Here is a 55519-nt window from a genome sequence, read left to right on the forward strand (position 1 = left end):
TGCCCTTCCAGATCTGGCAATACCACGACAAGCTGAAGATGAGTCGCCAGGAACTCAAGCAGGAAGGCAAGGAACTGGAGGGCAACCCGGAGATCAAGGGCCGCATCCGACAGTTGCAGCGAGAGGCTGCGCGCAAGCGGATGATGGCCGCCGTTCCGGCCGCCGACGTCATTGTGACCAACCCGACCCATTACGCCGTTGCCCTGGCCTACAAGAGTGGTATGGGGGCGCCAAGAGTACTGGCCAAGGGCTTGGGCGAGATCGCTCTCAAGATACGTCAACTGGGCGTCACCCACAGTGTACCCATCGTCGAAGCTGCCCCCTTGGCGCGCGCGCTTTATCGCCATGTCGATCTCGATCAGGAAATACCGTCAACGCTTTACGCGGCGGTTGCCGAGGTGCTGGCCTATCTCTATCAGTTGAGCCACTGGCGCGAGAACGGTGGCAGCTATCCACTGCCGCCGCGCGCGATCAAGGTTCCGGACGACCTCCTCGCGGAGGGGTCCAATGGCTGACGCGAGCGTGGTGCTGCGGGACCTTTTCGTTCGCTTTGGCCAGCGGCAACTGGCTGGGCCGGTGCTGATCCTGTTGATCCTGGCAATGATGGTCTTGCCGTTGCCGCCTTTTGCCCTGGATCTCTTTTTCACCTTCAACATCGCGATTTCGGTGATCGTCATGCTGGTCGCCATGAGCGTGATGAAACCGCTGGACTTCTCTGTCTTTCCGACCGTGCTGCTGGTTACCACGCTGCTGCGCCTATCGCTCAACGTCGCTTCGACGCGGGTCGTGCTGCTTGAAGGGCATACGGGGCCCGGCGCCGCCGGGCAGGTGATTGAAGCTTTCGGACACTTCCTGGTCGGTGGCAACTATGCTGTTGGACTGGTGGTGTTCACGATCCTGGTAATCATCAATTTCGTGGTCATTACCAAGGGTGCCGGAAGGGTTGCCGAGGTGGCCGCACGCTTCACCCTTGACGCCATGCCGGGCAAGCAGATGGCGATCGATGCCGATCTCAACGCCGGTCTGGTTGGCGAGGACGAGGCCCGCCAGCGCCGTGCGACAATCGCGCAGGAGGCTGACTTTTTCGGTTCCATGGATGGCGCGTCGAAGTTTGTTCGTGGCGACGCGGTTGCCGGAATCCTGATCATGTTGATCAACGTGATTGGCGGACTGTTCGTCGGCGTTCTTCAGCACAACCTGGAGATCGGCGCGGCGGCCAGAACCTACACCCTGCTGACCATTGGTGATGGCCTGGTAGCGCAGATTCCGGCGCTAATCATTTCCATTGCCGCAGGCATGGTGGTGACGCGCGTCGGCGATGACGAGGATGTGTCGCAGCAGTTCATCTCGCAACTGTTCAACAATCCGAAGCTGCTCTACCTGACGGCAGCGATCATCGGTTTGCTCGGGCTCATTCCGGGTATGCCGAATTTCGTCTTCCTGCTGCTGGCGAGTGGTCTGGCCACCATGGCCTGGCAGATGGACAAGCGCCAGCGGACGGCGACTCGGCCGGTACCCGTCGCCGTCGCTCCGGTCACGGCCCGCGAGGCTCAGGAGGCGAGCTGGGCTGACGTCACGCCACTCGACGTTCTCGGTCTGGAGGTCGGCTATCGACTGATCCCTCTGGTCGACAAGTCGCAGGATGGCGAGCTGCTGCGCCGCATCCGCGGTATACGCAAGAAATTTGCCCAGGAAGTGGGTTTCCTGGTGTCGCCGGTCCACATCCGGGATAACCTGGAGCTGAAACCCAACGCCTACAAGATCCTCCTGAAAGGTGTCGAGATCGGTGAAGGAGAAGCCTTTCCGGGAAATCTGCTGGCGATCAATCCAGGCCGAGTAGCCGGCCAGGTGGCAGGTACTGCGACCAAGGATCCCGCCTTTGGCCTGCCGGCAGTGTGGATTGACCCGGCGCTGAGGGAGCAGGCGCAGGCCTACGGCTACACGGTTGTCGATGCAAGCACGGTCACCGCGACGCATCTCAACCATCTGATTCTCGCGCACGCAGCCGAACTCCTGGGGCGGCAGGAGACGCAAGCCTTACTCGATCATCTGGCGAAGGATATGCCCAAGCTGGTCGAAGATCTGGTGCCCAAGGCCCTGTCCCTCGGCGTGGTGCAGAAAGTGCTGCGTAACCTGCTTGAAGAGGGCGTGCATCTGCGTGACATGCGTACCGTCATGGAGACCCTCGCCGATGGCGCGCCGCGTTCCCAGGATCCGGAGGTGCTGACAGCGCAGGTACGGATGGCTCTCGGCCGTTCGATTCTTCAGGAGCTGTATCCGGGTGGCGCTGAAATGCAGGTGATGTCACTGGATCCGCAGCTTGAGCGCCTCCTCTTGCAGGCGGTTGCTGGTGGCGGTGATGGCATGGGTATCGAGCCCGGTCTTGCCGACACCCTGGTGCGCGAGGCTGTTGCCGCGGCGCAACGGCAGGAGGCGGTCGGCTTGCCGATGGTCTTGCTGGTTCCGGGGAACCTGAGAACACTGTTGTCACGCTTCTTGCGCCGAAGCATTTCCCAACTGAAGGTTCTGGCACACGCCGAAGTACCTGAAAACAGAATCATCAAAGTCACCTCTATCATTGGACAGAGAGCATGAACGTCAGGAAATTCATCGCTGCGACAGCTCGAGACGCCTTGCGCAAGGTCAAGGAGACGCTCGGACCGGATGCGATCATTCTCTCCAATCGCGGAATTCCCGGTGGCGTCGAGATCATGGCGGTTGCCGCGCGCGACATGGAGATGATCGTACCGACGCGGGAGTACGAATCCACGCTGCCGCGTCGCAAGGAATCGGCAGCCAGCCCGTCGGTCGAATCGACGCCGCTACGAGTAGCTGCACCGGCGCAGCAGCCGGCCCCGGCGCAGCCCGCTGGATACCGTACAGCTCGTTCACTGCCGCCGCGGGCAGCACGATCTGCGCCGGCGCCGGCGGCCCAACCACTGATCGGGAGCGCTCCACCGCCGGCGGCGGACGTGGTTCCCGCCGCAGTGATGGAAGAGATTCGCACATTGCGAAGGATTGTTGAACAGCAACTGGCCGGCTTTGCCTGGGGCGAGGCAGCACGTGCGCAACCGACAAAGACCGAGACTCTTCGCCACATGCTCGACGCCGGCTTTTCGCCGCAGTTCGCACGCGACTTGCTGGCTGACCTGCCGCGCGATCTGGATGCAGGACAAGCACTTGCCTGGGTCAAGGGCGTTGCCGAGCGCGCCATGTTGACGATCAATGGCGAGACCGACATCGTTGACCAGGGCGGAATCTATGCGCTCGTCGGGCCGACCGGGGTGGGCAAGACGACCACCACCGCCAAGCTGGCTGCGCGTTGCGTTCTCCGGCACGGCGCGAGGAAGCTCGCTCTGGTGACCACGGACGGATACCGGATAGGCGCCCACGAACAATTGCGAATCTATGGCCGCATCCTCGGCGTATCGGTGCACCTTGCCCGGGACGGTAAAGACCTGCGGGCGACGCTGCGCGATCTGCAGCACACCCATATGGTGCTGATCGACACCATGGGCATGAGCCAGAGGGATCGGATGGTCAGTGAACAGGTGGCCATGTTTGGCGACAGCGACGTCAAGTCCCTGCTGCTCCTGTCGGCTACCAGCCGCGGCGACACGCTCGATGACGTGGTCAGAGCGTACAGCGGAATGGATCTGGCGGGTTGTGTGCTGACCAAGGTCGATGAAGCAGCGAGTCTGGCCTCCTCGCTCGATGTGATCATCCGGCATGGTTTGCGTCTGTACTATGTTTCGAATGGTCAGCGGGTACCGGAAGATCTGCATCTGCCGAACCGACCATACCTGCTACATCGTGCTTTCAAGGACTTGCCCGAGACTTCGCCGCATCGTCTGGCCGGTGTCGAGCCCGGATTGATGGTCGCCAGCGCCGCTGCCAGCGTGCTCTCTGCAGGAGGCCTGCGTGGCTGAGTTCCGCGGCGACCAGGCAGCTGGTCTGCGTCGACTCCTCGGGCGCCCGCGGTTAAGTGTGGTCACCTTTGTCGCAGGCAGTACCGGCGTCGGCAAGAGCGTTTCGGTGGCCAATCTGGCAGCCTCGCTGGCGCGCCAGGGCAGGGAAGTCTTGGTGGTGGACGAAAATACGGACGATGGCATTGCCGCCTTCTACGGGGTCATTACGGCACATGACCTGCAGCAGGTGGTCGATCGCGAAAAAGTGCTCGCCGACGTGCTCCTGCCAGTTGCACCGGGAATCCGCGTCCTGCCCGCAGCCAGGTTGGTCAAGCAGCTCGCGCGGCTCGACGATGCCGAACAACGGATCCTGCTCGAATGCCTGGCCGAGATGACGCCCCCGGCCGACGTCGTTCTGGTCGATACCTCGCTGGATCATCCGCTTGGCTTCTCCCCACTCGGTCTAGCCGCACATGAAACCGTGATTGTCGTCTCACCGAACGGGGCAGCAATTACCGAGGCCTATGCGTTGATCAAGAAAGTCAGCCTGGGTTACGCGCGCAAGCACTTCCGAATTCTGGTCAGCCAGGTGCGTCTCGCCAGCGAGGCGCAGGCGATACACGACAACATGGCCCGGGTGACGGGCAGTCGCCAACTGGCGCGTCTCGACTATGCGGGATACGTACCGGTCGATGAGCGTCTGCGACAAGCGTCCAGGCTTTGTCAGCCAATTGCCGGCCTGTTTCCCGACTCGCCGGCGGCGAGGGCGTATCAGACCGTGGCCAATGAGATGCTGAATTGGCCAGCCGACCATGACGAGGCCGGCGGGCTCGAATATTTCGTGCAACAGCTGCTACACTGGAGCCAACGCATTAACCCGACTGCTATCTACGCCTGATAGCTCCGCCAAAACGCATGTACAACGCTGCTGGTCAGCTCAACAAGGATCAGCTTGTCCAGCGATTCACGCCGCTGGTCAGGCGCATCGCCAGTCACTTGATGTCTCGTCTTCCGGCGAGCGTACAGGTGGACGATCTGGTGCAGAACGGAATGCTCGGCCTGCTTGACGCAATTGGCCGTTTCGAGGCGCAGATGGGGGCTCAGTTTGAGGTCTATGCGGCGCAGCGTGTGCGTGGTGCAATGCTCGACGGCTTGCGCGAGAACGACTGGCTGCCGCGTAGCTTGCGTCGCAACTCGCGGCGTATCGAAGCCGCCATTGCGCAACTTGAACAGGAGAATGGCCGTGCACCGACCGAACAGGAGCTTGCTGACTCCCTGGGCATGGCCCTTGCCGACTATCAGCAGATGCTGCAGGATGCTCGCGGGCATCAGCTGGTATACCTGGAGGACATGGTTACCGAGCGAGGCGAGGGTTTCCTTGAGCGTCACCTGGCGGACGACGGCGGAGACCCGGCGAAGATCCTCGAAGACGAGAATCTTCGCCGACGCCTGGTTCAGGCGATTGAACTTCTGCCAGAGCGGGAACGCCTGATGATGGCGCTCTACTACGAACAGGATCTCAATCTGCGCGAGATCGGAGAGGTCATGGGCGTCACCGAGTCACGTGTGTGTCAGCTGCACAGCCAGGCGGTGATGAGGCTGCGCGCCCGCTTGTTCGACGGCGGCGGCAAGGGAACAACGAAAGCGGTTCGTCATGGATAGGCTAAGCGTGATCGGTCTGATGATCGGCCTGCTGGCGATTATCGGCGGTCAGATTCTGGAGGGAGGCCATCTCGGTTCACTGTCGCAGCCGACGGCCATGCTGATCGTCGTTGGTGGTACGCTTGGTGCGGTCATGCTGCAGAGTCCCTACGCCACGTTTGTCCGCGGCATCCGGATGGTGAAATGGATGTGGTATCCGCCGGTGGTGAATCATCTGCAATTGATCCAGCAGGTCTCCAGCTGGAGCCAGGTCTCGCGGCGAGAGGGCTTGCTGGCACTGGACGCAATCGTCAGTGAACTGAAGGACGAGTTCACACGCAAGGGTCTGCAATTGCTGGTCGATGGCGCAGAGCCGGAAAGACTGCGCGAGGTCATGGAGGTTGAGATCAGTACCTTTGAACAAGAGATGAAACTGTCGGCACGCATCTGGGAAGCCGCCGGTGGTTACTCGCCAACCATCGGTATTCTCGGTGCCGTGATGGGATTGATTCAGGTGATGGAGAATCTCTCGGATCCGTCGAAGCTTGGTGCTGGTATCGCAGTGGCGTTCGTCGCGACGATCTATGGCGTTGGCTTGGCCAATCTGGTTTATCTGCCAATGGCCAATAAACTGAAGACGCACATCAATCGCCTCATTGTGCAACGCGAAATGATCGTCGACGGGCTGGTGGGCATCGCCAACGGTGACAACCCTCGCATCATCGAGAGCCGTTTGCGAGGCTATCTCTTCTAAGCGATGGCACGGCGAAAGAGCGAAGACGAGCGGGACAATCACGAGCGCTGGCTGGTGTCGTACGCTGACTTCATCACCCTGCTGTTTGCCTTCTTCGTGGTGATGTACGCCCTGTCGTCAGTGAATGAGGGGAAGTATCGCATTCTGAGCAATTCGATGGTCAGCGCCTTTCGCAACGTCCCCGTCAATAGTGCCGGCCAGACGCCAATGGTCGTGCCGACCCCGCCACCGCCGACGCCGAACAGTCTGGCGAGCAAGGAGGCGGTCAAGCAGAAACAGCGCGAGAAAATGCGCCACGTCGCGAAGGACATTCTTGAAGTGATGGCGCCGCTCATTGAACAGGGCAAGGTCCGCGTCCTCGAAACCAGCCGCGGCGTCAGCATAGAAATCAACGACAGCATCCTGTTTTCACCCGGGCAGGCACTGCTCCAGCCGGCACTTGGAAAAGCCATGCAATCGGTGGCCGAGGTACTCGTCGCCTCGGATTTCCCGATTACCATCGAAGGGCATACCGACAACGTTCCGATCAAGAACACTCAGTTTCCTTCGAACTGGGAGCTTTCTGCCGTGCGTGCGACGACGGTCTTGCGCCTGTTCGCCGATGCGGGTGTTGCCTCCGAACGCCTGACAGCGATTGGTTATGCCGATACCCGCCCCGTGGAGCCCAATGTTCTGGCAGATGGGCGGGCGCGCAATCGGCGGGTGACGATTCTGATCGACTCCGATATCCCCGAGAAGGGAACAGAGCTTGACCTTCAGGGGCAGGGCGCGGCGCCTCGGCAGCGAGCAGTTCCGACAGAGGGGCGCCGCTGATACTGACGGGCTAGGCGTTGTCGCTGATGCGGCGGCTGCTGGCAGTCGTGCTCTGCCCGTTCGGACCATACAAACCGAGGGCGTCGCTGCTACCCAGGAGGGCTTCGAGTGCCTGTGCGTTGTGTCGCATGCGCAGTTGGATCAGATCGCCATTCACACGATTCAGTTCGTGCGCCTGTCTGGCAATGGGCAGGAGCAACGACCAAGCCGCGCGAGCGCTGGTCTCGGAGGGGTGGGCCGCAAACCAGGCGGCGACGCCGGCGGGATCGTCTGTCAGCCGCTCTTTGGCGAGCGCCTGGCTGCGCTGGATGGCGAGAGCAGTCAGCTGCGCGGTGAGCCCGTTCTTCTCCGGTAGCAACTCCAGTAACTGATCAACATCCCCATGGCTGAGTATGGTCTGCTCGCGCTCAAGCAGGCCGACAAAGCGCCGAACCGCGGCGACTTCGGCCTCGACCGCGCGCGAGAAATCCTCCCCAGCCTCCGTCATCAGAACTTCTCTGGTCAAGGGCGCCGCTGCGAACCCACGAGTTCGCTGGCTGAGGCTATCAGGCGGTCAGCAATGGCCTCCGCGTTGATCGTGAAACGGCCTTCGGCAATCGCCTGGCTGATTTCAGCAACCCTGCTGGCATCGAACGTCGGCGCATCTCCCGAAAACTGCAGCTGTGCGGCCAGGTCACTCAGATGAACCTCCGCCGCCGGACCCGCTGCCGGTTGCGTGACAGTGGTGCGATTGCGTGTCTCACCGAAAGTACTGGCGGTGGTCGTGGTGCTGTCGATCTTCACGGTCGTGCCCTTTGAACGGTTGTACTCAATCCATCTATCGGCGAACAACGCTGCAACTTTAACATTTTTCGTCAGGAATTCATGAAAAGCGTCGGGTCAGTAAGTCACTTCGACCACCCCACCGCTGCGGGCTATCCCGCTGACGACCTGACCGGAAGTTGTCCGCACCTGAGCAATCTGCCCGTCAGTGGCATTGTTGAGCGCCTTTCCTTCGTTGCTGATGGTAAAACCGGCGCCCGTTGATAGCAGTTTGACGCTTTGCCCCTGCTGCACAGCCCAAGCCGCAGTCAGCAGATCGCTGCGCAGTGGCTGACCAGCAGCGATACCGTTCCTGACCGTCTTGCCGATGGCCTGCGTCGGGTCGGTCAGGACGCTGGCGGGCAGAGCGCCGAGGTCACCGCTCTGAGCGAGGACATCGGCAGGGCTAACGATCTGTCCCGGTGTCAAATGGCGTGCCGTGACCAGGTAGCTTCCCGTTACCCTGATCTGTACCGGGACATACACCGTCCATCTGGTCGGACCGAGGCAGCGTATTCCGACCGTTGCCCTGCCCCAGAGCCGACCTCCCGGCGGCAGAAACGGCTCGAAGGCGCTGCATGGTGCAAGCTGAGCGTGTTGGTCAAGCTGTCCGACGCTGTAACTCACCTTCCCCGGCAATCCCTGAGTCTGGATACGCAGATACTGGTCCAGCGCCTCGGACAAGGAGGTCTGGGCGCATACGGTGCTGGCCACCACGGCAAACAGCACGGGGATCCAGCGAGGCAGCCTGGCCAGGCGGGTGACAGTGGAATGGTTGTTCATACTGATATTCTGCCTCAATCTGCCTCGCCGGCGCGAGAGAACGATGGTGAGTCATCGACCGATGCTGGCTGGCTGGCGGCAATATTTGCCGGAAGGGCGGCAACTTGCGGTGTGTCGCCTGAGCCCATCGACGCCGAATCGATGGCTGGTGGCCAGGTCGTGCAATGGCACGTCTATTGCTTGATAGGGTGGTAATTACATCGCGGGAAGAGGTGATCGTGGTCAGCAAGCTCGACAACACGCTCCAAATGCAACAGCAGGCACTGACATTGCGCGCCAATCGGCAGCAGGTGCTGGCAGGAAATATCGCCAACGCCGATACCCCGGGCTACCAGGCCAGGGACTTCGATTTCACTGCGGCGCTGCAGAATGCGCTGAGCGGCCGTAGCCAGGGTGGCGTGATGTTAGCTACGACCTCCCCACGCCATATTCCGGGGAGCATGAGCCCAGGGGACTCTGGCCCGATGCGCCTGCTGTATCGCCAGACAACGCAGCCAAGCGCTGATGGGAATACGGTGGAAATGGATGTCGAGCGAGCCCAGTTCGCTGAAAACGCGTTCTACTACGAGGCCGGCCTGACTTTCCTGACTAGCAGGATCAGAACCATGATGACGGCGCTGCAGGGACAATAGCGATGAGCTTGTTCAGTGCCTTTCACGTGGCCGGCAGTGCCATGACCGCGCAGTCAATGCGCCTCAACGCGGTGGCCAGCAACCTGGCGAACGCTGACAGTGTCGTCAGCTCCGACGGCAAGCCTTATCGCGCCAAACAGGTGGTGTTTGCGGCGACCCCGATGGGCCATGCTGCCGCTCAAGGGGTGAGGGTGAAGCAAGTGGTCGAGGACAGCAGTCCGGGCCGCCTGGTTTATGACCCACGCAATCCCGCCGCAAACGAAAGAGGCTACGTCGCGATGTCCAATGTGAGCGTGGTCGATGAGATGACCAACATGATCTCGGCGGCACGCTCCTATCAGACCAACGTTGAGGTCATGAATACCGCCAAGCAGCTGCTGCTCAAGACGCTGGCGCTCGGCCAGTAGGAATCGAATCATCGAGGAGTAACCCATGGCAGCCGTTCAATCAAACAGTCCCCTCAGCGACACCTTTGCCGCGCTCAACGCCCAGGCAGGGCAAGGCAATCGGTTCGGCCGTAACCAGTGAAGAGGTGCAGAATCGCTTTCTCAAGCTGCTGGTAACCCAGTTGCAGAACCAGGATCCGCTCAACCCGCTCGACAACGCTGCGGTTACAACCCAGCTATCGCAGATCAATACCGTGACCGGTATCGAGAGACTCAACGCGACGCTGGAAACCTTGCTGAATACTTTCAACGACGGCCAGGCGATGCAGGCTGCGGCCTTGATTGGCAAGAGCGTTTTGGTTGCCGGCTCACGCCTGTCCCTGGCCAATGGCCAGGCCGGTGCTGGCGTCAACCTGGCCGGGCCGGCAGACAGTGTGACGCTGAAGATTCTGGATGCCGCCGGCACAGTGGTGCAAAGTCAGAATCTCGGTGCGCGCGAAGCAGGCAGCTTCAGCTTCGTCTGGGATGGCAGGAGCGATGCCGGGGTGGACATGCCGCCTGGCAGCTATGGCTTTGCGGTCAACGCCGTACGTGGCGGCGAAAAGGTGACCGCAGAAACGCTGCAGATTGGCGTGGTTTCTGCTTTAGTGAGAGGCAAGAGCGGTTTCGAGCTTGACCTCGGCGGCTTGGGCAGGGTGGATTTTGACCAGGTTCAGCAGATTCTTCAGGACTAGGGGGCAAGGATGAGTTTCCAACAGGGCTTGAGTGGTCTGGCTGCCGCGGCAACGGCGCTGGATGTGATCGGCAACAACGTCGCCAACGCCAGCACGGTTGGTTTCAAGAGCGCCAACGCCAATTTTTCCGACGTCTTCGCGGCTTCGCTGGGTGTCGGTGGCGCATCCCAGGTCGGTATTGGGGTGGCCGTTTCAGCGATCCAGCAACAGTTTTCCCAGGGAAATCTGACGACGACCAACAACGGCATGGATCTTGCGATCAATGGCGGCGGCTTCTTTCGCATGAGTGACGATGGAGCCGTAAGCTACACCCGCAACGGGCAATTTCACCTCGACAAGGAGGGCTACGTCGTCAACGACCAGCAGCTTCGCCTGACCGGCTACCCGGCGGGTGTTAATGGCCTGATCTCTGCGTCCAGTCCGGTCGAACTGCAGTTGTCAGCCAGCCAGATTCCGCCGCGGGCAACCAGTGATCCGTTGTCGGGAGACCTCGGCGCAGTGCTCAATCTGGACTCGCGCGACACGGTTCCCCTGGTGGCGTTTGATCCCGTCGTACCGGGATCGTACAATTTTGCAACAGCCCTTACGGTGTTCGACACCCTCGGCGTCTCGCACAATCTAAACACTTATTACGTTCTCCAACCTCCGGCGGTGCCACCCGTTGGGGGCAAGTGGGACGTCTACGCGACACTGGATGGCGCCAACCCGCTCGCAGGGGCCGTCCCCTTCACAACCCTGGCATTTACTAACACCGGTACGCTGATTCCGCTGGTACCACCTCAACTTCCTCAGTGGAACCTGAGTAACGGTGCGGTCACACCTTGGTCACCAGGGAAGATGGATTTCACCGGCACCACCCAGTTTGGAAGTGCATCGACCCCCGATCGCCTGACACAGGGTGGATATGCCTCGGGTAACCTGGCAGGAGTTGGTGTTGGCAGCGACGGCATTCTGCAGGGGCGCTACAGCAATGGTCAGACGCGCAACATGGGGCAACTGGTGCTGGCCACTTTTGCCGACCCGAACGGCCTGCTGAATCTGGGCAACAACCAGTGGAGCGCGAACTCGGTATCCGGTCCGGAACTGATCGGCGCTCCGGCGTCAGGAAGTCGTGGTGTAATCCAGTCGGCTGCGGTTGAGGACTCGAATGTCGATCTCACCCAGGAACTGGTGGCCATGATCACGGCGCAGCGCAATTACCAGGCCAACGCGCAAACGATCAAGACCCAGGATCAGATCATGCAGACCCTGATCAACCTGCGCTAGGTGGCCAGGCCAGGCAGAACGGGAGCGGAGGCTGGATGGATCGTCTGATCTATACTGCAATGAGCGGCGCCAAGCAGGCTTTCCTGCAGCAGGCCGGCGTTGCGCAGAACCTGGCCAATGCCGCCACCACCGGCTATCGCGCGATGGAGAACAGGTTCCGCGCCGTACCGGTGCTTGGCCCGGGACAGCCGACGCGAGCGTTTACGGCCAATGCATCAGTGGCCAATGCCTTCGAACAGGGACCGGTGACGACTACAGGTCGCCCTCTCGACATCGCCGTCCAGGGTGCCGGCTGGATCGCCGTTCAAGGAAGCGATGGCGGCGAGGCCTATACGCGCGCCGGCAACCTCAAGACCGATGCCAACGGTGTGCTGCAGACCAGCGCCGGCTTCAACGTCCTTGGCGAGGGCGGTCCGATCTCGCTGCCGCCTGACAACAACATCGTGATTGCCCCGGACGGAACGGTTTCGAGCATTCCGCGATTAGGCGCGGGAGCGATCAACAACACCAACATAGTTGGTCGAATCAAACTGGCCAATCCGCCGGAAAACGAGCTGGTACGTGGTGACGACGGGCTGTTCCGGACCCGCAACGGCCTTGCGGCAGCTACCGACGAAAATGTGAAGCTCGCGCCGGAGGCTCTGGAGGGGAGCAACGTCAACTCGGTTGACTCCATGGTCAGGATGATCAGCTTGGCACGCCAATACGAGATGCAGATCAAGATGCTGCAGACTGCCGATGCCAATGCGCGCGCGGCCACCCAGCTGCTCACGATGAACCGCTGATAGGACACACCCATGATTCGCTCGTTATGGACAGCCAGTACCGGCCTCAACGCCCAACAGGTGCAGATAGACATCATCGCCAACAATCTGGCGAACGTCAGTACCAACGGCTTCAAGCAGGCGCGTGGCATCTTCGCCGATCTGCTCTATCAGACCTTGCGCCAGCCTGGCGCCCAGTCGTCGCAGACCACCCAGATTCCTGATGGCCTGCAGATCGGACTCGGGACGACACCGGTGTCCACCGGTCGCATCTTCACCCAGGGATCGCTGCAGCAGACCGGCAACAGCCTCGACATGGCGATCGACGGTGCAGGCTTTTTCGAAGTGCTGCTGCCGGACGGGACCAGCGCCTATACCCGTGACGGATCGTTCCAGAAGGACAACCAGGGGCAGATCGTCACGGCCAATGGCTATCCCTTGCAGCCAGCGATCACGATTCCACAGAACGCTTTGACGATCACCGTCGGCACCGATGGCGTGGTCACCATTACCCAGCCCAATTCAGCCGCAACGGTTCAGATCGGGACCATACAGGTGGCCACCTTCATCAACAACGGTGGCTTGCAGAGTGTCGGCGAGAATCTCTACCTGGAGACCGCATCAAGCGGCACGCCGACGCCCAACACACCTGGAACCAATGGCTCAGGACTCGTTGTGCAGAACTATGTCGAGGCCTCAAACGTCAATGTGGCGCAGGAACTGGTGATGATGATTCAGACGCAGCGTGCTTACGAACTCAACTCGAAGGTGGTGTCGACCTCTGATCAGATGCTGGCGCGTCTGACGCAGCTGTAGGGAGCTGATGATGAGTAAGGGGCGGATCGTCAACCAATCGCTGCTGCTGGTTCCTGCGCTGCTGCTGGCGGCCGGCTGCACGACGGTCCCGCCAACCAATGTCCATCAGCCGATGAGCGCGCGACCACAGTACCGGCCAGAGACCCTGGCTGCCAGCCTCGCGGCGACTGGCAGCATTTATCAGGCCGGTGCATCGCGAACGCTGTTTGAAGACCGGCGCGCCCGTTATGTCGGCGATACGATCACCGTGACGATTACCGAGAACACGTCGGCGGCGACCAAGTCGAACACCAACGTCTCCAAGACCGGCAGCATCAACGCCTCAATCGGGCCGAACCTCAATCTGCCCGGCAAGACACTCACCGAGCTGAAGGCAAGCAGCAGCAACGTTGGCAGTGGCAAGGGCGACGCTGCCGCGAACAATGTGTTCACCGGTACCATTACGGTAACGGTCATCGAGGTGCTGCCGAACGGCAATCTGCTGGTTTCCGGCGAGAAGCAGGTGGCGATTGGCCATGGACAGGAGTACATCCGCCTTTCCGGTATCGTCAATCCCTATTTCGTCAATGCGAGCAACACCATCGCGTCGTCGCAGGTTGCGGACGCGCGTATCGAATACAAGGAAAGCGGTGCCATCAGCGAAGCCCAGGTCATCGGCTGGCTGGCGCGCTTCTTCCTGACCTTCCTGCCATTCTAGGAGAACGGGAAATGGCCCGGTTCATGCACAGTCAAGCCAGCATCTGGCTGCGTCGAGCAGCAATCGTTGCCGGCTTTGCCCTGGCGCTGTTCGGCACCTCGGCCTCGGCGGAGCGGATCAAGGATCTTGCGTCTGTGCAGGGGGTGCGTAATAACCAGCTCGTTGGTTATGGCCTGGTGGTCGGTCTCGACGGTAGCGGTGACCAGACGACGCAGACGCCCTTTACTCAGCAGAGCATCATCAACATGCTGGCACAGCTCGGCACCACCCTGCCGACCACCCAAACGCTCCAGCTGAAGAACGTCGCCGCCGTGATGGTGACTGCCAATCTGCCTCCCTTCGCCAGGATCGGGCAGCAGATCGACGTGACTGTTTCGTCAATGGGCAACGCCAAGAGTCTGCGTGGTGGGACACTCGTAATGACGCCCCTGAAAGGCGCCGATGGTCAAATCTACGCGCAGGCGCAAGGGAATCTCCTGGTCGGCGGCGCCGGAGCCACCGCCGGGGGGAGCAAGGTGGTGGTGAACCATCTTTCGGCGGGGCGTGTAGTCGGCGGTGCCACGGTCGAGCGTGAGGTTCCGACAGCTCTTGGACAGGGGCCGTTCATCCATTACGAGATGGGAACGACCGACTTTGGTACGGCCCAGCGGGTCGTCGAGGTGATCAATCGTGAGGTCGGTCCGGGCACCGCACAGGCCGTAGACGGAAGGCTCATCCGCGTGGCTGCACCCGAGGACGCCGATCTTCGGGTAGCTTTCCTGGGACGGATTGAGGATCTCGAAGTGCGTCCGGCAAAGACCATTGCCAAAGTGATCATCAATCCGCGGACTGGCTCGGTCGTCATGAATCAGACAGTGACCATCGAATCGTGTGCGGTTGCCCATGGCAGTCTTTCGGTGGTGATCAATACCGAGCAGAAGGTGAGTCAACCCAATTCGCTGGCTCCCGGGCAGACAGTGACGACCACGCAGAGCGAGATCGATATCAAACAGGGTGGTGGTTCGCTGATCCAGTTGAAAGCGGGAGTCAAGCTCTCTGACGTGGTGAAAGCAATCAACGCGCTGGGCGCTGGGCCGCAGGACTTGCTGTCCATCCTGCAGTCGATGAAAGCAGCGGGCGCACTGCGCGCCGAGCTGGAGATCATTTAAGCCAATGTCGCCTGGAAAATGCCAAGGGATTTATCATGAAAGCCAGTGATCTCGGCACTTCTCGTCTGGTCCTCGACCCGGCTGTTGCTGGTGATCTCCGCACCCGGCTCAGGCAGGATCCGCAGGCCGGGGTGAAACAGGCGGCACAACAGTTCGAGGGCATGCTGCTGCATTTGATGTTGAAAAGCATGCGCGATGCGACGGCCGCCGGAAGCCTGCTGGACAGCGAGCAAAGCCGGTTTTTCACAGCAATCGGCGATCAACAAATGGCGCAGGACCTCGCTTCGCAGGCACCAATGGGTTTCGCGGCAATGATCGAGAAGCAGTTGGCTCGACAGGCCACCGGCGCCTCGGCCGCCGCCACGCCGTCTCCGTTCGATGCCGCACAAAAGTCGCTGCTCTCACGGTACGCGACGAGGCTCCCCGCCAATGGTGCTGCGGCCGGTGCGCAGCGGACCATTGGCGTGACCGCTCCTCGCGAAGTCACGACCGGCGCCCCATCGCGTCCACGCGAATTTGTCGATCGGGTTTGGCCACACGCCGTTGAAGTGGCGGCGTTGACAGGTATCCCGGCGCGTTTTCTGGTTGCCCAGTCAGCGCTCGAGAGTGGTTGGGGAAAACGCGAGATCAGGACTGCGGATGGCGCGCCCAGCTTCAACCTGTTTGGTATCAAGGCCGGGGGTCGCTGGGCGGGGCCGACCGTCGAGGTACCCACCACCGAGTTCGTCAATGGTGTAGCGCAGACCACGCGCGCAAGATTCCGCGCCTATGGCTCCTATGCCGAAGCCTTTCGCGACTATGCGCGGCTGTTGAGCAGCCATTCCCGCTATGCCGCGGTGATCGGTCAGCAGGACGGTGTGCAGTTTGCGCGTTCCCTGCAGCAGGCGGGCTACGCAACCGACCCGATGTACGCCGACAAACTGGCACGGATCATCGGCGGAACGACGCTGCGCCAGGCCTTGAGCGCCTAGTTGCTGGACTGATTTCTCAAACCAGGGCTAAACCTACCGCTGAAGCTGCCGTTTATACTTCAATAGAACAAGCAACTAGGAACTGACGCCATGGGCACAGGGATCATCGGTACAGGTGTCAGTGGTTTGTACGCCGCTCAACTTGGCCTGCAGACCACCGAGCACAACATCGCCAACGCCAATACCCCCGGGTATACCCGCCAGCGGACGATTCAGGAGAGCAATCCCGGTTTGCTGACCGGCGCTGGCTTTCTTGGGCAGGGCACGCACGTGGCGACGATCGAACGTGTCTATAGCCGCTTCCTGACCGAACAGGTGGTTGGTTCGCAGAGCAGTGCGAGCGAACTTGACAGTTATTACGCTCAAATCCGACAGATCGACAATCTGCTGGCCGATCCGAATGCCGGTCTGTCACCAGCGCTGCAGGACTTCTTCGACAGCGTCGCGCAGCTTGCTGCCAAGCCCTCGGACTTGCCGAGTCGCCAGGCGATGATTTCGACGGCGGAGGCACTGAGTGCTCGTTATCAGTCGCTGGGCAGCCAGCTTGCGCAGATGAATGACGGCATCAATGGCGAAATCAAGGCGAGTGTTGCCGACATCAATTCCTACGCTGAGCAGATTGCTTCGCTGAACCAGCAAATCGGCCTCGCACAGGTGGCTTCTGGCCAGCCCGCCAACGACCTGCTGGACAGCCGGGATCAACTGATCCTCGAACTCAACAGGCTGATCAGGGCGAAAACAACGAGCAACAGCGATGGCAGCGTCAACGTCTATATCGGTAGTGGTCAGCAACTGGTGGTTGGTTCCCAGGCGGTCGCTCTTGCGACAATGTCCTCGGCGGCTGATCCGTCGCGTGTGGTGGTCGCCCTGAAGAGCCCGGCGAGCACCCAGGAGATGCCGGAGAAGCTGCTCAAGGGGGGCACGTTGGGGGGGCTTCTGGCATTTCGCAGTGAGTCTCTGGATCGAGCAAGCCGTGACCTGGGACGCAACGCCGCGTCGCTGGCCTTGACCTTCAATGCCCAGAGCGCTCTCGGCCAGGATCTTTCAGGCCGCTCACTGCTGTCGCCGGCAGGCTTTGAATCGGCGCTGTTCGATGTTTCCGCGCCGGCGGTAATCGCCAACGCCAATAACCCGGCGGGCAGTCCCTCGGTAAGTGCGACCTTCGTCACGCTGCCTTTCAGTGGCAACTTCTATACCGACCTTGGCAATAGCGATTACCGGCTCACTTCCGACGGGATCAATGCCACGCTGACTCGTCTGTCAGACAACAAGCAATGGTCGGGGGCAACTCTTAAGGATGTCAACGACGCGCTGTTGCTGGACTCGCAAGGGTTTACTCTCGCCCCTGCCGGGGTGCTGCCAGCGGGTGCGAGCTATCTGATCCAGCCAACTCGCGACGCTGCCCGCAACCTTTCGGTCAATCGGGTGCTGGCCGCCGACCCGGGTCTTATCCCGGCTGCCGGGCCAATCCGCAGTGCGGCTGGAGCGAACAACACCGGCGCAGCGACGATTTCGGCTGCCAGCATCGGGCCAGGTTATCCAGCGGCCGTCGCCCCGCTGCTACCGCTGCCGTTCATCATGGAATACCAGGGAGGCAATCTGCAGGGTTTCCCTGCTGGGGCACAGGTGGCGGTCGATGGTGTGATTGTTCCACTAGCCCCCGGTGGCATCGTGCCGTACAAGAGTGGGGCGACCATGACGATCGTTGGATCGGTCCCACCCTCTGGTGTCAGCTTTTCGATTGCAGGTCTGCCGAACAATGGCGACAGGTTTTCCATCGACCTCAATCCGGCGGCGGTCGCCGACGGGCGTAACGCACTGGCTCTCGGCCAACTCCAGATACAGGACACGATGTCTGGAAGCAAAGCTTCCTTCCAGGAAGCGTACGCGCAGTTGGTCAGCGAAGCGGGTAGCAAGACTCGCCAGCTACAGGTCACCAGCGACGCCCAGCAGGCCATACTGGCGCAGGCCCAGGCGAGCCGGGAATCGCTCTCGGGAGTCAATCTCGACGAGGAAGCGGCCAATCTGATCCGCTATCAACAGGCCTATCAGGCGGCGGCGAAAGCAATGCAGATTGGCGCCAGCCTTTTTGACACCATTCTGCAGATAGCCGCTGGCTAGGGGGGCTCGCATGCGTATCAGCACCAGTCAGATTTACGGAACCGGCGTGCTCGGAATCGAACGCAACCAGAATGAGCTCCTGAAGCTGCAAAACCAGATCTCCAGCGGGCGCCGGATGCTGACTCCGGCGGACGACCCCATCGCTTCGGCCAAAGCTCTGATGGTTTCACAGAGCCGGGAGGTGGCGGCCCAGTACGCCAGGAATCAGGGTGACGCGAGTGATCGTCTCGGCCTGGTCGACAGCCAGCTCAGCGCTCTGACCGATGTGCTTCAGAGCATTCGTGAGCGGGCCGTTCAGGCCGGCAACACAGTGCTCGCCGACAGCGATCGCCAGGCGATCGCTTCGGAACTTGAGGTACGTCTTGAGGAGATGCTGGGCATCGCCAATGGCCGCAGCGCCGAAGGAGATTACCTGTTTTCCGGTTACCAGGGGAACACACAACCCTTTGTACGCAGCCCTGCAGCAGCCCCGCCCGGCACCTTGTCAGTCAGCTATTCGGGTGATGATGGCGAGCGATTGCTGCAGGTCGGCGCCTCGCGGCAGATGGCAGTCAACGTTACAGGCAGCGACTTGTTCATGAACGTTCGGGCGGGTAATGGCATTTTTTCGACCGCAGCCAGCGGTAACGCCGGCTCTCCCAATCAGGGATCCGGGATAGTCGAGGCTGGGTCGGTCCTTGATCATCAGAAGTGGCAAAGCGCCTTGAACAGCTTCCCCTGGAACGGGCCGAGCAATCGCGAGCTGCAGGTCCGGTTTTCGGCTCCGGGGTTCTACCGGTTATTCGACATGTCGACGCCCGGTGGGCCAACCGACGTCAGCGGCGCGGACATCCCGTTTGCTTCAGGCCAGGTCATCCCTCTGGTCACCACCTTGCCAGCTGCTGACTTCGGTGCCCAGGTCGTGATCAATGGGGCACCTGCCGCCGGCGACACCTTCACCATCACGCCGAGCACCAACAAAAGCGTTTTTCAAACCATGCAGGACCTGATCGACCTGCTGCACGCGCCAATCGGTTCGCCTGCGGCTAGGACGGCGTTTTCCGGTCAGCTGGGAGGGCATTTGACCAATCTTGATCAGGCAATGGCCAACGTGAGCCGCGTACATGCCAGCGTCGGCGCACGCATGCAGGAACTTGATGCCCTGAGCAGCAACGCTGCCGCTGTCGATATTCAATATCAGCAGACCTTGTCGGAACTGCAGGATCTGGACTACGTCAAGGCGATCTCGGATTTCACGCGCCAGCAGGTGAGCCTTGAAGCGGCGCAAAAGTCTTTTGTCCAGATCAGCGGCCTGAGCCTCTTCAACTATATCTGATCGCAGACAAGGGCTCGCATGCGGACCGTAGCCTGTCTTGTGCCAGCACTGCTGGTGGTCGCCTGTGGTACCGTCGATTGGCACGCACCGCCGAGTGCGGAGCAGAGCGTGCCCGATCATGCGTTTACCCAGTCGCCGAACCCAACCCTGAGCCTTCCACCCGTCAAGGCTGCCGCCCTGGTCGGGACGGTAGGCTATGCGCTCAGTGAATACGGGGGACCCGCAGCCTACCTCCAGTTTGGCGTCGGGGCGGCGATTGTCGCCTATGTCATCTACCACCTACCGCCTGTCGATGCGCGCCAAGAGCTTTCGCACCGGCGGTGATGGTGAGTCCGGATTGATTCTTCAGCGGCGAGCGCTGCAATTGCAGCGCGAACATGGCTTTCCTCGGCTACCGGATTCTCGACTATTCCGAGGGTGTCGAGTCGAGCACGCCTTTTACGCATCGCTACGCGGAAGGCGTGATCCAGATGGTCCGAAGTGATCCTGGAGAAGGTGCACCTAGCGCGCGGCTGGTCGAGAAATTGCCGAGCATCGACTGCAGGCCGTACTCGAACAGCTGCTGCAAGGGGTTGGCCAGATACGACAGCCCGAACATCAGTCCGGCGAAGCCGAGAGTGATGGTCAGCGGAAAGCCGATCGCGATCAGGTTGAGTTGCGGCGCGGCGCGGCTGAGAATGGCCAGCGCCAGGTTGGTGATCAGCAGCGCGACCAGAATCGGCAGCGCGAGGAGTAGCCCGACGAGAAGATCACCGCACCGGAACGCGCCAGCTTCCACCAGCTGCCGGCGTCAGGGCTGCCGCACCGACGGGGATGGCGGTAAAGCTGTGCGTCAGGGTGGCGATGACCATCAGGTGGCCGTTGATGGCCATGAAAACCAGCAGCGCCAGCAGCCCCAGGAACTCCGAGACCACCCCGGTCTGACCGGCGGTCTGCGGGTCGTAGGCGAGCTGGCGAAGCCGAGACCCATCTGCAGGCTGATCATGCTGCCCGCCAGGTCGACTGCGCTGAGCACCAGGCGCATGGCGAAACCCATGGCAAAGCCGATGAGCATCTGTTGCGCGAGGATCAGCAGACCCGCACCCGACGCCGGGTCGAGCGGGCATCGGCGGCAGCGCCGGGGCGATGGCCAGGGTGATCGCCAGGCCGAGGAGCAGCCGGACACGCGGACGGTCAGGGCGGGGTTGTTGAATGGCGGCGCGCTGACCAGGACGGCGAGGACGCGCGCCAGCGGGAAGAAGAAGGCCACGATCCAGGCGTTGATCTCGGCCGACGTCAGGCTGATCATCGGGCGTTCAGCCGACCAGTCTGCGGAATGCTCTCGAACAGCCGCCGCACGTAGTCGACCATCATCCCCAGCATCCACGGGCCGGCCAGGAGAAGGATCAGAAACATGCCGACCAGCTTGGGAATGAAGGACAGTGTCTGCTCGTTGATCTGCGTCGCGGCCTGAAAGATGCTGACGATCAGGCCGATCACCAGCGCCGCCAGGAGCAGCGGCGCGGCCAGCAGCAAGGTCATCTCGACCGCCTGACGCCCGATATCCATGACCAGTTCGGGCGTCATGTGGCGAAGCTCGCGACCAGCGAGCCGAGGAGCAGATGCCAGCCATCGACGAGCACGAAGAGCATCAGCTTGAAGGGCAGGCGATCATCACCGGCGACATCATCATCATGCCCATCGACATCAGCACGCTGGCGACGACCATGTCGACGATCAGGAAAGGGAATGAAGATGATGAAGCCGATCTGGAAGGCCGTCTTCAGCTCGCTGGTGACGAAGGCCGGGATCAGCAGGCGCATCGGAATGTCGTCGGCCGACTGGAAGGCGTGCGTTGGCCATGCGCGCAAAGAGCGCGATATCGGCTTCGCGCGTCTGCTTGAGCATGAACTTGCGCAGGGGCACGGCGCCGCGTTCGATCGCCTCAGGTAGGTGATCCTGTTTTCCGACAGGGTAGATAGGCTTCGCTGTAGACGCTGTCGAGCACCGGCGACATGATGAAAAAAGTCAGGAACAGCGCCAGACCGAGCAGCACCTGATTGGGCGGCGAGGTTTGCGTCCCAGCGCATGCCTGAGCAGCGAGAGGACGATGATGATCCGCGTGAAGCTGGTCATCATCAGCAGCGCCGCCGGGATGAAGGTCAGCGCGGTCAGCGTCAGCAGGGTCTGGATCGACAGCGTGTAGGTCTGGCTGCCGCCGGCGCCCGGCGTGCTGGTCAGCGCCGGCAGGCCGCCGGCCTGTGCCCAGGCCGCCAGTGGCGAGACCAGTCCAAGCAAGACGAGCCAGCCGGGAGTCTAGCCATCCTTCATTCTTGCGCTCGGTGATCTGTTTCAGCCATTGGGCAAAATGCCGTTCGCCGTCGCTACCGGGCTTGAGCTCGCCCTTCGGCAGCGTGTGCAGGGTCCGGATCTGGCCCGGCACGAGTCCGACGACGATCCAGGTGTCGCCGATTTCGACCAGCACGATACGCTCGCGGGTACCAATCATCAGGCCGCCGACGACGCGCAACGGGCCGTTGCTGCCAAAGCCACGACCGCCGTTGAGCTTGCGCAACAAGTAAGCAGCAAGAAACAGAATGCCGATGACCACGGCCAGGCCGAGCACGGTCTGCAGCATCGTGCCGCGGAAACGCCCGGTGTTTCGCTCGCAGCCGCCTGCGCCAGGGCGCAACCCGGCAAAACAGCGCGAACAGAAGGCCATACGCGCTGCGTCGGCTGTTGGAAAAGGTGGGTTTGAGGTGTCGAATCACGAGGGTCGGCCAGAGCTGGGTGCTGGTCCACATCTTAAAGCAAGCGGACAAGGTCAAAACGGCGCGCGTGAGCGGCGCAGCGCATCAGAGGAAGGTGCAGACGCTCAATGCCCGATCTTGCGGGCCCGTTCGGAGGGGGTCACGATATCGGTCAGGCGAATGCCGAACTTGTCGTTGACCACCACCACCTCGCCCTGTGCGATCAGCGTGCCATTGACAAAGACACTCAGCGGTTCGCCGGCCATCGCGTCGAGTTCGACGACCGAGCCGTGCGCCAGTTGCAGCAGGTTCTTGATGGTGATCTTGGTGCGCCCGAGTTCGACCGCGATCTGGACCGGAATGTCCAGGATCATGTCGAGTTCGTTCATCAGCGAGGCCTTGTTCCCGGTTCATCGAAGCTCGGGAAGATGTTGGCGGGCTGCGCTTGGCGGCCGGTGGCGGCTTCCGCCATGCGCCTGCTCGGCCATCGCCGCGCCCAGTCGTCGTCGAGGCCGACGTCGTCGGTCGCCGGACTTCCGAAATCGTCGGTTTCTCCTTAGCCATTGCTTTCTCCGCAGGGGCTCCTCGTTGATCGGCGGCCATGAAGCGGTCGATCTTGAGCGCGTATTGCCATCCTGCTGCCCGTAGCGGCATTCCATCAGCGGCACGTCGTCGACCAGGGCGATGACTTTTGTCCGGGATGTCGAGAGGAATGATGTCGCCGACCTTCATCGTCAGAATCTGGCGCAGGCTGACGCGTCGTCGTCGCCAGTCTGGCCGTGATCTCGACTTCGGCGTTCTTCAGTTGCTTGCGCAACATGACGATCCAGCGTCGGTCGGTTGACAGTTGATCGCTCTGCATGGCGCTGTACAGCAGGTCGCGAATCGGTTCGATCATCGAGTACGGGAAGCAGATGTGCATGTCCGCGCTCGAGCCGCCGAATTCCAGCGAGAAGGTCGTTGCCACGACGATTTCGGACGGGGTCGCGATGTTCGCGAACTGCGAATTCATTTCCGAGCGGATGTACTCGAAAGTCAGGTCATAGACCGGTTTCCAGGAGCGCGCGTACTCGGTGAACACGACCCCCAGCAGCCCCTGGATGATGCGTTGCTCGGTGGCCGTGAAATCCCGGCCTTCGACCCGCGTGTGAAAGCGGCCATCGCCGCCGAACATGTTGTCTACCACGAGAAAAACCAGGCTCGGGTCGAAGACAAACAAGGCCGTGCCACGCAGGGGCTTGGCGCGACCAGATTCAGGTTGGTCGGGACCACCAGATTGCGAGTGAACTCGCTGTATTTCTGCACGCGTATCGGACCGACCGAGATCTCGGCGCTGCGATGCATGTAGTTGAACAGGCCGATGCGCAGGTAGCGGGCAAAACGCTCATTGACCAGTTCGAGCGTCGGCATGCGCCCGCGGACGATTCGCTCCTGCGTTCCGAGGTTGTACGAACGCGGGCCGTCGCAAGCCTCGTCGACCGCTTCGGGCTCGTCGGCTTCGCCGCTGACGCCCTTGAGCAGGGCGTCGACTTCATCCTGCGAGAGGAAATCGGCGCTCATTGCGGATCACTGAATGATGAACGAGGTGAACAGCACTTCCTTGACCGGCGAGTCCCGCTTCTTCCCTTTGCCGGCGGGATCGAGAACGCTGTTGATCTTCTCCTTGATCTCCTGCGCGAGCTTTCCTTGCCTTCCTTGCTGATCAGATCCGAAGCCTTCTTGCTCGACAGCAGCAAGGTCAGGTCGTTGCGCAGCTTGGGCATGTGTACAGCTTGAGCTGGTCGCCGGTCTGCGGATCGTCGACCTCGACCGACAGGATCAACTGCAGAAACTGGTCGCCACGTTTCGGTACGAGATTGACGGTGAAGGCATCGAGCGCGACATAGACGGGCGGCGCGCCCCGGTCTGCCTTCTTCTTCTTGGCCGGTTTGGCCTTTTCAACGGCGACTTCGCTCGTCGTCGTCGTCATGTTCCGGCGCCGGCCTCAGCAGCAGAAAGCTGGTCACCCCGGCGAGGCCGAGCACCAGCACCAGCAGCGAGATGATGATCAGCAGTTTCTTGCTGTTCTTTGCCGGCGCGGCGTCCGTGCCCTCGGTTGGCGGGCTTTGCATCCTTGGCCATTCAGCGTTTCTCTCCCTGGTTCTGCGGCCTCGTCCATTCCGGTACTCGCTTGCTGCGGCCAGGCCGGACGGGTATTTCTATGCGAAAGTGTCGATCATCCCCTGCCCGCGCTGCGTGACGAAGAGCGCGCTCGTCAGGACGCCAGCCGAATCGATGCCAAGTATAGCGTTATCGGCCAACGGGCGGGGCTGGTGCGACGGCTGACGTTGTCCGTCCGGCTGCTGACGGAACGATTCACTGCCGACACTGACCTGTCCCAAGGGCAATCCCGGCACTGGCGAACATTTCGCGCAGTCGCGGCACGGCCGTTTCGAAGCGTGCCACGAACTTCAGCGTTGGGCGAGACAAAGTGGGCGTTGGCACCGTCCTGGTCAAGGTTCAGCGTGATCTCGATCGACCCCAGTTGTGGCGGATGTAGAGTGAGTTGTGGCGGACTGCTTTTCGTTGCCCACGAACCACAGCAATTTCTGACCAAAGTCGCCCGCCCAGGAGGGATCACGTAGTGTCGTTTGCAGGTGGTGCGGGATGTCGTGGCTCACCGCACCATTGACCGGGGTTGGCGCGCTCGGCAGCGTGTTCAGGACACTCGTTGGTGAACCAGCCTCCGGCCTGTTGGGTACGATTCGCTCGGCCGGGGGAGCGGCGAACGCAGAAACGGCAAATTTTGCCGGTTGGTCATCAGCGGCCGATGCCCCGGACGGAGACTGCTGCTGGCGATCGCCGGCCGCACCCTGGATTTCCGGGGGTTCCTGCCGGGTTTCTCTGGCAATTCTGCTTGACGTCGCAGTCATGAGTGGATCTGGCCGCGTTTGCCTCGACGCCTCGAACTCCTGACCCACTGCGCCTTGCGAGCCGCCTGGCTGATTCAGCGACGGCGGGCTGAACGGTGCCAGGAGCGCTGGGTCGCCAGCGGCAACGCTGCTTTCCGCCATGACTGCCTCGCCGCTGGCAGTCGCTTCCTGTTCGGGCACGGACTTGCCCACGGCGACTGGCAGGCCGAGCAGTATGCTGGCAAAGTCCGCGCTGATGTCCGCAGTGGGCGTAGCAGCGGCGCCATTGGCCGCGCCCTCGGCGGGAGTGGCCCGGATGGGTGATTTCACGAGTGTTGGAACGATGGCGATGGTCATGGTCGATCCCGTCTGGAAACTACTCCTGCCATAAAAGCAAACATCGTGCCATGATTAGTTCAGCGTCCCTGCTCGTCATCCCGCATGCGGGCAGCAAACTCGTCCTGGGTCTTTTGCTCCTGGCGACTCTCCTGTTGTGCTTCGCTGGTGCGGTGACGCTCGGCAAGCGTAGCGAAGGCTTGCAGTCGGCTCCGCTGCCGGTGCCAGTCTTCCTGGCCGGCTGCGGTGTGCGTTGCCTGCTGGGCGACGGCCTGTGAGCTGCAGCTGGATCGCCTCGTCAAGACGCTCCAGGAAATCCTGGTAGTTTCGCCATGCCGGCTGCGCCAGCCCCTCCTGGGCCGCCTCGCGAAAACGGGCCGCGTATTCGTCCCGATACTGCAACAGCATGGTCAGCTTCTTCCTGCCGTCACGTTCGGCTGCAATCAGACGCGCCAGGCCTTGCGTCGCCTCGTCGTTGCGACTGCGCATCAGGTCGAGAACACTCTGCAGAGAAAAGGGTCTGGCCACGCCTAGCCTGTGGAATGGGAGGTGCAACCGCGGTTCGGCGCCATGCAGGTCAAGCAGCGGCACCGAACAAGGCGTGCAGATGCGCGACACTGCTGGCGAACGTCGCGCGCTGGACCAGGTTCTGCTGCAGTAACTCCTCGAACCTCGGATAGATGGCGATCGCCTGGTCGAGTTGCGGGTCGGAACCTGCGGCGTAGGCCCCGACGCTGATCAGGTCGCGCGAGCGCTGATAGCGTGCAAAGAGGCTCTTGAACCGGCGGATGTGTCTCGAGATGCGAGGGGCTGACCAGGTTGACCATGGCGCGTGAGATCGATTGTTCGATGTCGATGGCCGGATAGTGGCCTGCATCGGCGAGCGTCCGCGACAGCACGATGTGGCCGTCAAGGATGGCTCTGGCGGCGTCGGCGATCGGGTCCTGCTGGTCATCGCCTTCTGCGAGCACGGTGTAGAAGGCGGTGATCGAACCGCCGCCGTCGAGGCCGTTGCCGGCGCGCTCGACGAGCTGCGGCAGGCGTGCGAAAACCGAGGGCGGGTAGCCGCGAGTGACCGGCGGTTCGCCGATGGCCAGGGCAATCTCGCGCTGCGCCATCGCGTAGCGGGTCAGCGAGTCCATGATCAGCAGCACGTGCCGGCCCTGATCGCGGAAGTATTCGGCGATGCAGGTGGCGTAGGCTGCGGCCCTGCAGACGCATCAACGGGCTGACGTCAGCCGGCGCGGCGACGACCACCGAGCGGCGCAGGCCTTCGTCGCCAAGAATCTGTTCGATGAACTCCTTGACTTCACGGCCGCGCTCACCGATCAGGCCGACGACAATGACCTCAGCCGCCGTGTAGCGGGCCATCATGCCGAGCAGGACGCTCTTGCCGACGCCCGAGCCGGCGAAACAGCCCCATGCGCTGACCGCGGCCGACGGTCAGCAGGGCATTGATGGCGCGCATGCCGACATCGAGCGTCTGCTCGATCGCTGCTCTGGACATCGGATTGACGGGCCGGCTCTGCAGCGGGCGAAGCGACTTCGCGTGCAGCGGGCCGAGCCTGTCGAGTGGCCGGCCGGCACCATCGAGGACACGGCCGAGCAGCGAGTCGCCGACCGGAACCAGTTTGGCGCGGTCGATCGAGCGCCGGCGCGCCGGCGGCGGCAGACCGACCTGCGGGGGCTGATTGGGGGTATCGAGAGCGACCACGCGGGCGCCCGGCGACAAGCCGTAGACATCCTCCGATGGCATCAGGAAGAGTCGCTCGCCATGAAAGCCGACCACTTCTGCTTCGATCGGCGAGCCGCCAAGAGGTGTGATCCGACAGGAACTGCCGAGCGCCAACTTGAGCCCCGACGCTTCCATGACCAGGCCGTTGATGCGCGTCAGGTGGCCGCTGGCGAGCAGCGGGTTGACCTGGCTGGCGGTTTGCCGGCAGCCCTCGAGGAAGTCGCCCCATGCCAGCAGGTGCTGGTTATCCGGGCGATCGGTCATCCTGGTCGCTGGCAGGCTGCGGAGCCATTCCTGGCTGACGCCGATGGCCTCGATGACGCGCCGCCAGCGCGTCTCCAGGGTCGCGTCGACTTCGCTGGCACCCAGTTCGACTCGACAGCCGCCAGCCGTCAGCGTGCTGTCGTCGATGATTCGCCAGTGGCATGTGCGAGAGCTGCTCCCCGAGGTGCTTGCGCACCAGCGCGGCATCATCGGGGTGCACGAACAGCAGGGGCTGTCCGTGATGCGGGTGCAGGGTGCTGAGGGCTTCCCTGACGACCGACAAGAGCAGTTCCGGCTGCACGCGCAGACTCTGCCGCAAGACCTGATTGGCAATTTCGATCGCCAGAGCCAGCAACTGATCGGCGACTCCCTGATCGATGACCGCCAGCGCCTGGTGCAGCTTGTCCAGCAGCGAGGCGATGCCGGGCCATCGCCTCAGCCTGTGCCGCGGCGATGCCTTCCTGTAGCCGGCGGCATGGCCGGCAGCGTGCTGGCCTCGCCGGCGATATCGCGTCGACCTCTTCGGCGCTGGGCAGACAGCCACCGGCTCCGGCAGGCGGTCGCTTCCTCTTCGCCGGCACGCCAAGCGGCACGGTCGCTGCTGCGGTGGCCGGGCCGCCTGCCGAGACCTTGTTCTTCATCGAAGGTCAGCCACCTGCCAGCGCTGGTAGGCGGTCAGCTTGTCCTTGGGAATCCAGCTTGCTCATGATTTCCGTTGCCGTATCAGACCATTTCCTCGCCACCCGCGCCGCCGAGCACGATCTGGCCTTCATCGGCCAGGCGGCGGACGATCTTGAGGATTTCCTTCTGCTCGGCTTCCACTTCGGAGAGGCGAACCGGGCCGCGCGAATCGAGATCTTCGCGCAACATCTCCGAAGCGCGCTGCGACATGTTCCTGAAAATCTTCTCGCGCAGCGGCTCGTTGGCACCCTTCATGGCCAGGATCAGCGACTCCGACTGAATCTCGCGCAACAGCAGCTGGATGGCCCGGTCGTCGAGATCGAGGAGATTCTCGAAGACGAACATCTCGTCGAGAATTTTCTGCGCCAGGTCGGGATCGTATTCGCGGATCGAGTCGAGAACCGCGGTTTCGTTGGCGCTGCCCATGAAATTGAGCATTTCGGCGACCGTTCGCACGCCGCCCATGGCGGACTTCTTCATGCTGGCAGAACCCGAGAGCAGGCGCAGCATCACGTCGTTCAACTCCGCAGGGCTTCCGGCTGGATGCCTTCGAGGGTGGCCACGCGCAGGACCACGTCGTTGCGCAGCCGTTCCGAAAACTGGTTCAGATCTCGCTGGCATGATCATGCGCCAGGTGGACGAGAATCGTCGCGATGATCTGTGGGTGCTCGTTCTTGATCAGATCGGCGACCGTCGGCGCATCCATCCACTTCAGGCCTTCAATCCCATTGGTATCGCCGGGTTGCAGGATGCGCGAGATCAGGTTCGAGGCCTTGTCGTCACCGAGCGCCTTGGTGAGGACCGAGCGTACATAGGCGTCCGTGTCTACGTGCACCGCGGCCGATTCTTCGGCCGACTTGCTGGAATTCGCTGAGCACCTCTTCGACGCGCGTGCGCGGCTACCGATTTCAGCGCCGCCATGGCGTGGCCAGCTTTTGCACCTCCTTCGGACCGAGATGCTTGAGCACCTCGGCGGCATAGTCCTCGCCGAGAGCGATCAGCAGGATGGCGCTCTTCTCGACGCCGTCGTCAGCTGCCATTGGCACCCATCCATTCCTTGATGATGTTGGCTACGAGTTGCGGGTCCTGCTGCGCCAGTGCGCGCGCCTCGGCGAGTCGTCTTCTCGAGCAACTCGCCGCCGTCGGAACATGCTCCGGCTGGTGTTCTTCGCCTCTTCATCGGCAAGCAGGTCGATCTGCTGCCGACGCCCGCTCGCTTCGGCAGGGGCTCGAAGCATGGTCTTGAGCAGTGGCCGCACGACGCCGAGCAGCAGATAGGCGATGATCGCGGCAAGCGACCGTACTTGATCAGATCCTTCGCCAGGGAGACCATTTCCGGGTCACGCCAGGCGGCAGTCCTTCGTCCTTTCGATGGCACCGTAAACGGCGCATTGGCCACCGAGATGGTGTCGCCGCGATCCTTGTTGAAGCCCATCGCTTCCTTGACCAGATCGCTGATCTGCTTCAGCTCGGCGTCCGGCAGCGGCTTGCTGACGGACTTGCCGTCCTTGCCGATTTCCTTGCGCTGATTGACCACCACCGCCGCCGACAGGCGCTTGATCGTGCCGACCGATTGCTTGACGTGGCGGATGGTCTTGTCGACCTCGTAGTTGATCGTCGAGTTCTTGCTGGTGCTGATCGGTTGGCCGACGCTGGCGATCGGTGCCTGCACGCCGGCGGCATTGATCTGCCCGGGCAGCGGCTGGGCCGCTGGGCGCGGCGGCGGCCCCGGCTGGCCACCGCGGGTTGCGTCAGCGGTGCCGTCGCCGGTACCGGCGGCTGATTGCTGAGCGCGCCGGGAACGCCCTGCGCCGTCGGGCTGGTGCTGGCGGTTTCGCTGGTCTGCTGGCTGCGAATGCTGATCTCCGGCGGCGTCGTGTTCGGCCGATGCGTCTCGGCAGTCTGTTCGCTCTGCGAAAAGTCGATGTCGGCGGCGATCTGGACGCGTGCATTGCCGGGGCCGACGATCGGTGCCAGGATGTCTTCGACGCGCTTGATGATGCTCGCCTCGACTTCCTGAATATACTTGACCTGCGTCGGATCGAGGCCGGCTTCGAGCAGCCTGCTTTTCATCTGCGACAGCAGCGTGCCGCTCTGGTCGAGCAGGTGACGCTGGCGCCGCCAGTTGCGGGACGCTGGCGGCGACGAGATTCTGGATGCCGGCGATCTGGGCCGGGTCGAGCGAGCGTCCCGGGTAGAGATTGAGCATCACCGACGCCGATGGCTTCTGCTCTTCGCGCATGAAAACGCTCGGCTTCGGAATCGCCAGGTGCACGCGCCGCCTGAACGGCGGCGATCGACTGGATGGTGCGCGACAGCTCGCCTTCCAGGCCGCGCTGATAATTGACCTGTTCGGCAAACTGGCTGATGCCGAACTTCTGGCTTTCCATCAGCTCGAAGCCGACCGCGCCGCCGCGCGGCAGTCCCTGCGACGCGAGGCGCAGGCGGACATCGTGGACGCGGCTGGCGGGAACCAGGATGGCGCTGCCCGTGTCGTTGAACGGTAGGGAATGTTCATCTGCTCGAGCGCAGCGATGATTGCGCCGCCGTCGCGCTCGCCGATGTTGGAGAACAGGATCCTGAACTCGCTTTGCCTGAGCAGGGTGCCCGCCGCGACGAGCAGGGCGATGACCGCGGCGATCGAGACCATCAGCACCACTTTCTGCTTGTTGCTCAGGCGCGCCAGTGCCTCGCGAGCGCGATCCAGCGGATTGCCCGCGCCTGCTGTCGGTGTGGTTTCGGTTCCGGCTGCCGCCATGCCTGTGATACGGTGAAAAGCCTGCGATCAAGCAGGCAAAAAGCGAAAAAGGGCTGATAATTGCTTCTGCTATTGTAGCTGTTAATTGCACGGGACCTTCCATCCGATGAGTGAAGTCGTACAAATGCCGGGCATGAAGCGCAGGAACTGCAACGGGCTTTCGACGTTTTCAACCAGGTTTCGCAGGCGCTGACGCAGGCGTACCAGGGCTGCAGGGCCGTGTCGAGTCGCTGACCGCCGAGCTGGCGGTCGCCAATGGCGAGTTGCGTCGGCAATACGAGGCCAAGGAAGCGCTTTCCGAACGTCTTTCGCTGTTGCTCAACGCCTTGCCGGCCGGCGTCGTGGTGCTCGACAGCGCGCCCGCGTCAGCGAGGCCAACCCGGCGGCCTGCCAGATGTTCGGCAGGCGATGATCGGTGAATCCTGGCCGCGCTGGCACGAGGCCAGGCTGGTGGCGACCGAGGCGCCGGGTGAGTGGCAGCTTGGCTCGCGCCGCCTGGCGATCGTCGAGAGTCCGCTCGATTCGGCCGGTGGGCGAATCCTGCTGATTCACGATGTGACCGCAGCGCACGGCCCTGAAGCGGAACTGGAACGTAATCAGCGCCTGGTGGCCATGGGCGAGATGGCCGCTTCGCTGGCACACCAGTTGCGCACCCCGCTGGCAACGGCCTTGCTCTATAGTGCCAACCTCGGTCGCAGCCGGGACTCGCCGATGCGGCGCGCATCCGTTTTGCCGCAAGACGACGGCACAGCTGCAACGCCTCGAGCGCCTGATCCAGGAGGTGCTGCTCTTTGCGCGCGGCGAGAGCATCGGCCGCGATACGATGCCGGCCGGGCAACTGCTCAGCGACGCTGCGCAGACCGTGCAACCCCTGTTTCTGGAGAAGAAGGTCGCTTTCCGGGTCGGCTGCAGCGCTGGCGACGGTCGTCACCGGCAGCCGAAAGGCCTTGGCCGGCGCGCTGGTGAATCTGCTCGAGAACGCCCTGCAGGCCTGTGCGGCCGGCGGCAAGGTGATCCTGGCGGAACGCAAGCGAGTGCCGGCCGGCAGCTGCGCATCGGCGTGCGCGATACCGGCGCCGGGATCGCGCCCGAGGTCCAGGCGCGCGTTTTCGAGCCCTTTTTCACGACGCGCGGGCAGGGCACCGGGCTCGGTCTGGCGATCGCGCTCGGGGTCGTGCGCGCCCACGGGGTACGATCACGGTCAGTTCGGTGCCGGGCGAAGGGCTCGGAATTCGTAATCCTGCTGCCGGTCGAATTGGCGCAGCGAGCAACGCACTGAGGATCAAGATCGCGAATGGTACAGGGATTGCCGATTCTGGTGGTTGAAGACGACGCCGCACTGCGTGAGGCGGTGTGCGATACCCTCGAACTGGCAGGGCCAGCGGTCGTGTCCGCTGGCGGTGGCGACGAGGCGCTGCAGCTGCTCGCCAGGCACGGCCGTGTCGCTGGTGGTCAGCGACGTGCGCATGCTGCCGATCGATGGCATTGCCCTGCTCAAGGAAATCCGCAGTCGCTTCCCTACCTGCCGGTCGTGCTGATGACCGCTTTCGCCGACGTCGACCGCGCCGTCGAAGCCATGCGCGCCGGTGCTTGCGACTTTCTGCTCAAGCCCTTCGAGCCGAAGGCCCTGCTCGAACACGTGCAGCGCTATCGCCTGCCGGAAGCGCACGCGATGACGATCGGGTGATCGCCATCGATCCGGTGACCAGCAACCTCTTTGCGCTGGCCAGGCGGGTCGCGCAGACCGACAGCCACGGTTCTGCTGACCGGCGAGAGCGGCGTGGGCAAGGAAGTGGTGGCGCGCTATATTCACCAGCACTCGGCGCGCAGCAAAGGGTCCGTTCGTCGCCATCAACTGTGCGGCGATTCCCGACAGCCTGCTCGAAGCCACGCTTTTCGGTTATGAAAAAGGTGCCTTCAGTGGCGCCCAGCACGCGCAGGCCGGCAAGTTTGAACAGGCGCAGCACGGCACCCTGTTGCTCGACGAGATCACCGAAATGCCGCTTGGCCTGCAGGCCAAGCTGCTGCGCGTTCTCCAGGAGCGCGAAGTGGAGCGGGTCGGCGGCAAGCAGCCGGTAAGTCCTCGATATCCGCGTCATCGCCACCTCCAATCGCGACATCGCCGACGCCGTGGCCAAGGCCTGTTCCGCGAAGATCTGTTCTATCGGCTGAACGTCTTTCCGCTGCTGATCCCGGCCCTGCGGCAACGCAGCCAGGATATCGCCCCGCTGGCGCGCCATTTTCTGGCTACACACGGCGGCTCGCCGGTCGTCCGGGTCTGCGCCTGTCCGCTGCTGCCGAACTGCGGCCTGCAGCAGCACGCCTGGCCGGGCAACGTCCGCGAACTGGAAAACGTCATCCAGCGGGCGGTCATTCTTGCCCCGGCGACGTCGTCGACGTCGATGCCCTGCATCTGGCGGTCGAGCGTCCGCTGGCTCCGAGGCTGGGCCAGCGGCCGGAAATGGCCGCGCCGGCAACGACCACGCCGCGTCTCCAGCCGGGCCCTCGGATCCGCGACGAGATGAGCGACGTGGAGCGCGAGCACATACTGGAACGCTGGCGGCTGCGGGTGGCTCGCGAAAGCTGGCCGGGCAGCGTCTCGGGATGCCGGAGAGAACCTTGCGTTACAAGTTGCGACAGTATCGCCTGGAGGGTTTTCTCAAGGACTGAGGTGTCTGATCTGACCGAGATGAAAGCAGTTGGCGCGAGTTCTTGCTTGAGATAAATCAGGCAGTGTTTGGAGAAGAGAATGGACACCAAGGGTATCGATCAGATGTTGAGCATGTTGCAGGCGAACTCGGCGGCCGCCGGCGGTCGTGTTGCCGAGGCGCAGAGCCCGCCGCGGGGGACGGACTTCGCGCAGGTATTGCAGGCTTCGATTGCCCAGGTCAGTCAGACGCAGCAGCAGGCGGAAGCGATGGCGGCAAATTTTGCCGCCGGCAACAGCACCGAGAACCTGCACGAAGTGATGATCGCGCTGCAAAGGCCAGCATCTCGTTCCAGGAAATGATCCAGGTGCGCAACAAGCTCGTCTCGGCCTACCATGACGTGATGAACATGCAGGTCTGACGCTGGACTCGACTGCCGCCGCGGCCGGTTCTTGTTTCGGGAGCCGGCGGGACCTTGTATTCCCGCGGCGCTGCACCCATAATGCCTTCAGGCATGGTCGTAATTCCGGCAAACCGGAAGCGTTCTGGACGCGGGTTCGATTCCCGCCACCTCCACCACTGCGGGGGTGCACTGGTTTCGACAGGGTGACAGATGGCGAGCAGGCGACCCGAAAGGCGACGGACGTAATCCGAGCAAAACCACAAACGCCAACGATGAGCGTTTCGCACTGGCCGCTTAAGGCCTGCTGAGGACGTAGCCGTCCAATAAACAGAATGGCTATCGGTGGGGGCTTCGGCCCCCGCCGTCATTTATGACCTAGTGCGGGGTCGGCGGATCACCGTGTAAAATTTTCCGACACCCCCCGATGGTGCAGGGGGCAAAATGGGCGAGATTAAAGGTCAGTTAGTCCGGCAAAAGGGACTCGCTTTCGTTCGTGCTCAGCCCTTCGATCCGGGCCAACTGTTGTTCAAGGACCGCCGGAGTCGCTTCGGAGGCATCGTGGCCTTTTGCCAGGCCGCCGGCGGACGCGGGCACACAATTCCGCCGGCGTTGCCTGTGGCGCGACGATGAAGAAGGGGACTCCCGCCTGCGTAGCCAGCGCGCGAAAGGCAGCGCGCCGGGAACGCTCGAGGAAGGCTGCGTCTACGATCACCGACCAGCCAGCGGCGAGCAGTTCCCGTGCCAGTTCGTGCAGCCGCTGGTAGGTGAGTTCACTGGCCTCCCCGGCATAAATGCCTCCGTTGATCGGCGAGTTGCTGTTGCAAGTCGCCGCAATACCGAACAGGCGCCTGCGTTCAACATCCGAACGCAGGCGCAGCGTTGCCGCCGCCTGATCGCTCAGTAGCAGTCGTCGTGAAGCGCGACTCTTGCCGCAGCCGGCGACACCGTGGGTGATGATCAGACGCGGCGCCGGCGGTTCGATCAGGCGCTCGGCAAGTGCCAGATAGTCCTGCGCCTGCTCGAGATCGGACCATTTGCCTGCCTGGCCCGGATTGCTGCCACCTTGGCCCGCACGAGCGCCCGGTAGACCGCATAGAAGCGCAGCACTTGCACTGCGTCGTAGTCACCGCGTGCGGGCAAGCCATTCGTTCAGCAGCCAGCAGGCGAGGCCCGGCTGGCGCTGGTCGAGGAGGTCGATGTAGAGGAAGGCCATCTCGCTGGCGACGTCGATCCAGCGCAGATCTTCGCTGAACTCGATGCAGTCGAAGAGCGTCACCCGTCCGTCGATCAACACCAGGTTGCCGAGGTGCAGGTCGCCGTGACACTCGCGTACGCAACCCGCTGCCTTGCGGGCTGCGAAGCGCGGCGCCAGGCGGTCGAATTCGCTGCGCGTCCATGCGGCCAGCTGCGCCAGGCGTCGCTGCTCTGCGGTGCCGGGCAGCAGCGCTGGCAGCTCGTCGAAGTTCTCGAGCGCTGGTGCCAGCACTTGCGCGGGTTCGCCGAAACGCGTTGGCAACGCTGCAATGCTCGCGCCGTCGTGAAAAGTGGCGACCGTGGCGGCGAGATCCGATACCTGTCGCCACTGTAACTGACCGCGCGCGCACAAATGGTCGAGCCGGCCGGCCTCGGCGAAACGATGCATTCTCACTGCAAACTCGATTGCGGTGCCGGCGCCGTTGATCTGCGGGTCATGCGGTGGGCCGACGATGGGCACCACCGAGAGATAGAGCTGCGGCGCAAAGCGGCGGTTGAGACGCAATTCAGCCTCGCAACAGAGCCGCCGCTTTTCGAGCGTGCCGTAGTCGAGAAAAGGCAGGATAACCGGCTTCTTGATCTTGTAGGCAAACTCGCCCGCCAGCAGCAGCCAGGAGGCGTGCGTCTCGATGAGTTCAACCCGGGCCGCCGGATCGGGATAGCGTCTGGGATCAAGCAGGGCTTCGATAAGTGGCGGCAGGGCCTGGCGCATCGTTCAGTCCTTGGTGGTTCGCCGCAGCAAAGCCTTGCGCAGCTCTTCGAGTGTCCACATCAGCGCTGCGCAGCCGACGGCCAGTAGCCAGGTTGCGTTGCCGATCGGCGTCGTGCCGAAAAGCCAGTTGCCAGCCGGCGTGTACAGGATGAAGAGAATCACTGCCAGCTCGGCCACGATGCCGAACTGCAGGTAGCGATTGCCGGCGAAGCCGTAGCTCAGGGACGAGCGGCGCGGGTGGCGGCAGAGATAGAGATTGACCATCTGCATGACGACGATGGTCGCCAGGCAGGCTGAAGTCGCCTGTAGATAGAGAGGGTCAGTGCGGTCGAAAAGCTGACACCGTACTGCCAGCCGGCGGCATCGAGAACGAAGAAGAAGGCGAGCATCGCCGCCGTCGCTTCCAGTACGCCGAGGAACAGGTAGGCGCGCGCGAGCATTCCCCACGACAGCAGCCGCTCGCCGCGCGCGCGCGGCGGGCGCTGCATGACGGCCGGGATCGGGTTTCTCGGCGCCCAGGGCCAGCGCCGGCAGCATGTCGGTGCCGAGGTCGACGGCCAGGATCTGGATGATGGTCAGCGGCAGCGGGATGCGGAACAGGACGAAGGCCAGGTAGGGCACCAGCTCGGGAATGTTCGAACTGAGGATGTAGGTCAGGAACTTGCGGATGTTCTCGAACACCGCACGCCCTTCCTCGATCGCCGCGACGATGCTGGCGAAGTTGTCGTCGAGCAGGATCAGGTCGGCGGCCTCCTTGGCCACGTCGGTGCCGCTGATGCCCATGGCAATGCCGATGTCGGCGGCTTTCAGCGCCGGCGCGTCGTTGACCCCGTCGCCGGTGACGGCGACGATTTCACCCTTGTTCGCAGCGCCTCGACGATCCGCATCTTCTGCTCGGCAGCGACGCGGGCGAAGAGGATCTCGGGCGCATCGAGCGCCAGTTGCAGTTGCGTCGGCGACATCAGGCGCAGTTGCTCGCCGTTGATCACCACCGGCGCTCGCTCATGACCAGGCCGATCTGGCGGGCGATCGCCAGCGCCGGTGCGCGGGTGGTCGCCGGTGACCATGATGATCCGGATGCCGGCGCTGGCGCAGCGCGCGATGGCCTCCGGCACCTCGGCCGTGGCGGATCTTCGAGGCCGATCAGCCCGGCGAGGATCATCCCCTGCTCGTCGCCGGGCACGCCTGCCTCGTCGACGGGCCCGATGGGCAAAGGCGAGAACGCGCAGACCCGGCTTCCGCCATCTCGTCCTGCGCCGCCAGCAGGCGGGTGCGGGCAGCCGGATCGAGCGGCGCGAGGCCGGCATCGAACTGGATGAAGCGGCAGCCGGCGAGCACCGTCTCGAGCGCACCCTTGCAGTAGAGCATGCGGCCCTGCGGCGTCTCGCAGATCACCGACATGCGCTTGCGGTCGGTGTCGAACGGGATCTCGTCGATGCGGCTTGTGAGCCGGCAAGGTCGCCGGCAATCTCGTCGCCCCTCTCGGCAAGTGCGACTCTCCATCGGATCGCCACGCAGGGTCTGCTGACCCTGCTCGATCGACCTCCTTTACGTTGTGGCAAAGCGCGGCATTGACGAACAGCTCACGGTTGATCGTCTCACATCGCGGCTGCTTCGCCAGATCGGCAAGTCGCAGGAAGGCGCCGCCCAGCCACAGGCGCTGCACCGACATCCGGTTCTGCGTCAAGGTGCCGGTCTTGTCGCTGCAAATCACCGTTGTCGAACCCAAGCGCCTCGACCGCTGGCAGGTGGCGCACCAGCGCGTTACGCTTCGCCATTCGCTGCGTGGCCATGCGCCAGCGACAGGGTCACGGTCGGCAGCAGGCCTTCCGGGACGTTGGCGACAATGATGCCGATCGCGAACAAGCAGATTCTCCCAGGCCGGCAGGCCCATTGCCTGTCCGATGAAGAACATCAACACAGGCCCATGCCGGTGGCCAGGCCGGCGACGATGCGTGACAGGCGGGCAATCTCGCGCTGCAGCGGCGAGCTGGTCTCGCCGGCGGTTTGCGTGAGGTGGGCGATGCGGCCGAACTCGGTGCGCATGCCGGTTGCGTAGACGACGGCGCGCGCCTGCCCGGAAACGACCGAGGTGCCGGCCAGAACAATGTTCTTGGCCTGCAGTGGCGACTCCTCGCTGCTCGGCTCGACAGTGCGCGCCTTGGCGAGCGATTCGCCGGTCACCGTCGACAGATTGACGCGCAACCCGAAGACTTCGGTCAGCCGGCAGTCGGCCGGTACGAAATCACCCTCTTCGAGCAGCACGATATCGCCCGGTACCACTTGACTGGCGAGAAGGCCGGCGATCTCGCCGGTACGCAGCGCTTTCACCTTCTGCGGCAGCAACTGGCGCAGTGCGGCCACCGCCCGCTCGGCCTTGTACTCCTGCCAGAACGAGAAGACGCCGTTGATGAGGATCACGCCGACGATCGCCACCCCCAGGCGGGCCATCCCCTGGCCGGGGTCGAAATACTCGGCGACGAACGACAGGCCGGCGCCAATCCACAGGATCATGGCGAAGAAATGGGTGAATTCCTGCGCGAAGCGCAGCAGCAGGTGTTGTTGCTCGACCTCTTCAAGGAGGTTGGGACCGAATTCTTCGAGCCGGCGAGTCGCCTCGCCGCTGCTGAGGCCGGCGGCCGATGTTTTCAGGCTGGCCAGCGCCTGTTCGACAGTCAGGGAGTGAATACGCACGCGATGAGCATCCTGGTTCCAACTTGCGCCAAGGTCTTCCCTGCGCCGGAAGCCGCTATCGGCCGGCGTTCTCCGTGATGACCTTCAGACGAGAATGGAAACGGCTTGGCATAGGGCTGTAATCTACACCCTTGGCGGCGACAAAGCATTGGCAGTGGCTCAGCGCGGACCCGGCGGGCCCTTCTTTCGCCAGACGGCGACCAGGCTGGCAAGTTCTTCGCGCTACCCTCAACACCAATCAAAGCGGACCCACTTTTCCTCCTAAGAAACAGAACGAGTTCAGATGGTTTTCATGCTGGCGCGGGCGTCGGATTGATGTCGAAGCCCAGGGCGGCGGCGCGACGCTTGAGGGTGGCGATGCTCCGCTGGCGCTGCTGTTCTTCGTAGCGCTGCTGTCCCCGGTCGACGAAGTCTTCACCGCGGGTCAGCATGAAATACACCATGCGTGCGAGCTTGTGCGCCGCGGCGGTGTTGGCGCGGGGCTTGTCCATGCGGCTGCACAGGCGGCGATAGAATGCGCCGAGCGCGGAGTCGCTGTGTGACAGGCTCATCGCCGCCATTTTCAGCGCCTGGCGTACCCGGTTGGCCGAGTGCTTGGTTTTGGCGCAGAGGACCTTGCCACCGCTGATCTTGGTACCAGGGCACAGTCCAAGCCACGAGCAGAAGTGCTTGACGGTGGCGAAGCGACTGAGGTCGGGACCTAGCTCAGAGAGGATCTTCATGACCGCAGTCAAGCCCAGCCCATTGATGCGCGTGAGATCCACGCCAGCCCAGTTGGCGAGTATCTGGCGGGCGTCGAATTGCTCGCGCAGCTTGCTGCCCGTGCGAGGGGCCTTCCCAAGATCGACGTTGCACTGACCGAGAGCGCGCAGCAGTGCCTGCAGCTTCGAGTCACACTCGGTCAGGTGCCGGGCGATGTCGTCGTACATGGCCAGCGCCTGGCAGAGCACGAACAGGTGCTCGTCACGCCAGTTGCCGGTCAGCGCCTTGGCAATCTCCTCAGCGCTGGCCTTGACGCGGCGGTTGCGGTGCTTGGCCAGCGCCTTGGGATCGCGTTCGCCAGCCACGATGGCGCGGATGATCGCCTGGCCGGTCGTACCCATGACGTCGGTGAGCACCTCGGTGAGTTGGATGTTCATCTGCACGAGCGACTTCTGCATACGCTGAACCCAACTGGCCTGCTCGGCGAGTAGGATTTCGCGCTGGCGGGCCACCGCGCGCACGACGCACACATCGCCTTCAGGGCGCCAGGCCGCGCGCAGGAACCCCAGGCTCATCAGCTTTTGCAGCCACTGGCAATCCTGTATGTCGCTTTTACGCCCAGGAACGTACTTCATCTGCCGAGCGTCCACCAGCCAGACCTTCAGACCGCGCTGTTCGAGCACCTCAAACACCGGGATCCAGTACACGCCGGTGGACTCAAGTGCCACCGTGTCTACACCACTCGCGACCAACCAGTCGGCCATGGCGTTCAGGTCGTCGGTCATTGGGCCAAACTCGCGTACCGGGTCTTCCGTCGCGTCTCGGGGTACGGCCACCCAGTGGCTTGAAGCCCCGACGTCAATCCCCGCCGCGTGGGGAAACACTACCTCTTCATCTCGCCTGCGCATGGCCATGATGTGCTCCACGATGGTTAATGAATGGCAGCACCAGGGGAAACGTCGAAATTCGACTCGATCTCCTAAACGGGATGCCCATCGCTGCGCTCGCCACTGTCGCCGACGATTCCCAGACCATGCTCACAAACGGGCTCGCTTGAGCTCACACCAATGGTAGGTCGGTCATATCGCTGCTGCCGCTAACCATGTGGGGCAACTACCATGGAGCGCAAGTGGGCAACACAAACCCTGTTTCTTCGCGAACGCCTGGCCCGCGGGCGGGGTTGGGAGGCTCACAACTTAGCATTTTGTCATGTAGGCTTATAGGCATGAGATCGGTGTGGTTTGGGCTGCGGCTTTCGAGGTCGCGAGCGATGGGGAACGAGCTTCTGGAGATTCAAGGGACGCTCTTCAAGCAACGGTTTGAGGCGACGTGGAGTAGCGGCAGTGGTGAGCAACCAGCGGCCGATCTGCCGCTTGATCTTGTCGATGGCCAGGGTTCGGTTGATCTTGTAGGGCGAATCCGGATCGATGAGCGCATCCGTGGCGACATAGGCGGCGAGCGCATTGAGGTTGTCGAAGACCGCCTTCGCCCCGAAGTCCTGATGCGCAGCGTGCCAGGACAAGCCCGAGGTATGCTCCAGACCAAGCCGGCTCTTGATCCGTTTAAATGCCTCCTCGATCCGCCACCTGCCATGGTAAAGGTCGGCAAACGCGGCGACCGGGAAAGCCACTGGATCAAGCAGCGAAGTCATCACCACATGCACTCGTCCAGTCGGCGTCGCCACCCGCACCAGCCGAACGGTGGTCGGCGTCGCCGGACACTCATAGTCTGCGGCATCACGGGCATCCGGCGCCCGCAAGACCACCTGCGTCTCGCTTTGCCCGGAGCGCATGAACTCACGGACCGCTTTGAATCCTCGCGACAAATCGCAACGAATACAAAAGGGAATCCCGCGTGCGGTCAGCGCCGACACCAGCCAACGACACGGAAAGCCCCGGTCCAGCAGGAGCACATCGTCAGGGCGCAGGTTATCGATCGCCTCGAAGAGCATCTGCCGCTCATCGCACAGCGGCTCGAACAGCCGAAAGTCGAGAAAGAGCTCAATGCCTGGCAAGTACAAGCCGAAAGCCACCCCCTGGACAATCGACCGCACGCCGTCTTTCATCAAGGTCAGACGAACCGCGCTGCCATCGGCGGCGACCAGCCGCAGCCCCTGCCACCGCGGGATCGGCAAGTGCTCCTCGACCAGACGGATCAGCTCCTGATTCAGCTCGCCAAACACCAACGCGTTGATCCGGTAACGCGCCTGACAGAACGCTTGCGCCGTCACCTCGCGCACCGAGTTGGCGCGATTGCGCAGGTGGGCAAAGAACTGATCGAGTTCGGACTGGACGGCGCCCTGAACGCCGGAGAGGAGGAAGCTCACGACGGTCGGCAGCGTCAGGGTGCGCTGCCGGGTGAAGTGCTTGGATCTGATCCGTGCCGCATCGAGAAACGTGTTTGCAAACAAATAGTTGGACAGGTATATAAGTATCTTCGAATATTCAGGCCGTCATGCGATAGTCCTTTATAAACAATGGATTACCATGCGATTATGCAAGAGAACTACACCCGCCGCAAGGCGAACGCCTGCGCGGCTTAAGAGTGCCATCGAAATTATGCGAAAGTGCTAAGTTGTGAGGTTGGCGTCAATCCCCGCCGCGTGGGGAAACACTACTTCTACTTTGTCAGATTGTCTTTCAATCTAATGCTGAGAGCATGGCGGCTTGCTTTCTGTAGGCGGATTCCATGGCTTTGTGCCGCCGTCGATGCCTATCGATGATGGATGCCGCGAGGTCTTCGTCGGTGACGATCTTGGTAGGCAGCCGATGGCGCATGATCTCTATCAAGTCACGGCAGGAGAGCAGTTCAGCCGTCTCGCGATGGGCCAGGCGCTCCTTGGCCAGGAACATGGTGGCGATCATGACCAGGGCCATGTGATGGTGCCACGCCTGCCAGCGGCGGACCTGATACTCGGCCATGCCGCAGGCGCTCTTGGCCTCTCGGAAGGACTGCTCGACGAAATGGCGCGCTCCCTGCATTTCCGCCAAGCGGCGCAAAGACGCCCTGGGCTTGGCATTGGACAGGCCGAATTTGAGTTTCGTCCCATCGAGTTCCCGTCGTACCAGGAGATGCCAACGGCTCGCCAACGGCGCCTCGCCGTCCCAGACCCACACCCGCTGGGTGAGATAGTCGGCCATCACCTCGCCCTTCTCGCCGTCACGGATCGACAGACGCCCCCAGGCGGATGCCGACTGCGTGGCTGCCCACGCGGCCACCGTCATGGGCACCGCCGTGGTCCGCAGCCGACGGGGCGCTCGACCCTTCGACGAACGACGAGCCGCCACCGCGGGTGCGGGATCCTGGAGATAGATCGCCTGATCCGAATGCACCTCAGCGAAGAAGATCTCTCCCTCGACATCCAGTTCCCCGAGCAGCCAGGGCAAGTGCCCGTAGCCGCCATCAAAGGCGACGAAAGAGAAGTGCAAGCCTTCCCGCCTCAGGCGAATTACCATGTCCAGAGCGATCTCGCCCTTGGTGCGGAACGTCTGCGCCTCCTCAGGCACCCCCACCGCCTCGCAACGTGTCGTATCTTTGGCCCACTTCTCCGGCAGATACAAGTCGGCATCCACCACGCTTGCTACGCCATCGCGCGTCACCGCCGCGAAGACGCCCACCTGACAGTTATCGACCTTCCCCAAGCGACCGTTCCACTGCCGCGCCACGCCCGCGGACATGTTTCCCTTCTTCCCGAACGCGCTCTCGTCCAGGAGTAGAGCGCTGGGATAGCCGAAGTGGGCGTTGGCATCGACCACCAGTTGCCGACGCACCGCGCGCCGATCCCAATTGGATTCGCTAAGCATATGATGCAGTGGCTGATAGCGGCTGTCGGATACGGTTTCCGCCATGCACTCCAGGTTACGGCGCGAACTCTGGAACAGCCCGTGCAGATACCGGCGCGCGGTGTCTTCTACCGAACGGGTCCGGCTTCGAAAGCAATGGAGATAGGGCGCGAAGTGCGAATCGAAGTGCTCGAGTGCCGAAGCGACCAGCGAAGATATGCTATCGACGTAATGGAGTTGACATTGTCATTTACAACTCCATGAATAGATTAAACAATCACGACGTATGGCATTCTAGCACATGACAAACGCAGATCACAGGAAGGCGAATACGAATCTGACAAAGTAGAACTACCTCTTCATCTCGCCTGCGCATGGCCATGATGTGCTCCACGATGGTTAATGAATGGCAGCACCAGGGGAAACGTCGAAATTCGACTCGATCTCCTAAACGGGATGCCCATCGCTGCGCTCACCACTGTCGCCGACGATTCCCAGACCATGCTCACAAACGGGCTCGCTTGAGCTCACACCAATGGTAGGTCGGTCATATCGCTGCTGCCGCTAACCATGTGGGGCAACTACCATGGAGCGCAAGTGGGCGACACAAACCCTGTTTCTTCGCGAACGCCTGGCCCGCGGGCGGGGTTGGGAGGCTCACAAGAATGTGACCCATCTCCCAATGTAGTGGTCAAGTGAGCTTCCCCCGAAATTTCGTCTGCCAAGGGTGACTTAAAATTGAGGTCACTTTTGGAAGGCAAGAAATGAAGATACCGAAGCAGGCATACACGACCGAGTTCAAGGAACTGGCGGTCAAGCGCGTCAAGGAAGGGCAAAGTGTTGGTACAGTTTGCAGGGAACTCGGGCTGAGCGACCAGACCGTTCGCAACTGGGTCAAGGCGGCAGCGGAAGGCAAGCTCAACGGTGCGGGCGGCAGAATCGTGACGCCGGAGGAAATGGAGCTTTCAAGGCTGCGTGCTGAGAATCTCCGGCTGAAGCGGGAGAACGAAATACTAAGAAAAGCGACGGCGTACTTCGCAAGGGATGTTCTGTGAAGTACGCCTGGATTGCCGAACAGGGCACGCGGTTTGCGCTGGCCGAAATGTGCGAGGTGCTCGGCGTAAGCATCAGCGGTTATCGGGCCTGGAAGCGTGGTGGTGCGCCGGATCGAAAGCGACTGACTGACAGCCAGATGCTGGCGCTCATCCGGGCCATTCATGCCGAACTCAAAGGGGCCTACGGCAGCCCGCGCATGGTTCGGGAACTTCGCGCCAGAGGCTTCTCGGCGAGCAAGGAACGGGTCGAACGGCTGATGCGCGACAACGGCATCCATGCACGCCACAAGCGGCGCTACAAGGTGACGACGGACTCGAAACACGGCTTGCCGGTGGCGGAAAATCTGCTGGCCAGAAACTTCACACCAAGGGCGCCGAATCAGGTCTGGACGTCCGACATCACCTACTTGTGGACCGACGAAGGCTGGCTCTACCTGGCCATCGTGCTTGATCTGTTCAATCGCGAAGTTGTTGGCTGGTCGCTGAAGCCGCGCATGACGACTGACATCGTGACCGATGCGCTGACCATGGCCTGGTTCAGGAAGCGCCCTGCAACGGGGTTGATGCACCACTCCGACCGGGGTAGCCAGTATGCCAGCCATGCCTTTCAGGACAAGCTCAAGGCGTATGGCATGACTTGCTCGATGAGTCGGACAGGGAACTGCTGGGATAACGCGCCGACGGAGAGTTGGTTCAACAGCTTCAAGAACGAGCGGGTGCATGGCTTTCGGTATGCTACGCACGCTGAGATCAAGGCTGTCACCTTTGAATACATCGAGGTTTTTAACACAGAAAGCGGCAGCATTCGACTCTTGGCTACAGATCGCCAGCTCAGTTCTTGAAGAGTTGGATCAGAAAACAGCATCAGGAAAAACTGGTAGCATGAAATCCACCCTTTGGCAGACGAAAAACCGAGGGAACCTCAGTATTCACCTACGAGATCGCCGAACGTGCGCTGAAGCGCGCGAGGCTGATGGATGGCAAACTGATCCTCGTTGCCAACGTTCCGGATTCTCCCCCGCCCGAGATCGTGGCGCGGTACAAGGCGCTGGCCGACATCGAACGGGGATTCCGTGTCCTGAAGTCCGAGATCGAGATCGCGCCGGTCTTCCATCGCCTGCCGAGCCGAATCCGGGCGCATGCCTTGATCTGCTTCCTGGCACGGCTGCTCTATCGGGTGCTGCGCCTGTGCCTGAAGGCGAAGGCCAGTCCCCTCTCCCCTGAGCGCGCCCTGGAGATCGCCCGCCGGATCCAGTACCACCAGGTCACGCTGCACCAACGCCAGTCGGCCTCCGGCTTGTCCGCCATCACCCCCCAACAGAAGGATCTGTTCGAAACCGTCGCCCTGCCCGAGCCCTCCGGCAGACGCCTGTAGTGCCAATTTCGAACCCTTGAATTGAGAACAAACAATCACTTGGCCGTATTTTTGTCGAACTCGGGGGGCCCGGATGGGATCCGGCAGGCGGTGGAAGAGCGGCGCGATCTCGGTTTGAAAGGCACAAAGCCCTCGGCGCTGTTGAGCGGGGAGGGCTTTGTATTTTGGGGAGCCTGGCGGTGACCTACTTTCACACATGAAGTATGCACTATCATCGGCGTACCTTCGTTTCACGGTCCTGTTCGGGATGGGAAGGGGTGGGTCCAAAGGGCTATGGCCGCCAAGCATAACGGTTTCGCACGACGCGGGTAGCGTGGTGCGCAAAATGGGAAGAAGGGGTTGTGATGTTGTTTTGAGTTGCTGCTTAAGGTTATAGGATCAAGCCTCACGGGCAATTAGTACTGGTTAGCTTAACGCATTGCTGCGCTTCCACACCCAGCCTATCAACGTGGTGGTCTACCACGACCCTTCAGGGGGATCAAGTCCCCAGGGAAATCTCATCTTAAGGCGAGTTTCACGCTTAGATGCTTTCAGCGTTTATCTCTTCCGAACTTAGCTACCCGGCAATACGACTGGCGTCATAACCGGTACACCAGAGGTTCGTCCACTCCGGTCCTCTCGTACTAGGAGCAGCCCCCTTCAAATTTCCAGCGCCCACGGCAGATAGGGACCAAACTGTCTCACGACGTTTTAAACCCAGCTCACGTACCACTTTAAATGGCGAACAGCCATACCCTTGGGACCGACTACAGCCCCAGGATGTGATGAGCCGACATCGAGGTGCCAAACACCGCCGTCGATATGAACTCTTGGGCGGTATTAGCCTGTTATCCCCAGAGTACCTTTTATCCGTTGAGCGATGGCCCTTCCATACAGAACCACCGGATCACTATGACCTACTTTCGTACCTGCTCGACGTGTGGGTCTCGCAGTCAAGCACGCTTTTGCCATTGCACTATTAGCACGATGTCCGACCGTACCTAGCGTACCTTCGTACTCCTCCGTTACACTTTAGGAGGAGACCGCCCCAGTCAAACTGCCTACCATGCACGGTCCCAGACCCGGATTCACGGGCCGTGGTTAGAACCTCAAACAAACCAGGGTGGTATTTCAAGGTTGGCTCCACCAGAACTAGCGTCCCGGCTTCACAGCCTCCCACCTATCCTACACAAGTCGGTTCAAAGTCCAATGCAAAGCTACAGTAAAGGTTCATGGGGTCTTTCCGTCTAACCGCGGGGAGATTGCATCTTCACAACCACTTCAACTTCGCTGAGTCTCAGGAGGAGACAGTGTGGCCATCGTTACGCCATTCGTGCAGGTCGGAACTTACCCGACAAGGAATTTCGCTACCTTAGGACCGTTATAGTTACGGCCGCCGTTTACCGGGGCTTCGATCAAGAGCTTGCACCCCATCACTTAACCTTCCGGCACCGGGCAGGCGTCACACCCTATACGTCCACTTTCGTGTTTGCAGAGTGCTGTGTTTTTATTAAACAGTCGCAGCCACCATTTCACTGCAACCCTTTCAGCCTTCACCCGCGAGGGGCTACAACCTATCAGGGCGCACCTTTTCCCGAAGTTACGGTGCAAATTTGCCGAGTTCCTTCTCCTGAGTTCTCTCAAGCGCCTTAGAATTTTCATCCTGCCCACCTGTGTCGGTTTGCGGTACGGTCTCCTTGTAACTGAAGCTTAGAGGCTTTTCTTGGAAGCATGGTATCAATCACTTCGCGGTACAAGACCACTCGTTATCACGCCTCAGCATTGACCCCCCGGATTTGCCTAAGAGGTCTGCCTACACGCTTGAACCGGGACGTCCAACACCCGGCTGACCTAACCTTCTCCGTCCCCCCATCGCATTACAAAGAGGTACAGGAATATTGACCTGTTTCCCATCGACTACGCTTTTCAGCCTCGCCTTAGGGGCCGACTCACCCTGCGCCGATGAACGTTGCGCAGGAAACCTTGGGCTTTCGGCGAGGGAGCTTTTCACTCCCTTTATCGCTACTCATGTCAGCATTCGCACTTCTGATACCTCCAGCATCCTTCTCAAGACACCTTCATCGGCTTACAGAACGCTCTCCTACCATATCCTTACGGATATCCGCGATTTCGGTGCATAGTTTGAGCCCCGTTACATCTTCCGCGCAGGACGACTCGACCAGTGAGCTATTACGCTTTCTTTAAAGGATGGCTGCTTCTAAGCCAACCTCCTGGCTGTCTAAGCCTTCCCACCTCGTTTCCCACTTAACTATGGCTTGGGGACCTTAATCGGCGGTCTGGGTTGTTTCCCTTTCGACACCGGACGTTAGCACCCGATGTCTGTCTCCCAAGCTCGCACTCAACGGTATTCTGAGTTTGCAATGGTTTGGTAAGTCGCGATGACCCCCTAGCCATAACAGTGCTTTACCCCCGTTGGTGATACTTGAGGCACTACCTAAATAGTTTTCGGAGAGAACCAGCTATTTCCAAGTTTGTTTAGCCTTTCACCCCTATCCACAGCTCATCCCCTAATTTTTCAACATTAGTGGGTTCGGACCTCCAGTGCGTGTTACCGCACCTTCATCCTGGCCATGGATAGATCACTTGGTTTCGGGTCTACGTCCAGCAACTAGGCGCCCTTATCAGACTCGGTTTCCCTACGCCTCCCCTATTCGGTTAAGCTCGCTACTGAACGTAAGTCGCTGACCCATTATACAAAAGGTACGCAGTCACCCCACGAAGGGGCTCCCACTGTTTGTATGCATGCGGTTTCAGGATCTATTTCACTCCCCTCCCGGGGTTCTTTTCGCCTTTCCCTCACGGTACTGGTTCACTATCGGTCGATTACGAGTATTTAGCCTTGGAGGATGGGCCCCCCATGTTCAGACAGGATTTCTCGTGCCCCGCCCTACTTGTCGCAAGCTTGGTACCACGATCGGGTTTTCGCGTACGGGGCTGTCACCCACTACGGCACCACTTTCCAGAGGCTTCCGCTAACGCAATCGCTATCACTTGCAGGCTGATCCCATTTCGCTCGCCACTACTTTGGGAATCTCGGTTGATTTCTTTTCCTCCGGCTACTTAGATGTTTCAGTTCGCCGGGTTCGCTTCCTCACGCCTATGTATTCAGCGTGGGATACTCCTTGCGGAGTGGGTTTCCCCATTCGGACATCTCTGGATCAAAGCTTCATTGCCAGCTCCCCAGAGCTTTTCGCAGGCTTGTACGTCCTTCTTCGCCTGTAATCGCCAAGGCATCCACCACATGCACTTATTCGCTTGATCCTATAACCTTAAGCTCTCTTGCGAGACCGGCTACAGGCAACTCATTTCGTGCCCCCCTGCATAAGGGGGTTCGATGCAATCACAACCGTATCGCCAATACCCAATTCTCCGGGATATCGGCAATACAACCTTCTTCCATTTTGTTAAAGAGCACAGACCCGGTAAGGAGTCAGGCCTGCAGGGTCATCGACCCAGCAGGCCTGACAGCTCACGATTGACGGTTGGTGGAGGATGACGGGATCGAACCGACGACCCCCTGCTTGCAAAGCAGGTGCTCTCCCAGCTGAGCTAATCCCCCGCTGTTCGGCGACGACCCTCCCGACTCTTTGCCGAAAAGATCCAATCGTTGCCTCCGCGCACAGTGGCCCGCCGTCGATACACTGGTGGGTCTGGTTGGAATCGAACCAACGACCCTCGCCTTATCAAGACGATGCTCTAACCGACTGAGCTACAGACCCTCCGCATGTGCAGCCTGTGACAACCGATAGGTTGTGAGTTCTCAATCCAGATTTTCTCTAGAAAGGAGGTGATCCAGCCGCAGGTTCCCCTACGGCTACCTTGTTACGACTTCACCCCAGTCACGAACCCTGCCGTGGTAATCGCCCTCCTTGCGGTTAGGCTAACTACTTCTGGCAGAACCCGCTCCCATGGTGTGACGGGCGGTGTGTACAAGACCCGGGAACGTATTCACCGCGACATGCTGATCCGCGATTACTAGCGATTCCGACTTCACGCAGTCGAGTTGCAGACTGCGATCCGGACTACGATCGGCTTTCTGAGATTGGCTCCCCCTCGCGGGTTGGCAACCCTCTGAACCGACCATTGTATGACGTGTGAAGCCCTACCCATAAGGGCCATGAGGACTTGACGTCATCCCCACCTTCCTCCGGTTTGTCACCGGCAGTCTCATTAAAGTGCCCAACTGAATGATGGCAATTAATGACAAGGGTTGCGCTCGTTGCGGGACTTAACCCAACATCTCACGACACGAGCTGACGACAGCCATGCAGCACCTGTGTTCAGGCTCTCTTTCGAGCACTCCCAAATCTCTCCGGGATTCCTGACATGTCAAGGGTAGGTAAGGTTTTTCGCGTTGCATCGAATTAATCCACATCATCCACCGCTTGTGCGGGTCCCCGTCAATTCCTTTGAGTTTTAGCCTTGCGGCCGTACTCCCCAGGCGGTCAACTTCACGCGTTAGCTACGGCACTAAAAGGTTTAACCCTCCCAACACCTAGTTGACATCGTTTAGGGCGTGGACTACCAGGGTATCTAATCCTGTTTGCTCCCCACGCTTTCGTGCATGAGCGTCAGTATTGGCCCAGGGGGCTGCCTTCGCCATCGGTGTTCCTCCACATCTCTACGCATTTCACTGCTACACGTGGAATTCCACCCCCCTCTGCCAAACTCCAGCTTGGCAGTCTCAAATGCAGTTCCCAGGTTGAGCCCGGGGATTTCACATCTGACTTACCAAACCGCCTGCGCACGCTTTACGCCCAGTAATTCCGATTAACGCTCGCACCCTACGTATTACCGCGGCTGCTGGCACGTAGTTAGCCGGTGCTTCTTCTCCAGGTACCGTCATCTACACAGGGTATTAGCCCATGCAATTTCTTCCCCACCGAAAGAGCTTTACAACCCGAAGGCCTTCTTCACTCACGCGGCATGGCTGGATCAGGCTTTCGCCCATTGTCCAAAATTCCCCACTGCTGCCTCCCGTAGGAGTCTGGGCCGTGTCTCAGTCCCAGTGTGGCGGATCATCCTCTCAGACCCGCTACGGATCGTCGCCTTGGTAGGCCTTTACCCCACCAACTAGCTAATCCGACATCGGCCGCTCCCAGAGCGCAAGGTCTTGCGATCCCCTGCTTTCCTGCTCACAGAATATGCGGTATTAGCGTAACTTTCGCTACGTTATCCCCCACTCCAGGGCACGTTCCGATGCTTTACTCACCCGTTCGCCACTCGCCACCAGGGTTGCCCCCGTGCTGCCGTTCGACTTGCATGTGTAAGGCATGCCGCCAGCGTTTAATCTGAGCCAGGATCAAACTCTTCAGTTCAATTCCTAAAACTCTCGCTCGACGTACTATCAACCCGGATTCCTCCAGATCAACAGCTTGTTTCATCAGTGCGAGTCCTACCTCTATCCGTCAACAATCCGCTCGCGCAGATCGCCCCAGATCAAGAACCCACACCTATCGGTTGTCTAGTTTTTAAAGAGCCGTGTCAGCTAACTGGCTGACTGTGCCTTGCTGCCGGAGCAGCGAGAGGGGCGCATTATACAGTCGTTTCCCGCAGCGTCAACACTTCGTTGAGAAAACGTGCAACAGACCATTCGCCAGTCACACGAGACCTTGCACATGTTCGCGGAGACGGCCTAGGACACCCTCGCGGGTGCTCAGACTATGCTGATCCGCGCGTACTTCCGCTTTCCCACCTGCAGCACGAAAGCTCCCTTGACCGAGAAAATCAAGTGTTTGTCGTCTATCCTGGTGCCGTCAATTCTGACGCCGCCCTGTTCAATCATGCGCAGCGCCTCGGAGGTACTGCCAGTCAAGCCCGACTGCTTCAAAACCTGCGCGATACTCAAGGGCTGATCCGCGGCTAGAAAGCTCACTTCCGGAATGTCATCAGGAATAGCTCCCTGACGGAAACGCGCATCAAAGTCGGCCACCGCCTGAACAGCCGCCGTGGCACCATGAAAGCGTTCGACGATCTCCTGCGCCAGCAATACCTTGACGTCGCGTGGATTGCGTCCATTGGCGACATCGTGCTGCAAACCCTCAATGACCGCAGTACTGCGGAACGAGAGCAACTCAAGGTAGCGCCACATCAGGTCGTCGGAAACCGACATCAGCTTGCCGAACATCTCGCCAGGCGGCTCGGTGATTCCGATATAGTTGCCGAGGGATTTCGACATTTTGTTCACACCATCCAGACCTTCGAGCAGTGGCATGGTCAGGATGCACTGCGGCGCCTGCCCGAAATGCTTCTGCAACTCCCGCCCGACAAGGAGGTTGAATCTCTGGTCGGTGCCTCCGAGTTCAACATCCGCCTTCATTGCGACAGAGTCATAGCCTTGGCAAAGAGGGTAGAGCAACTCGTGAATCGCGATCGGCTGACCACCACGGTACCGCCTGGCAAAATCATCGCGCTCGAGCATCCGCGCGACCGTGTGCAAGGCCGCAAGGCGAATCATCCCCGATGCACCAAAGGGCTCAAACCAGACTGAATTGAAACAGATCTCGGTTCTCTCCGGATCGAGAATCTTGAACACTTGCTCCTGATAGGTCTGCGCATTGTCGACAATCTGCTCTCGCGACAGCGGCGGTCGAGTCACGTTCTTGCCGGTCGGATCACCGATCATTCCGGTGAAGTCTCCAATCAGGAACATCACGTGATGACCAAGATCCTGGAAATGCCTCAGCTTGTTGATCAGTACGGTGTGCCCTAGATGCAGATCGGGTGCGGTCGGATCAAAGCCGGCCTTGATCCGCAGTGGCCTGCCAGTCCTCAGCTTCGCAAGCAGGTCAGCCTCGATCAGCAACTCTTCCGACCCCCGCTTGATCAGCTTGAGCTCTTCTTCCACAGCGCGCATGCAACCCTCTTCTGCCTGGAGTGCTTCTGGTGGGGGAATTTCTTTGCTAGACTCCGGCGTTTTTTTGCCAGCAGCCTATGGATAACGTCAAGCGCCGGATTCTACCGCATTCTCATCCGACCATCGACCGCCTGCTCCAGCACCGTTGGGCAGAGGTTGCGGTCGGTAGCTTCTCGTTTTTGGATATGGTCGCTGCATTTGCCGTCGCACCCGCCGCGGACCATTCTCGCGCGGACCTGAAGACAGTTCTGGAACAGCTGTCGCCGGCGGCGGCGGCGTTGCTCGAAGCCGGGGACGACCCCTTCGTGCGAGAAGAACAAGTTCGGCGCAACGATACGCCGGCCAGCTTGCTGATCCGTCTAGGCATTACCGATCGTGACGCACTGCATTTCTGTACAGTGCCCGGATAGCGCGGCGCCTGGCCCAGCAACTCCGTCCGGGCACCGCCGTAATGGCCCGGTCTGGCCCTAGTGGCGAGTTGCAGACCCTCTCCGTGCCTTTGACCGACAAGGACGTCATGTGGGTCATCGAGCGCCGCGGCAAGCACTTCGCGACCCGTGAGCAGACAATGGAACTCGAACCGCAAACCATCGTCAGGTCGGGCGAGATCAGCAACTCGTGGATCGACGCCACCGCCGCAGCCGGCATACCCGAAGCCGTCGCCAGCCAGTTGATGGCCATTTTTTGTAGCGAGATCGAGTTTCATCGCGACTTCCGGAAGGGCGACCGCTTTTCGCTGGTCTACGAGGTCTTCAACCGCCACGGCCAGACGGTGCGCTACGGTCGCATCCTCGCGGCCGAGATCCGCCGCCATCAGAAGGCATTGCAGGCCTTCTGGTTTCAGCCTGAATGGAGCGGTGGTGCTTATTACACGGCGGACGGTCACAGCATCCGCACGACCTTTCTGTGCTCCCCAATCGAGCTATCGCAGATCAATTTGGGTTTTGCAGGAGGACGCCTGCGCCCGATCCTGCCAACCTGGCGAGCCCACAAAGACGTGGATTACAGCGCCCCGAGGTACCGCGGTGCTTGCAGTCGCAGGCGGTATCGTCGATACCGCCGAACATCAGAATAATGGCTATGGCAATCTCATCGTGATCAAGCATCATGGCGCTTATTCAAGTGCTTATGGCCATCTCAGCAACTTCGCGGCAGGGCTTCGCAAGGACACTCGAGTTCGCCAGGGCGATACCATTGGCTATGTCGGACAAACTGGGTTGGCGACCGGACCACATCTACACTACGAGTTCCGGGTCAATGACGAGCAGGTGGACCCGATGAAGCTTGCCCTGCCCACATCGATGCCTCTTGAAGGCTTGGAGAGAGGGCGTTACTTGAACTCGAGCATGGCCCTGAGGACGCAGCTCGAACGGGCCGGGGAAATGACTCTCGCTGCGGTAGAATAGCGATGCCAGTGCAGGCAAGAAAAACGCCGCCTCCGGAGCGGCGACCGCCGAGCTAATCCCGTATTCGACGCTCAGCCGCGGCCCGGATTACCGGTCAATTTCGAGTACTTGGCCCATAATTGGTCCTCATTTTCCTGGTGGGCCGGATCCTTCGGGATGCAATCAACCGGACAAACCTCGACGCACTGAGGTGTGTCGTAGTGCCCGACGCACTCCGTGCATTTGCTCGGGTCAATCTCGTAAATCTCCGCGCCCTGGTAGATTGCTTCGTTCGGGCACTCGGGCTCGCACACGTCGCAGTTGATGCATTCGTCGGTAATAATCAGAGCCATGCTTGCTGTTCCTTCAGATCGTTGAAATTTCTCGGACACGTTTGGCCAGCCGCTCGCGCACTGCCGGCCGGACAAACTTGCTGACATCGCCTCCGAGAACGGCGATTTCACGCACCATCGTTGCCGAGATGAAGAGGTATTGCTCACCCGGCGTCAGAAATACCGTTTCCACCTCCGGATAGAGGTTTCTGTTCATCCCTGCCAACTGAAACTCGTAGTCAAAATCTGATACCGCCCGCAGCCCCCGGATAATCACTTTGGCACCTTTGGCGTGCAGGAAATCCATCAGGAGTCCGTCAAAACCGGCAACTTCGGCATTCGGGTAGGGCACCAGAACCTCCTGCGCCATTTCGACCCGTTCAGCGAGCGAGAAAAACGGCCTTTTTGGCTGGTTCTGAGCAATCGCCACGATCACCCGGTCGAAGAGACAGGCCGCACGCCGAACGAGATCCTCATGACCGCGCGTCATTGGATCGAAGGTGCCTGCATAGATTGCCACTCGCTTATTCAGCGCCATTCGCTTCGCCTCGCCGCATCAAGTGATAAAACACTTGGCCTGCCCTGCCGTGGCGCACCGTGCGCCAATTGCCGCAGCCCACCAAAGCCCTCTCTGCCTCGACGTAGATTACGCCGTCCTCAGCCACAACGCCGGCCATCATCGGAGCCAGCCGGTCGATCCAGCCGCTGTAAAACGGTGGATCAAGAAACAATACGTCGAAGTGCGAACCCGCGGACTTGACAAATCTTACCGCATCCGAGCGCACAATCTCCAGGTGCTCATCGGCCCCCAGGATTTTGGCATTGGCCTCGATTGCGGCCAGCGCCGTGGGCGAGTCATCGACCATCACCACCCTCGCTGCACCACGCGATGCGGCCTCAAAACCCAGGGCTCCACTGCCGGCAAAAAGATCCAGGCAGGAAAGGCCCGTCAGGTCCTGTCCCAGCCAGTTGAACAACGTTTCACGGACGCGGTCCGGCGTTGGCCGCAGACCTGGTGCATCGGGAAAACGGAGGACTCGCCGCCGCCACTCTCCGCCAATGATGCGAAGCGAATTCAGAGCGCTATTCCCCGGCCACCACCACGGTCACCAGATGCTCTGGCCGCACATGGCGCGCGAAGGCGGCCTTGATATCGACCGCCGTCACCCGTTCAATACTTTCCGGGTAGCGATCGAGATAATCGAGTGGCAAACCATAGAAGCCAATCATTGCCACGTTTTCCAGAATCTTGCGATTGCTGTCGAGGCGCAACGGAAAGCTGCCAATCAAATTCTGCTTCGCGGCCTGCAGCTCCGCCTCGGTCGGCCCTTGCGCCAGAAAGTCAGCCAGTACTTCGCGGCTGACCCTCAAGGCATC

At 61.2% G+C, this 55519-nt stretch carries 57 protein-coding genes, 2 tRNA genes, 3 rRNA genes, 1 other RNA gene and 13 pseudogenes (2 of these 76 only partly in view); 30 read left to right on the forward strand and 46 right to left on the reverse strand.

Going from position 1 to position 55519, the window contains the following annotated elements:
* The 7 genes in view from flhB to motD are tightly spaced (at most 17 nt apart) and all read left to right on the forward strand, a layout consistent with a single transcriptional unit that may run on beyond the window.
* A protein-coding gene (flhB, locus tag V5B44_RS19965; protein WP_332360835.1) for a flagellar biosynthesis protein FlhB crosses the window boundary here: on the forward strand, nucleotides 1–515 show its final stretch. It extends 625 nt beyond the left edge of the window; only the last 515 of its 1140 coding nucleotides appear in the window; its start codon lies beyond the left edge, outside the window; it ends in the stop codon at nucleotides 513–515.
* Nucleotides 508–2595, forward strand: a complete 2088-nt coding sequence (flhA, locus tag V5B44_RS19970) for a flagellar biosynthesis protein FlhA (RefSeq protein WP_332360836.1) — start codon at nucleotides 508–510, stop codon at nucleotides 2593–2595. The genes flhB and flhA overlap by 8 nt, the downstream gene beginning before the upstream one ends.
* On the forward strand, nucleotides 2592–3929 hold the full coding sequence (gene flhF / locus V5B44_RS19975) for a flagellar biosynthesis protein FlhF (RefSeq protein WP_332360837.1): 1338 nt from the start codon (nucleotides 2592–2594) through the stop codon (nucleotides 3927–3929). The genes flhA and flhF overlap by 4 nt, the downstream gene beginning before the upstream one ends.
* Nucleotides 3922–4806, forward strand: a complete 885-nt coding sequence (locus tag V5B44_RS19980; protein WP_332360838.1) for a MinD/ParA family ATP-binding protein — start codon at nucleotides 3922–3924, stop codon at nucleotides 4804–4806. Before flhF ends, V5B44_RS19980 begins: the two co-directional genes overlap by 8 nt.
* Before the next feature lie 17 nt (nucleotides 4807–4823).
* On the forward strand, nucleotides 4824–5570 hold the full coding sequence (locus tag V5B44_RS19985) for an RNA polymerase sigma factor FliA (RefSeq protein ID WP_332360839.1): 747 nt from the start codon (nucleotides 4824–4826) through the stop codon (nucleotides 5568–5570).
* A complete protein-coding gene (locus tag V5B44_RS19990) occupies nucleotides 5563–6303 on the forward strand; it encodes a flagellar motor protein (protein WP_332360840.1) in 741 nt (246 codons plus the stop codon). The genes V5B44_RS19985 and V5B44_RS19990 overlap by 8 nt, the downstream gene beginning before the upstream one ends.
* 3 nt (nucleotides 6304–6306) lie before the next feature.
* On the forward strand, nucleotides 6307–7116 hold the full coding sequence (gene motD / locus V5B44_RS19995) for a flagellar motor protein MotD (RefSeq protein WP_332360841.1): 810 nt from the start codon (nucleotides 6307–6309) through the stop codon (nucleotides 7114–7116).
* Between the two features lie 10 nt (nucleotides 7117–7126).
* On the opposite strand, the gene V5B44_RS20000 is transcribed toward motD, so the two are convergent.
* The 3 genes from V5B44_RS20000 to flgA all read right to left on the reverse strand — a co-directional run bounded on the left by V5B44_RS20000 (nucleotide 7127) and on the right by flgA (nucleotide 8700).
* Complete coding sequence (locus tag V5B44_RS20000) at nucleotides 7127–7603, reverse strand: flagella synthesis protein FlgN (RefSeq protein ID WP_332360842.1); 477 nt, start codon at nucleotides 7601–7603, stop codon at nucleotides 7127–7129.
* 14 nt (nucleotides 7604–7617) lie between these two features.
* Nucleotides 7618–7899 (reverse strand): flagellar biosynthesis anti-sigma factor FlgM, encoded by a 282-nt coding sequence (flgM, locus tag V5B44_RS20005; protein WP_332360843.1) that lies wholly within the window; start codon nucleotides 7897–7899, stop codon nucleotides 7618–7620.
* A gap of 96 nt (nucleotides 7900–7995) precedes the next feature.
* Entirely contained in the window at nucleotides 7996–8700 is a 705-nt protein-coding gene (gene flgA, locus V5B44_RS20010) for a flagellar basal body P-ring formation chaperone FlgA (RefSeq protein ID WP_332360844.1), read from the reverse strand.
* Nucleotides 8701–8864: 164 nt separating this feature from the next.
* On the opposite strand from flgA, the gene flgB reads away from it, so the two are divergent.
* The 12 genes from flgB to V5B44_RS20070 all read left to right on the forward strand — a co-directional run bounded on the left by flgB (nucleotide 8865) and on the right by V5B44_RS20070 (nucleotide 19874).
* On the forward strand, nucleotides 8865–9332 hold the full coding sequence (gene flgB, locus V5B44_RS20015; protein WP_434735494.1) for a flagellar basal body rod protein FlgB: 468 nt from the start codon (nucleotides 8865–8867) through the stop codon (nucleotides 9330–9332).
* A gap of 2 nt (nucleotides 9333–9334) precedes the next feature.
* Nucleotides 9335–9739, forward strand: coding sequence for a flagellar basal body rod protein FlgC (gene flgC / locus V5B44_RS20020; RefSeq protein WP_332360845.1), 405 nt, complete (start codon nucleotides 9335–9337; stop codon nucleotides 9737–9739).
* Between the two features lie 125 nt (nucleotides 9740–9864).
* Nucleotides 9865–10452, forward strand: coding sequence for a flagellar hook assembly protein FlgD (locus tag V5B44_RS20025; RefSeq protein ID WP_332360846.1), 588 nt, complete (start codon nucleotides 9865–9867; stop codon nucleotides 10450–10452).
* 9 nt (nucleotides 10453–10461) lie between these two features.
* Nucleotides 10462–11718, forward strand: a complete 1257-nt coding sequence (gene flgE / locus V5B44_RS20030; RefSeq protein ID WP_332360847.1) for a flagellar hook protein FlgE — start codon at nucleotides 10462–10464, stop codon at nucleotides 11716–11718.
* A 35-nt stretch (nucleotides 11719–11753) separates the two neighbouring features.
* Complete coding sequence (flgF, locus tag V5B44_RS20035; protein WP_332360848.1) at nucleotides 11754–12503, forward strand: flagellar basal-body rod protein FlgF; 750 nt, start codon at nucleotides 11754–11756, stop codon at nucleotides 12501–12503.
* A 12-nt stretch (nucleotides 12504–12515) separates the two neighbouring features.
* A complete protein-coding gene (flgG, locus tag V5B44_RS20040) occupies nucleotides 12516–13298 on the forward strand; it encodes a flagellar basal-body rod protein FlgG (protein ID WP_332360849.1) in 783 nt (260 codons plus the stop codon).
* A 7-nt stretch (nucleotides 13299–13305) separates the two neighbouring features.
* Nucleotides 13306–13995, forward strand: coding sequence for a flagellar basal body L-ring protein FlgH (locus tag V5B44_RS20045; protein ID WP_332360850.1), 690 nt, complete (start codon nucleotides 13306–13308; stop codon nucleotides 13993–13995).
* A 23-nt stretch (nucleotides 13996–14018) separates the two neighbouring features.
* A complete protein-coding gene (locus V5B44_RS20050) occupies nucleotides 14019–15143 on the forward strand; it encodes a flagellar basal body P-ring protein FlgI (protein ID WP_434735500.1) in 1125 nt (374 codons plus the stop codon).
* Nucleotides 15144–15178: 35 nt separating this feature from the next.
* Entirely contained in the window at nucleotides 15179–16114 is a 936-nt protein-coding gene (flgJ, locus tag V5B44_RS20055) for a flagellar assembly peptidoglycan hydrolase FlgJ (RefSeq protein ID WP_332360852.1), read from the forward strand.
* A 90-nt stretch (nucleotides 16115–16204) separates the two neighbouring features.
* The gene (flgK, locus tag V5B44_RS20060) at nucleotides 16205–18235 is read left to right on the forward strand and encodes a flagellar hook-associated protein FlgK (RefSeq protein WP_332360853.1); all 2031 of its coding nucleotides are present in this window, start codon (nucleotides 16205–16207) and stop codon (nucleotides 18233–18235) included.
* A gap of 10 nt (nucleotides 18236–18245) precedes the next feature.
* The gene (gene flgL / locus V5B44_RS20065) at nucleotides 18246–19550 is read left to right on the forward strand and encodes a flagellar hook-associated protein FlgL (RefSeq protein ID WP_332360854.1); all 1305 of its coding nucleotides are present in this window, start codon (nucleotides 18246–18248) and stop codon (nucleotides 19548–19550) included.
* Between the two features lie 18 nt (nucleotides 19551–19568).
* Nucleotides 19569–19874 (forward strand): hypothetical protein, encoded by a 306-nt coding sequence (locus V5B44_RS20070; RefSeq protein WP_332360855.1) that lies wholly within the window; start codon nucleotides 19569–19571, stop codon nucleotides 19872–19874.
* A 124-nt stretch (nucleotides 19875–19998) separates the two neighbouring features.
* Here V5B44_RS20070 and V5B44_RS20075 read toward each other — a convergent pair whose 3' ends face one another.
* The 24 genes and pseudogenes from V5B44_RS20075 to V5B44_RS20180 form a co-directional block, all read right to left on the reverse strand.
* Nucleotides 19999–20328 (reverse strand): flagellar biosynthetic protein FliR, encoded by a 330-nt coding sequence (locus V5B44_RS20075; RefSeq protein WP_332360856.1) that lies wholly within the window; start codon nucleotides 20326–20328, stop codon nucleotides 19999–20001.
* A complete protein-coding gene (locus V5B44_RS20080; RefSeq protein ID WP_332360857.1) occupies nucleotides 20300–20464 on the reverse strand; it encodes a flagellar biosynthetic protein FliR in 165 nt (54 codons plus the stop codon). Before V5B44_RS20080 ends, V5B44_RS20075 begins: the two co-directional genes overlap by 29 nt.
* Nucleotides 20401–20838, reverse strand: a complete 438-nt coding sequence (locus tag V5B44_RS20085; RefSeq protein ID WP_332360858.1) for a flagellar biosynthetic protein FliR — start codon at nucleotides 20836–20838, stop codon at nucleotides 20401–20403. The genes V5B44_RS20080 and V5B44_RS20085 overlap by 64 nt, the downstream gene beginning before the upstream one ends.
* Complete coding sequence (fliQ, locus tag V5B44_RS20090; protein WP_332360859.1) at nucleotides 20835–21116, reverse strand: flagellar biosynthesis protein FliQ; 282 nt, start codon at nucleotides 21114–21116, stop codon at nucleotides 20835–20837. The genes V5B44_RS20085 and fliQ overlap by 4 nt, the downstream gene beginning before the upstream one ends.
* Nucleotides 21113–21827, reverse strand: a pseudogene (gene fliP / locus V5B44_RS20095) (flagellar type III secretion system pore protein FliP). Before fliP ends, fliQ begins: the two are co-directional and overlap by 4 nt.
* A gap of 103 nt (nucleotides 21828–21930) precedes the next feature.
* Nucleotides 21931–22251 (reverse strand): annotated as a pseudogene (fliO, locus tag V5B44_RS20100) (flagellar biosynthetic protein FliO); the annotation flags it as partial.
* 153 nt (nucleotides 22252–22404) lie between these two features.
* Nucleotides 22405–22751, reverse strand: a pseudogene (gene fliN / locus V5B44_RS20105) (flagellar motor switch protein FliN).
* Nucleotides 22752–22870: 119 nt separating this feature from the next.
* Nucleotides 22871–23839, reverse strand: a pseudogene (fliM, locus tag V5B44_RS20110) (flagellar motor switch protein FliM); the annotation flags it as partial.
* Between the two features lie 6 nt (nucleotides 23840–23845).
* Nucleotides 23846–24076 carry a flagellar basal body-associated FliL family protein gene (locus tag V5B44_RS20115; RefSeq protein WP_332361005.1) on the reverse strand — a complete coding sequence of 77 codons (231 nt, stop codon included), beginning with the start codon at nucleotides 24074–24076 and terminating at the stop codon, nucleotides 23846–23848.
* Nucleotides 24018–24248: a flagellar basal body-associated FliL family protein gene (locus tag V5B44_RS20120; protein WP_332360860.1), complete on the reverse strand. Its 231-nt coding sequence runs from the start codon at nucleotides 24246–24248 to the stop codon at nucleotides 24018–24020. Before V5B44_RS20120 ends, V5B44_RS20115 begins: the two co-directional genes overlap by 59 nt.
* Nucleotides 24217–24390, reverse strand: coding sequence for a hypothetical protein (locus tag V5B44_RS20125; RefSeq protein ID WP_332360861.1), 174 nt, complete (start codon nucleotides 24388–24390; stop codon nucleotides 24217–24219). Before V5B44_RS20125 ends, V5B44_RS20120 begins: the two co-directional genes overlap by 32 nt.
* A 143-nt stretch (nucleotides 24391–24533) precedes the next feature.
* A complete protein-coding gene (locus V5B44_RS26835) occupies nucleotides 24534–24875 on the reverse strand; it encodes a flagellar hook-length control protein FliK (protein WP_434735495.1) in 342 nt (113 codons plus the stop codon).
* Nucleotides 24772–25527, reverse strand: coding sequence for a hypothetical protein (locus V5B44_RS20130; protein ID WP_332360862.1), 756 nt, complete (start codon nucleotides 25525–25527; stop codon nucleotides 24772–24774). Before V5B44_RS20130 ends, V5B44_RS26835 begins: the two co-directional genes overlap by 104 nt.
* A gap of 59 nt (nucleotides 25528–25586) precedes the next feature.
* A complete protein-coding gene (locus tag V5B44_RS20135) occupies nucleotides 25587–25808 on the reverse strand; it encodes a flagellar FliJ family protein (RefSeq protein ID WP_332360863.1) in 222 nt (73 codons plus the stop codon).
* 37 nt (nucleotides 25809–25845) lie between these two features.
* Nucleotides 25846–25995 (reverse strand): annotated as a pseudogene (locus V5B44_RS20140) (flagellar export protein FliJ); the annotation flags it as partial.
* 88 nt (nucleotides 25996–26083) lie between these two features.
* Nucleotides 26084–27505: pseudogene (gene fliI / locus V5B44_RS20145) on the reverse strand (flagellar protein export ATPase FliI).
* Nucleotides 27506–27610: 105 nt separating this feature from the next.
* A pseudogene (locus V5B44_RS26840) lies at nucleotides 27611–27715 on the reverse strand (hypothetical protein); the annotation flags it as partial.
* 13 nt (nucleotides 27716–27728) lie between these two features.
* A pseudogene (locus V5B44_RS26845) lies at nucleotides 27729–28049 on the reverse strand (FliH/SctL family protein); the annotation flags it as partial.
* Between the two features lie 179 nt (nucleotides 28050–28228).
* Nucleotides 28229–29226 (reverse strand): annotated as a pseudogene (gene fliG, locus V5B44_RS20155) (flagellar motor switch protein FliG).
* Nucleotides 29184–29726 (reverse strand): flagellar M-ring protein FliF C-terminal domain-containing protein, encoded by a 543-nt coding sequence (locus V5B44_RS20160; RefSeq protein ID WP_434735501.1) that lies wholly within the window; start codon nucleotides 29724–29726, stop codon nucleotides 29184–29186. Before V5B44_RS20160 ends, fliG begins: the two are co-directional and overlap by 43 nt.
* The gene (locus tag V5B44_RS26850; protein ID WP_434735502.1) at nucleotides 29651–30259 is read right to left on the reverse strand and encodes a flagellar M-ring protein FliF C-terminal domain-containing protein; all 609 of its coding nucleotides are present in this window, start codon (nucleotides 30257–30259) and stop codon (nucleotides 29651–29653) included. The genes V5B44_RS20160 and V5B44_RS26850 overlap by 76 nt, the downstream gene beginning before the upstream one ends.
* Nucleotides 30260–30365: 106 nt before the next feature.
* Nucleotides 30366–30666: pseudogene (locus V5B44_RS26855) on the reverse strand (flagellar basal-body MS-ring/collar protein FliF); the annotation flags it as partial.
* Nucleotides 30576–30944 carry a hypothetical protein gene (locus V5B44_RS20175; protein ID WP_434735504.1) on the reverse strand — a complete coding sequence of 123 codons (369 nt, stop codon included), beginning with the start codon at nucleotides 30942–30944 and terminating at the stop codon, nucleotides 30576–30578. The pseudogene V5B44_RS26855 and the gene V5B44_RS20175, both read right to left, overlap by 91 nt.
* A gap of 318 nt (nucleotides 30945–31262) precedes the next feature.
* A complete protein-coding gene (locus tag V5B44_RS20180; RefSeq protein WP_332360865.1) occupies nucleotides 31263–31586 on the reverse strand; it encodes a hypothetical protein in 324 nt (107 codons plus the stop codon).
* 37 nt (nucleotides 31587–31623) lie between these two features.
* On the opposite strand from V5B44_RS20180, the gene V5B44_RS20185 reads away from it, so the two are divergent.
* The 6 genes and pseudogenes from V5B44_RS20185 (at nucleotide 31624) to ssrA (ending at nucleotide 34362) form a co-directional block, all read left to right on the forward strand.
* Nucleotides 31624–32223: a sensor histidine kinase gene (locus tag V5B44_RS20185; RefSeq protein ID WP_332360866.1), complete on the forward strand. Its 600-nt coding sequence runs from the start codon at nucleotides 31624–31626 to the stop codon at nucleotides 32221–32223.
* Between the two features lie 15 nt (nucleotides 32224–32238).
* Nucleotides 32239–32631, forward strand: a complete 393-nt coding sequence (locus V5B44_RS20190; protein WP_332360867.1) for a response regulator — start codon at nucleotides 32239–32241, stop codon at nucleotides 32629–32631.
* Nucleotides 32632–32749: 118 nt separating this feature from the next.
* On the forward strand, nucleotides 32750–33469 hold the full coding sequence (locus V5B44_RS20195; RefSeq protein ID WP_332361006.1) for a sigma 54-interacting transcriptional regulator: 720 nt from the start codon (nucleotides 32750–32752) through the stop codon (nucleotides 33467–33469).
* Between the two features lie 58 nt (nucleotides 33470–33527).
* The gene (locus V5B44_RS20200) at nucleotides 33528–33614 is read left to right on the forward strand and encodes a helix-turn-helix domain-containing protein (protein ID WP_332361007.1); all 87 of its coding nucleotides are present in this window, start codon (nucleotides 33528–33530) and stop codon (nucleotides 33612–33614) included.
* Nucleotides 33615–33726: 112 nt separating this feature from the next.
* A pseudogene (fliE, locus tag V5B44_RS20205) lies at nucleotides 33727–34013 on the forward strand (flagellar hook-basal body complex protein FliE).
* A gap of 41 nt (nucleotides 34014–34054) precedes the next feature.
* Nucleotides 34055–34362: a transfer-messenger RNA gene (gene ssrA / locus V5B44_RS20210) on the forward strand.
* Nucleotides 34363–34521: 159 nt separating this feature from the next.
* Here ssrA and V5B44_RS20215 read toward each other — a convergent pair.
* The 9 genes from V5B44_RS20215 to V5B44_RS20265 form a co-directional block, all read right to left on the reverse strand.
* Nucleotides 34522–34998: an ATP-binding protein gene (locus V5B44_RS20215; RefSeq protein WP_332361008.1), complete on the reverse strand. Its 477-nt coding sequence runs from the start codon at nucleotides 34996–34998 to the stop codon at nucleotides 34522–34524.
* A 120-nt stretch (nucleotides 34999–35118) separates the two neighbouring features.
* Nucleotides 35119–35961, reverse strand: a complete 843-nt coding sequence (locus V5B44_RS20220) for a phosphotransferase (protein ID WP_332360868.1) — start codon at nucleotides 35959–35961, stop codon at nucleotides 35119–35121.
* Between the two features lie 3 nt (nucleotides 35962–35964).
* Nucleotides 35965–36813 carry an HAD-IC family P-type ATPase gene (locus tag V5B44_RS26860; RefSeq protein WP_434735503.1) on the reverse strand — a complete coding sequence of 283 codons (849 nt, stop codon included), beginning with the start codon at nucleotides 36811–36813 and terminating at the stop codon, nucleotides 35965–35967.
* Nucleotides 36768–37076, reverse strand: coding sequence for a hypothetical protein (locus V5B44_RS20240; protein ID WP_332361020.1), 309 nt, complete (start codon nucleotides 37074–37076; stop codon nucleotides 36768–36770). Before V5B44_RS20240 ends, V5B44_RS26860 begins: the two co-directional genes overlap by 46 nt.
* Before the next feature lie 43 nt (nucleotides 37077–37119).
* Nucleotides 37120–37500, reverse strand: a complete 381-nt coding sequence (locus V5B44_RS20245; protein ID WP_332361010.1) for a hypothetical protein — start codon at nucleotides 37498–37500, stop codon at nucleotides 37120–37122.
* A gap of 375 nt (nucleotides 37501–37875) precedes the next feature.
* Complete coding sequence (locus V5B44_RS20250; protein ID WP_332360869.1) at nucleotides 37876–38655, reverse strand: cation-transporting P-type ATPase; 780 nt, start codon at nucleotides 38653–38655, stop codon at nucleotides 37876–37878.
* A gap of 290 nt (nucleotides 38656–38945) precedes the next feature.
* Complete coding sequence (locus V5B44_RS20255) at nucleotides 38946–40271, reverse strand: IS110 family transposase (protein WP_332360870.1); 1326 nt, start codon at nucleotides 40269–40271, stop codon at nucleotides 38946–38948.
* 293 nt (nucleotides 40272–40564) lie between these two features.
* Nucleotides 40565–41767, reverse strand: coding sequence for an IS4 family transposase (locus tag V5B44_RS20260; RefSeq protein WP_332360871.1), 1203 nt, complete (start codon nucleotides 41765–41767; stop codon nucleotides 40565–40567).
* Nucleotides 41768–41996: 229 nt separating this feature from the next.
* Nucleotides 41997–43358 (reverse strand): IS701 family transposase, encoded by a 1362-nt coding sequence (locus tag V5B44_RS20265; RefSeq protein WP_332360054.1) that lies wholly within the window; start codon nucleotides 43356–43358, stop codon nucleotides 41997–41999.
* A 545-nt stretch (nucleotides 43359–43903) separates the two neighbouring features.
* Between V5B44_RS20265 and V5B44_RS20270 the strand changes: the two are divergent.
* A pseudogene (locus tag V5B44_RS20270) lies at nucleotides 43904–45080 on the forward strand (IS3 family transposase).
* Nucleotides 45081–45113: 33 nt separating this feature from the next.
* A pseudogene (locus tag V5B44_RS20275) lies at nucleotides 45114–45569 on the forward strand (IS1634 family transposase); the annotation flags it as partial.
* A 171-nt stretch (nucleotides 45570–45740) separates the two neighbouring features.
* Here the strand turns inward: V5B44_RS20275 and rrf are convergent.
* The 6 genes from rrf to tyrS form a co-directional block, all read right to left on the reverse strand.
* Nucleotides 45741–45854, reverse strand: a 5S ribosomal RNA gene (gene rrf / locus V5B44_RS20280).
* An 89-nt stretch (nucleotides 45855–45943) separates the two neighbouring features.
* Nucleotides 45944–48830: ribosomal RNA gene (locus V5B44_RS20285) — 23S ribosomal RNA — on the reverse strand.
* 222 nt (nucleotides 48831–49052) lie between these two features.
* A tRNA-Ala gene (locus tag V5B44_RS20290) sits at nucleotides 49053–49128 on the reverse strand.
* Between the two features lie 83 nt (nucleotides 49129–49211).
* Nucleotides 49212–49288, reverse strand: a tRNA-Ile gene (locus V5B44_RS20295).
* A gap of 61 nt (nucleotides 49289–49349) precedes the next feature.
* A 16S ribosomal RNA gene (locus tag V5B44_RS20300) occupies nucleotides 49350–50887 on the reverse strand.
* Together the 16S, 23S and 5S rRNA genes with 2 tRNA genes alongside form the textbook arrangement of a ribosomal RNA operon.
* Nucleotides 50888–51225: 338 nt before the next feature.
* Nucleotides 51226–52425: a tyrosine--tRNA ligase gene (gene tyrS / locus V5B44_RS20305; RefSeq protein ID WP_332360872.1), complete on the reverse strand. Its 1200-nt coding sequence runs from the start codon at nucleotides 52423–52425 to the stop codon at nucleotides 51226–51228.
* Between the two features lie 77 nt (nucleotides 52426–52502).
* Here tyrS and V5B44_RS20310 point away from each other — a divergent pair, with 77 nt between their 5' ends.
* The 3 genes from V5B44_RS20310 (at nucleotide 52503) to V5B44_RS20320 (ending at nucleotide 53831) form a co-directional block, all read left to right on the forward strand.
* On the forward strand, nucleotides 52503–52835 hold the full coding sequence (locus V5B44_RS20310) for a hypothetical protein (RefSeq protein WP_332360873.1): 333 nt from the start codon (nucleotides 52503–52505) through the stop codon (nucleotides 52833–52835).
* 83 nt (nucleotides 52836–52918) lie between these two features.
* Nucleotides 52919–53500 carry a hypothetical protein gene (locus V5B44_RS20315; protein ID WP_332360874.1) on the forward strand — a complete coding sequence of 194 codons (582 nt, stop codon included), beginning with the start codon at nucleotides 52919–52921 and terminating at the stop codon, nucleotides 53498–53500.
* Nucleotides 53451–53831 (forward strand): M23 family metallopeptidase, encoded by a 381-nt coding sequence (locus V5B44_RS20320; RefSeq protein ID WP_332360875.1) that lies wholly within the window; start codon nucleotides 53451–53453, stop codon nucleotides 53829–53831. Before V5B44_RS20315 ends, V5B44_RS20320 begins: the two co-directional genes overlap by 50 nt.
* Before the next feature lie 71 nt (nucleotides 53832–53902).
* Here V5B44_RS20320 and V5B44_RS20325 read toward each other — a convergent pair whose 3' ends face one another.
* The 4 genes in view from V5B44_RS20325 to V5B44_RS20340 are tightly spaced (at most 13 nt apart) and all read right to left on the reverse strand, a layout consistent with a single transcriptional unit that may run on beyond the window.
* Nucleotides 53903–54163, reverse strand: a complete 261-nt coding sequence (locus tag V5B44_RS20325) for a YfhL family 4Fe-4S dicluster ferredoxin (protein WP_332360876.1) — start codon at nucleotides 54161–54163, stop codon at nucleotides 53903–53905.
* Nucleotides 54164–54176: 13 nt separating this feature from the next.
* Complete coding sequence (gene coaD, locus V5B44_RS20330) at nucleotides 54177–54680, reverse strand: pantetheine-phosphate adenylyltransferase (RefSeq protein ID WP_434735496.1); 504 nt, start codon at nucleotides 54678–54680, stop codon at nucleotides 54177–54179.
* Nucleotides 54667–55221: a 16S rRNA (guanine(966)-N(2))-methyltransferase RsmD gene (gene rsmD / locus V5B44_RS20335; protein ID WP_332361012.1), complete on the reverse strand. Its 555-nt coding sequence runs from the start codon at nucleotides 55219–55221 to the stop codon at nucleotides 54667–54669. The genes coaD and rsmD overlap by 14 nt, the downstream gene beginning before the upstream one ends.
* Nucleotides 55222–55225: 4 nt before the next feature.
* On the reverse strand, nucleotides 55226–55519 hold the end of the coding sequence (locus V5B44_RS20340) for a M16 family metallopeptidase (protein ID WP_332360877.1). It continues 1002 nt past the right edge of the window; only the last 294 of its 1296 coding nucleotides appear in the window; the start codon falls outside the window, past its right edge; it ends in the stop codon at nucleotides 55226–55228.

Source organism: Candidatus Accumulibacter necessarius (assembly GCF_036625085.1).

What these genes read in the sequence shown, in the direction of transcription:
- V5B44_RS20120 (WP_332360860.1), bottom strand. Translation starts at nt 24,248, where the DNA reads ATGACGACGACGACGAGCGAAGTCGCCGTTGAAAAGGCCAAACCGGCC.
- V5B44_RS20070 (WP_332360855.1), top strand. Translation starts at nt 19,569, where the DNA reads ATGCGGACCGTAGCCTGTCTTGTGCCAGCACTGCTGGTGGTCGCCTGT.
- V5B44_RS20325 (WP_332360876.1), bottom strand. Translation starts at nt 54,163, where the DNA reads ATGGCTCTGATTATTACCGACGAATGCATCAACTGCGACGTGTGCGAG.
- V5B44_RS20050 (WP_434735500.1), top strand. Translation starts at nt 14,019, where the DNA reads ATGCACAGTCAAGCCAGCATCTGGCTGCGTCGAGCAGCAATCGTTGCC.
- V5B44_RS19990 (WP_332360840.1), top strand. Translation starts at nt 5,563, where the DNA reads ATGGATAGGCTAAGCGTGATCGGTCTGATGATCGGCCTGCTGGCGATT.
- V5B44_RS20220 (WP_332360868.1), bottom strand. Translation starts at nt 35,961, where the DNA reads ATGCGCCAGGCCCTGCCGCCACTTATCGAAGCCCTGCTTGATCCCAGA.
- V5B44_RS20310 (WP_332360873.1), top strand. Translation starts at nt 52,503, where the DNA reads ATGGATAACGTCAAGCGCCGGATTCTACCGCATTCTCATCCGACCATC.
- V5B44_RS26850 (WP_434735502.1), bottom strand. Translation starts at nt 30,259, where the DNA reads ATGAAAAGCAGGCTGCTCGAAGCCGGCCTCGATCCGACGCAGGTCAAG.
- flgB (WP_434735494.1), top strand. Translation starts at nt 8,865, where the DNA reads ATGGCACGTCTATTGCTTGATAGGGTGGTAATTACATCGCGGGAAGAG.
- V5B44_RS19985 (WP_332360839.1), top strand. Translation starts at nt 4,824, where the DNA reads ATGTACAACGCTGCTGGTCAGCTCAACAAGGATCAGCTTGTCCAGCGA.
- V5B44_RS20000 (WP_332360842.1), bottom strand. Translation starts at nt 7,603, where the DNA reads ATGACGGAGGCTGGGGAGGATTTCTCGCGCGCGGTCGAGGCCGAAGTC.
- flgK (WP_332360853.1), top strand. Translation starts at nt 16,205, where the DNA reads ATGGGCACAGGGATCATCGGTACAGGTGTCAGTGGTTTGTACGCCGCT.
- flhF (WP_332360837.1), top strand. Translation starts at nt 2,592, where the DNA reads ATGAACGTCAGGAAATTCATCGCTGCGACAGCTCGAGACGCCTTGCGC.
- flgL (WP_332360854.1), top strand. Translation starts at nt 18,246, where the DNA reads ATGCGTATCAGCACCAGTCAGATTTACGGAACCGGCGTGCTCGGAATC.
- tyrS (WP_332360872.1), bottom strand. Translation starts at nt 52,425, where the DNA reads ATGCGCGCTGTGGAAGAAGAGCTCAAGCTGATCAAGCGGGGGTCGGAA.
- flgJ (WP_332360852.1), top strand. Translation starts at nt 15,179, where the DNA reads ATGAAAGCCAGTGATCTCGGCACTTCTCGTCTGGTCCTCGACCCGGCT.
- flgA (WP_332360844.1), bottom strand. Translation starts at nt 8,700, where the DNA reads ATGAACAACCATTCCACTGTCACCCGCCTGGCCAGGCTGCCTCGCTGG.
- motD (WP_332360841.1), top strand. Translation starts at nt 6,307, where the DNA reads ATGGCACGGCGAAAGAGCGAAGACGAGCGGGACAATCACGAGCGCTGG.
- V5B44_RS20175 (WP_434735504.1), bottom strand. Translation starts at nt 30,944, where the DNA reads ATGGCGGCAGCCGGAACCGAAACCACACCGACAGCAGGCGCGGGCAAT.
- V5B44_RS20125 (WP_332360861.1), bottom strand. Translation starts at nt 24,390, where the DNA reads ATGCAAAGCCCGCCAACCGAGGGCACGGACGCCGCGCCGGCAAAGAAC.
- flhA (WP_332360836.1), top strand. Translation starts at nt 508, where the DNA reads ATGGCTGACGCGAGCGTGGTGCTGCGGGACCTTTTCGTTCGCTTTGGC.
- flgE (WP_332360847.1), top strand. Translation starts at nt 10,462, where the DNA reads ATGAGTTTCCAACAGGGCTTGAGTGGTCTGGCTGCCGCGGCAACGGCG.
- V5B44_RS20130 (WP_332360862.1), bottom strand. Translation starts at nt 25,527, where the DNA reads ATGACCATCGCCATCGTTCCAACACTCGTGAAATCACCCATCCGGGCC.
- V5B44_RS20255 (WP_332360870.1), bottom strand. Translation starts at nt 40,271, where the DNA reads ATGGCCATGCGCAGGCGAGATGAAGAGGTAGTGTTTCCCCACGCGGCG.
- coaD (WP_434735496.1), bottom strand. Translation starts at nt 54,680, where the DNA reads ATGGCGCTGAATAAGCGAGTGGCAATCTATGCAGGCACCTTCGATCCA.
- fliQ (WP_332360859.1), bottom strand. Translation starts at nt 21,116, where the DNA reads ATGACGCCCGAACTGGTCATGGATATCGGGCGTCAGGCGGTCGAGATG.
- V5B44_RS20085 (WP_332360858.1), bottom strand. Translation starts at nt 20,838, where the DNA reads ATGATCAGCCTGACGTCGGCCGAGATCAACGCCTGGATCGTGGCCTTC.
- flgC (WP_332360845.1), top strand. Translation starts at nt 9,335, where the DNA reads ATGAGCTTGTTCAGTGCCTTTCACGTGGCCGGCAGTGCCATGACCGCG.
- V5B44_RS20045 (WP_332360850.1), top strand. Translation starts at nt 13,306, where the DNA reads ATGATGAGTAAGGGGCGGATCGTCAACCAATCGCTGCTGCTGGTTCCT.
- flgF (WP_332360848.1), top strand. Translation starts at nt 11,754, where the DNA reads ATGGATCGTCTGATCTATACTGCAATGAGCGGCGCCAAGCAGGCTTTC.
- flgG (WP_332360849.1), top strand. Translation starts at nt 12,516, where the DNA reads ATGATTCGCTCGTTATGGACAGCCAGTACCGGCCTCAACGCCCAACAG.
- V5B44_RS20190 (WP_332360867.1), top strand. Translation starts at nt 32,239, where the DNA reads ATGGTACAGGGATTGCCGATTCTGGTGGTTGAAGACGACGCCGCACTG.